This window comes from Yersinia aldovae 670-83 (assembly GCF_000834395.1).
In the GTDB taxonomy this organism is placed as follows: domain Bacteria; phylum Pseudomonadota; class Gammaproteobacteria; order Enterobacterales; family Enterobacteriaceae; genus Yersinia; species Yersinia aldovae.
Map to the genome: position 1 here is coordinate 1,438,420 of NZ_CP009781.1, position 57,671 is coordinate 1,496,090.

Genomic DNA, 57,671 nt, shown 5'->3' on the forward strand with positions numbered 1-57,671 from the left:
CGCTATGTACCGGGACGGTTATCTCAATCACTTCAACGAATATCCGACATTTCTGTTTATCGCAGTAAGCGAAACCATTAACTGTGGACGATACCCAACCCGCGTATTTCAGCTCGATGCTGACGATGTGGCCGCCGGGCATGACCTGTACAGAAAGAACCTGCAAACCTATCACGAATGCCGACTCAGCAACGAATGGGGCGGTGTAGAAACCATTTACCGCCCTGCATGGGCAAGGAAAAAGAACAATGACTGACATCGCCAACATCGAACTAAGCAATGAACCCGCCATTACCAATGCAAACGTAGCGATTTTCAGCCCTCAAAACCTGATGGCAATTCAGAATTTCGCCACACTCATGGCAAGTGGGCGATCAACTATCCCATCTCACCTCGCTGGCAATAAAGCGGACTGCATGGCAGTGGCAATGCAAGCTGTTCAGTGGGGCATGAACCCATTCGTAGTTGCTCAAAAGACTCACGTTGTTAGCGGCACCCTGGGTTATGAGGCGCAGCTCGTTAACGCGGTGATTTACGCGATGGCCCCCACCAAAGACCGGATTCACTATGACTGGTTTGGCCCGTGGGAAAACGTGATCGGCAAGTTTGCAGAAAAAGTATCGCCAAAAGAAAATAAATACATAGCACCAGACTGGACGCTGGCAGATGAGAAGGGGCTTGGCATTCGAGTCTGGGCCACAATGAAAGGCGAGGATGAACCACGCGTCTTGGAGTTATTGCTCTCTCAGGCCCAAGTGAGAAATTCCACGCTGTGGGCCAGCGACCCGAAGCAACAACTTGCCTACCTTGCTGTTAAGCGCTGGTCGCGCCTGTACTGCCCCGAAGTTATTCTCGGCGTTTACTCCACTGACGAATTGGACGGAAAGCCAAAGCCTGAGCGAGATGTAACGCCACGCACCAATGCCGACCTGAACAAGATGATCAACACCAAGAAAGCGGAACCAATAGAGGGAGAGTTGGAGACGACAAAAGTAGATGAGCGCTCACCTGATGCCCTACTTGCTGACTTTACCAGCGCAGCCAGCAACGCCAAGTCAGTAGAAGAGCTGGAAAAGTTCTTCAGGTACACCCAGCGCGTTCTTGCAGCCCACCAGGAACAACTCGAAAAGGCTACCGACATCTACGGCATCCGCAAGTCTGAAATGGAAGAGGTGCCAATGTGAGGTATCTATGACCCACGCTCACGACAATATCACTGTCGGAAATATAACCCTCGTTTATTCAAGTAAGCACCACGGATGGATTACCCCTTACAACGAAGTCATTAAAAACCCATTTATAGCGCAACGGACTGCTGAGCGGATTAACTCAAATCTGAAATTGTCACTTGCTGCCAACGGACTGGCAGCCTAATCCCCCACCCCATTAAATAAAGGAATTCTCATGGGAGATATGCGTGAGGTATTCGACCAGCACAGGCAAGTAGATAAAGAGCGGAAACTTACTGGCGCAGCTCGTAATCGGCAGCAACTAAAGGATGCAGGAATCAGAACGGAAGCGGAGCAATCAAATGGCTCTCTTAAGTTCACGACCAGTGTAGGAACGGTGATGTTTTACATGACAACCGGACGCTGGACGCTCAAGAACAAAACATTCACAGGTGGCGCTCAGTCATTCGTTAATTGGGCCAAGAAAAACAACATCACCCTATAACCCATTACCGGCAGTCAATCTGCTGAGGAAACAGTTATGTCTGAAAATACTGATGAAAAACTTAAGCCATGCCCATTCTGCGGGTCCACTAATGTAGAAGCCTTCGCTCAGTACGAAGAAGATTGCCCCGACCGTTCGGCTATCGTGCGCTGTCACTGCTGCGACGCTCAGAGCGCCCAAATGATTGGAAGCGGTAAAATCGCCATGGCAATACGCGCTTGGAATAAACGCACAGCCTGAGGGGTAACAATTGATGAATAACATCGAAGAATTGAAGAAAGCGGCGTTGGGAGCAAATCTCCACGGATGGACGGGATTCGAGGATGCGTTAAACGCAGACGGCTATAGCGAAGCGGTATCAAAATTTATCGGGCACTGTTCACCCTCGGAAATACTTGCACTGATAGCCCAACTGGAAGCGGCGCAGAAAGAGCGTGATGACTTGCTTAATCAGGAATTCCAGCAACGTTTAGCGAATGCAGAACATCAGCTTTATATGAAGGATTTAGCCATTCATAACATCAAGGCTAGTCGAAAGGCTCAGTTCAGAAAACGCTTGGCAGCAGAAGCAGCGTTATCAGCGGCAAACGAGAGGCTTCTAGTGCCCGGTGTTTTATGCTGTGCAAAATGTAGCTTCCAGTTAGCTAAAACAAATCTCTATATGGCATCTGGTACTACTGGCCCCGGCGATAACAAAACGGAGCCATGCCCGAATGGTTGCGGCCCACTTTGGCCTGTTACGTGGGAACAGTGGTCAAGGGAAATAGGTGTGCAGTTAGATCGCTACTTCGACGAAGCCAAAGAGCTGAGAGAAAAACTAGCTAATCCCGTGGTGCTCAATACGTCAGATGTTATGAGCCGAAACTACATTACCAAAGCAATCAAAGCAGCTGGCTTCACGGTGGAGGGGGAGTGATGCAGAAATTCAAATGCCGTCGCTGCCGCAAAGCTCACGCTAAAGATGAGTTGATAGGGAAGCGAAATAAAAGCGGCTGGACTGACAATTGCTGCCCCAATTGTGGCTGCAAAACATTCACACTGGTAGAGGGGAATGCAGATGCTGAGTGAAGAACTGACCAGCGATGACTGGACCAAAATCGCAAGAGGTGAGTGGAAGCCAAAGCCATATGACTTAAGAATGGCGGGGTTTGACGCACTCAAATTATTGAAGCGCGCAGAATCAGCAGAAGCTGAACTGCTATCACTGCGTGAGCAACTTGCAGAGTTGAAAGCGTTGCCGCCTGTTGGGTATGTTGGAAACAGTGACTTGTACGCATTGTCAACGGGCGACCTTGGCTGTATTTCTCCATATAACGCATTTGAGGGCATCCCGCTATTCACAGCAGCCAAGCCAGCGGCGGGTTTGGGTGTGGAGGATATTACTGAATTTATGCGCAAAGCATTCTGGCGCGGATTTGAATCAGCTAGAGGTACAGAAAATTCAAATATCCCTGCGAACTGGAAAGATTCAAAACCTAATCTTCTACTCGCCTTGAAAGCAAAAATGTCGGGTGCCTAATGCTAATCGGCTTTGTTCTTCTCGTCAGCTCATGCGGCTTTGATGCCTGTGATGCCCTACCAGTCACAGAAGATATATACCCTACTCAATCCGAATGCCTGACCACTTCAGCGCTGATTAAAGAGCGCAGGCCCAACGTTGTGCTCATGTGCAGCGAAGTGTATCGCTAACTCGTTTTAACCCCACCACGGAACTATCAGAAACGGATTTCACTATCTGGAGTATCCCTATGCGTATCGAAATAGAAAACTACGTTATTACTAGTGACGAATATCAGTTCACCCTCAGCCAGAAAAATGTGTTTGGCAAAGAGAGTAAATATGCCGGGCAGACTTATGAAAAATCTGTCGGCTATTACCCAAAACTTAGCCAAGTTATTACCGCATTGATTATGCGCGGCGTTATGAAATCAGACATCGAATCACTACAAGCCATGCAGCAGCACATTACTCGCGTCAGCCTTGCGTGTGAGAAGGCGCTGAAAGATTTCACATCAGAACCGGTAAATGACGAGGTGGCGTAATGTGCGACGAAATCGACCAGGCCCAAAAGCTTGAACAGCTCAACATTGATATTGGTATCGCGAACCGCAAGCCGACGATGACATTCACCGGATTATGCCACTTCTCAGAGTGTCGCCAGCCGATAGAGCGTGGATTGTTCTGTGATGCTGGGTGTCGTGATGATTTTGAGATTGATGAGCGCAGAAAGGGGATGGCGGCATGAGCAGAGGAACGATTATTTGCCTGTGCGACCTGACAGGAATCATGGCGGGGCCGTGGGTTGCGTCTGGGTATGATGCAATCTTAATTGACCCGCAGCATGTTGAGAAAAGTGACCAGGAAAGAATACGAAAGTGGCCAGATACAGTACTGGCAGCTTCCAGAGCTTTGGGTGATGTTATCCGGAATGAAGAAATCGTATTCGTGGCAGGTTTTCCACCATGTACTGACGTAGCTGTCAGTGGTGCTGCTCACTTCGAAAAGAAACGCAATGCGGACACCCACTTTCAGGCTAAGGCCGCTCTCGTTGCTGAACAATGTCGAATGATTGGCGAAATAACCGGAGCACCGTGGTTCTTCGAAAATCCAGTAAGTGTTTTCAGTGGCATATTTGGAAAGCCTAATTTCATTTTCAATCCAAGTGATTACGGCGGCTACCTGCCAGTTGATGACGTTCATCCAACATACCCAGATTACATTGCTCCGCGTGATGCATATCCAAAGAAGACCTGTTTATGGACTGGGGGGGGCTTTGTGATGCCGAATAAGTTGCCAGTTCCTGTACCTGAAGGTTATTCAACTCAGCATCTAAAACTGGGCGGGAAGTCAGAGCGAGTGAAGAATATTCGAAGCGCTACTCCACGAGGTTTCGCTGAAGCAGCTTTCCAGGCTAATGCTCCACATCTGAAAGCGATTGGGCAAGAAATATTAACTGGGAGTAAAGCAGCATGAAACTACCAAAAATATCATACGGTGCCTGGTTCTTTATCGTCATCATCGCTTGGTTGGTGGTGGCTAGCATTTACATAATTGAGAATGAAGCTGTTAGGGGGATGTTCGGATGATGCAATGGAAGCAGTTATCAGGCGCACCCAATGATTTCGACAGCGCGCCACAGTGGGCTAAACGGCTAGCGGTAGTTCGCGGTACCGGTCAGAAATTATGGTGGGATGGAATGCATAAATATCAGGACCGCGAGCAGCTACTTGATGCGTACACCTCTGACTTTGATGAGTGCGTCGATACAGTGGCAGAGCGGCGGCTGGTTTCGATTGATGAGGCGGTCCCGAAATGGAAACCACAATAGAGAATGCTATTAGGTCGGTCGCCAAAGACTGCCGAATTGAAATAATCGAAGCCAGAAAGAAATATCCAATATCTGAACACGATAAGCACTTCACCAAAATCCTCAACCGCCACGCAAAAAAATCACCGCCCTACCCATTGAGATTCAGCCGAAAACTTTTACAGCGAAGCGCTGGTTGAGTTATTTCGTCCGTCAGATTGATAAAGAGATAAGAGGCCAGATATGAATGACATTCGGCTTGATGATGAGTTATTCGACTTGCCACAGGCCGCCGCCTACCTGCGAAAATCCCCGCGAACCGTCCGCTTACTAATAAAAAATAAGCGACTAAAAGCGGGCAAGAGCGGAGCTAATGGCGGCGGAAGTTTTGAAATTCTGAAATCAGCATGTCTTGAATATATCCACAGCAACCAACACAATCAGGCCGTGAATGCAGAAAACGGCCAAGCAGAGAAGGAATCTGTATGGCGCTCAAGCAAAGGTACGGAAAGTGGTACTGTGATTTCGTTCGCCCGAACGGGGAGAGAGTTAGACGCTGCCTTGGTACGGCAGACAAGAAACAAGCGCAGGAACTCTTCGATCAGTTAAGGGCAGATGCATGGAGGGTGGATAAGCTAGGTGAAATAGCTGAACACACTTTTGATGAAACATGTTTGCGTTGGCTGACAGAAAAAGAGCATAAGCGATCGCTGGATGATGACCGAACGAAGATTGAGTTTTTCCTCGGTCATTTTTCTGGGATGCCAATATCCAGTATCACTGAAGATAAGATCATGAAAGCGGTGTCCAGAATGCCAAATAGGAAGCATAGGCAAATCTGGGAGTCGAAAAGGGATGCAGCATTAAGGAAGAAAAAACCAATACCTGGCTATGTGGAAAAACAGGTTTCACCGGCAACAAGAAGCCAGCACCTTTCATTTATACGCAGCCTGTTGCGGGCAGCAGCAGACGAATGGAAGTGGTTAGCTAAAGCGCCAGTTATCAAGACCAGAAAACCACAGAGCAAGCGAATACGCTGGCTGACAAAAGATGAGGCTGTAACCTTAATCAATTGTATGCCTGAGAACTTCCGCCCTGTAGTGGTATTTTCTCTGGCTACCGGGCTTCGAAGGTCGAACATTCTGGATCTAGAATGGTCGCAAATCGATATGCAAAGAAAGGTTGCATGGATTCACCCAGAGAACGCTAAAGCGGGCAAGGCAATTGGCGTAGCTCTGAACGATATGTCATGTAAGGTGTTACGTGAACAGATAGGTCGACACTCAAGATATGTGTTTGTCCACACCTCGGCATGGCACCGGGCAGATGGAACAAAAACCGATGAGGTTAGGAAAATGCGCGTTGATGATAATACAGCATGGAGAACTGGATTAAAGCGCTCAGGAATCACTGATTTCCGTTTTCACGATTTGCGGCACACTTGGGCGAGCTGGTTAGTTCAAGCCGGGGTGCCACTATCAGCACTCCAAGAAATGGGAGGATGGGAGAGTATCGAAATGGTACGTCGATATGCTCACTTGTCACCAAACCATCTAACTGAGCATGCGCGTAAAATTGACGAGGTAATGGGGATTAATGTCACTAATCTGGCACTTTTAAAAAAGGTTGCTGATAATTAGGGGGTAAATAGAGGGTAACTCATTGATTTTTATGGTACGCCCTACAGGATTCGAACCTGTGACCTACGGCTTAGAAGGCCGTTGCTCTATCCAACTGAGCTAAGGGCGCATTTGATATTTACCGCAGCATAGGACGCTGCCGGTAGTCAGTTGCGGGTTGGATTATACGGGCAGTCGCTTTTGAGTCAATGGGTTTTCGCCTTATGGTTTATCAACTGGCTATTTAATCGTTAATTAATCGTTATTATACGCCTGACAGCACGCCCCGCTTCTGACAAAATAGGCGCATTCCCGCTTTTTTAATTGATGGACCCTTCCACTGATGTCAGCGAAAATTATAGATGGTAAAACGATTGCGCAGCAGGTACGAAACGAAGTAGCTGCGTTAGTACAGAAACGTTTAGCTGCGGGTAAACGTGCTCCCGGCCTTGCTGTTGTGTTGGTAGGTGAAAATCCAGCGTCACAAATTTATGTCGCCAGTAAGCGTAAGGCGTGTGAAGAGGTAGGTTTTGTCTCACGTTCTTATGACTTGCCGACCACCACTACGGAAGCCGAGCTGCTAGCATTAATTGATTCACTGAATGACGACACTGAAATCGATGGGATTCTGGTACAGCTGCCACTGCCTGCTGGCATTGATAATGTCAAAGTACTGGAACGTATCCATCCGGATAAAGACGTCGATGGTTTCCATCCGTATAATGTGGGTCGCTTATGCCAGCGCGCGCCTAAACTGCGCCCTTGCACCCCACGCGGTATAGTGACACTGCTGGAGCGTTACGACATCCCGACTTACGGTCTGAACGCTGTCGTCGTGGGCGCATCCAATATTGTTGGCCGCCCGATGAGCCTTGAGCTGTTGCTGGCTGGCTGCACCACTACCGTCACCCATCGTTTTACTAACAATCTGCGCCAGCATGTCGAAAATGCAGATTTATTGGTGGTCGCCGTCGGTAAACCCGGTTTTATTCCCGGTGAGTGGATTAAACCCGGTGCAATCGTGATTGATGTCGGCATTAACCGCCTTGAAAGTGGTAAAGTAGTCGGCGATGTAGAATTTGATGTCGCTGTTGAGCGTGCGGGTTGGATTACACCGGTTCCCGGTGGCGTCGGGCCGATGACCGTTGCGACACTGATACAAAATACCTTGCAAGCCTGCGAGGAATATCACGACATCAACGAAAATAGAGTGAAAGGACAGTAATGGATATTTTTCATTTGGAAAAACACCCGCACGTCGAGCTATGTGACTTATTAAAGTTGCAAGGTTGGAATGATAGCGGTGCATCAGCAAAAGCCGCCATCGCTGATGGGCAGGTAAAAGTCGACGGGAATGTAGAAACGCGTAAGCGCTGCAAGATCCTGGCTGACCAAATTGTTGAGTTTCAAGGTATGAAAGTACAGGTTAAAGCCTAATAACCTCAGCAACGGCGAGTTTTAGCTGGTTATTGCAAAAGACTGCCGTTGTAGTAGTGAAAAGTACAAGATATGGGCAAAAAAAATGCGGTTGCTGGCGAACACCAGAACCGCAATTTTTTTAATCCTCTACCTGTCAGACTTCAAGCTGCATGTGCCTTCCTGCAACTCGAATTATTTAGGTTAACAGCGCCTAAACTACCTGTTACTTACGACGCCAGGTCGTCCCTTGCGGGCCATCTTCCAGCACAATACCCAATTCATTCAATTGATCACGCGCAGAATCTGCCAGCGCCCAATCTTTGCTGCTGCGGGCATCGTTGCGCTGCTTGATAAGAGCTTCGATTTTTGCCACTTCATCGCCGTCCGTCTGCGCACCACTTTGTAAAAACAGTTCTGGATCTTGCTCTAATAATCCCAGCACATGCGCCAGTTTACGCAACTCTGCCGCCAAACCATTTGCGGCATCAATATCTTCAGTTTTCAGGCGGTTCACTTCACGGGCGATATCAAACAGCACCGAATAGGCTTCTGGCGTATTAAAATCATCATCCATCGCCGCACGGAAGCGCGCTTCAAACTCAGCACCACCGGCAGGCGTTGCATTCGCATCAGTCCCGCGCAGCGCAGTGTATAAACGCTCTAATGAAGCACGCGCCTGCTTGAGGTTTTCTTCGCTGTAGTTAAGCTGGCTACGATAGTGGCCGGACATCAGAAAGTAACGCACAGTTTCCGCATCGTAATACGCCAGCACATCACGGATGGTGAAGAAATTATTCAGTGATTTTGACATTTTTTCTTTGTCAATCATCACCATACCGGAGTGCATCCAGTAGTTTACATAAGGGCCGTCGTGGGCGCAGGTAGATTGTGCAATCTCATTTTCATGGTGCGGGAACATCAAATCAGAGCCACCGCCGTGAATATCGAAATGCGCACCGAGCTGCTTACCGTTCATTGCAGAACATTCAATATGCCAACCTGGGCGGCCCGGCCCCCAAGGTGATTCCCAACTAGGTTCGCCCGGTTTGGACATTTTCCACAGCACAAAATCCATTGGATTACGTTTAACATCAGCCACTTCAACACGCGCACCTGCCTGCAACTGATCCAAGTCCTGACGTGATAACACACCGTAATCTGGATCACTTTCAACAGAGAACATAACATCCCCATTGGCAGCCACATAAGCGTGATTGCGGGCGATCAAGCGCTCGGTTAGCTCAATAATCTCTGGGATGTGATGAGTAGCATGTGGCTCTAAATCTGGGCGTTGAAGGTTCAATGCATCAAAATCTTTATGCATTTCAGCCAACATGCGCGTGGTCAATTGCTCACAAGTTTCATTGTTTTCAATGGCGCGTTTGATAATTTTGTCGTCAACGTCTGTCACGTTGCGGACATATGTCAGAGAGTAACCTAAATAACGCAAATAACGCGCCACGACGTCGAAAGCGACAAAAGTCCGCCCATGCCCAATGTGACACAGGTCATAAATGGTGATCCCGCATACGTACATACCAATTTTACCGGCATGAATAGGCTTGAATTCCTCTTTTTGGCGACTCAGTGTATTAAAAATCTTTAGCATCGGGACATTCCGTGGTTTTTGTTTTTGCGAAACGCATAGTTTAAAAGGATATCATCAGATTATGCGTAAATCTGCCTTCGATACAGCACTTTTTCGCCCGTATTGGCCGCGTTTCGAGTGCTGACTCAATCTCGCAGATATGATATAAGAGCCGTCTAAAGAGTTACGACTCATTTGTGAACACACTTATTACACTAGCAGGAACATTATTATGGTCACGTTTCATACTAATCACGGCGACATCGTCGTCAATACCTTCGCGGATAAAGCGCCGGTTACCGTTGAAAACTTCCTGAACTACTGCCGTAAAGGTTTCTATGATAACACTATCTTCCACCGTGTTATCGATGGTTTCATGATTCAAGGCGGTGGCTTTGAGCCGGGTATGAATCAGAAAACCACTGATGCGCCTATCAAAAACGAAGCTAATAACGGTTTGAAGAATACCCGTGGCACTCTGGCAATGGCGCGTACCAACGATCCGCACTCTGCCACTGCCCAGTTCTTCATTAACGTTGCCGACAACGATTTCCTGAACTTCCGTTCAGAACGCCCAGACGGTTGGGGCTACTGCGTATTTGCAGAAGTCACTGATGGCCAGGACGTAGTTGATAAAATCAAAAACGTTTCTACCGGCCGTAGCGGTATGCATCAAGATGTGCCAAAAGAAGATGTGATCATTCAAAGCGTTACTGTAAGCGAGTAATAACGGCTTAATGAGCACGCTTTTTATTGCAGATTTGCATCTTAGCGTTCAGGAACCGGCAATCACTGCCGGTTTCCTGCATTTTATCCAGCGTGAAGCTATTCATGCTGACGCGTTATATATCCTGGGCGATTTATTCGAGTCCTGGATTGGCGATGATGATCCCGAGCCACTGTATCGGCAAATCGCTGCTGCGTTAAAATCACTCCAGCAACAGGGCGTACCCTGCTACTTTATCCACGGTAATCGCGATTTTCTACTCGGCAAACGCTTTGCTCTTGAAAGCGGCATGACTCTGCTTCCGGAAGAAAAAGTCGTTGATTTATATGGCCGTAAAATCGTTATTTTACATGGCGATACCCTGTGTACTGATGATGCCGACTATCAGCACTTTCGCCGTCGGGTACACAATCCACTGATTCAAAAACTGTTCCTGTGGTTACCGCTGCGTTTTCGGTTACGTATAGCTGCTTATATGCGTAACCAAAGCCAACAGAACAACAGTGGTAAATCCGAACTCATCATGGATGTCAATTCGCAAGCGGTGATCGACAGCTTCCAGCGTAACAATGTGAGTTGGATGATCCACGGGCATACTCATCGCCCGGCAGTTCACACCGTAGCACTACCCGCCGCTACAGCCCATCGTGTGGTGCTGGGAGCCTGGCATGTAGAAGGGTCAATGGTTAAAGTCACCGCAGATGACGTTGAACTGATTAAATTCCCATTTTAGCCTTCAGGCGTGCCTTGCCTGGCGTGATAAAAAACTTAAAAATCCACTAAAAGCCGCGACGCAACCGTTTTCCTCTCCTTTACCTCATGATATGCTCTACGCCCTCTCGCCAGTCACGATTTCAGTAAAGTCGTTCTGGCCGACGCTTGCGCAATCACAGGAGCTTTACACTCATGGGAGCTAACCTCGATTCGGCTGATGCAGCCGGGGTTAAAATCGCTATCGTAATGGGGTCCAAGAGTGACTGGGCCACCATGCAGTTCGCCGCCGACGTGCTCACCACGCTCAATGTTCCGTTTCATGTTGAAGTTGTTTCCGCGCACCGAACCCCTGACAAACTGTTCAGTTTTGCCGAACAAGCCGATGCCAATGGCTTACATGTCATTATTGCCGGCGCGGGCGGCGCAGCTCACTTGCCGGGTATGCTGGCAGCCAAAACACTGGTGCCCGTCCTCGGTGTGCCGGTACAAAGTGCGGCACTAAGTGGTGTCGATAGCCTGTATTCTATCGTGCAGATGCCGCGCGGCATTCCTGTGGGAACACTGGCAATTGGTAAAGCGGGTGCGGCAAATGCCGCCTTGCTGGCGGCGCAAATACTGGCACTGCATGATACCGAATTGGCCGTTCGTTTAGCCGGCTGGCGTAAAAGCCAAACCGACGAAGTGTTAGATAATCCAGATCCACGGGTGCCAGACTTACAGGTGACGGCATGAAACCCGTTTGCGTATTAGGCAATGGTCAGTTAGGGCGTATGCTGCGCCAAGCTGGTGAGCCGCTGGGTATTGCCGTTTACCCGGTGGGCTTAGATGCTGAGCCAGAAGCCGTGCCCTATCAGAATAGTGTGATAACCGCCGAAATTGAGCGCTGGCCGGAAACTGCTTTAACCCGTGAACTTGCCACCCATGCCGAATTCGTTAATCGCGATATTTTCCCACATCTGGCGGATCGCCTGACACAAAAGCAATTGCTTGATAGCCTCAATCTGGCAACCGCCCCGTGGCAGTTATTAGCCGATGCCAACGAGTGGCCGCAGATCTTCGCGAATCTGGGGGAGCTTGCCATCGTGAAACGCCGGGTTGGCGGTTATGATGGCCGTGGGCAGTGGCGTTTACGCGCCGGTGAACAAGATAGCTTACCAACTGATGCTTACGGCGAATGTATTGTCGAGCAGGGTATTAACTTTTCTGGCGAGGTTTCGCTGATCGGCGCGCGCAGCCGCCAAGGTAAATCGGTCTTTTATCCGCTCACCCATAATCTGCATGAAGATGGCATCCTGCGCATAAGTGTGGCGTTACCACAACACAATAGCAAACTACAGCAGCAAGCCGAAAAAATGCTATCCACCATTATGGATAAGCTGAATTATGTTGGCGTAATGGCGATGGAATGCTTTATCGTCGGCGACAGTTTGTTGATCAATGAGCTGGCACCACGGGTACACAATAGTGGGCATTGGACACAAAATGGCGCTTCTATCAGCCAGTTCGAGCTGCATCTGCGCGCTATTTTGGATTTACCGCTACCAACGCCGGTGGTCAATACGCCGTCGGCGATGGTCAATCTGATTGGTACGCCAGTGAATACCGAGTGGCTGTCACTGCCCTTGGTGCATCTGCATTGGTATGAAAAAGAAGTGCGCGAAGGCCGCAAAGTGGGTCATTTGAATTTAAATGATCCCGATGGTGCGGCATTAAGCACCGCCTTGGCGACACTGGCCCCATTGTTACCAGCGGAATACCAAAATGCCCTGCGCTGGGCGCAAGCCAAACTGTAACTAATTTCGGTCAATACACAAAGTAATTGGCATTGCAGCCAGGCGGCAAACGAGCAAATCCCGATGAGCTGACGCAAGTCAGTGATTCGGGTGAACGAGAGCCGCCAACAACGCTGCAACGTCAAGTAAGAAGGGTATTCTAATAACTGCGGAACAGCGCCCGCCCCCGCAATAACCTTGCCCCTAACCAACCACCACACAGTGACAGCAACAAGGCCGCAGCCAGCGGTAATAACCACCACATCACCCAGTTTGGCTGCCACGGGAAATCAAACACTAACCGTTGTAATGCCCAAAGTGCGGCTTCGGCACCCATGGCTGCCGCCAGCCCCGCTACCAGCCCCAGTAACGCAAACTCCCACCACAATGTGCCTCGCAGTAAGCGTTTACTTGCGCCAAGTGTCCGGTAAACCACCAGTTCTTGACGGCGCTGGCGCATACCAACTTGCACCTGCGCTAATAGCAGTAAGGTGCCACAGATAATCACCAATACCACCATCACTTCCAGCGCTCGGCTAACCTGTTGCAGCACTTGCCCAACCTGTTTCAACATCGCGCCGATATCGAGCAAGCTGAGAGTCGGGAACTGGCGGTTCAATTGCGTCAAAACCTCTCCGTCACCGTGATAACGGAAGCTGGTCAGCCAGGTTTGTGGTTGCCCATCCAGAGCGCCCGGCGGGAAAATAAAGTAAAAATTAGGGCGCAGACTTTCCCAGTCAACCTGACGAATACTGCTCACAGTGGCACCAAATGACTGCGTATCGCCACTGAATGTCAGTTTATCGCCGATTTTAATGCCCAATCTGTCAGCAATCCCCTGCTCTATCGATACCTCATCCGCCTTGGGCGGCCATTGGCCTGCGGTTAAAATATTGTGCGCCGGTAAATCCTGCTGCCAGGTCAGATTCAGCTCCCGATTAACCGCCTCGCCGCCGGGTGCATCTTCTGCGACCCGCTCAGTCGCCAGTTGCTGATTAATCTCACTCAAACGCACTCGGACAATCGGATAGAAAGTCGACGGCGTTATCTGATGCTGAGTGAGAAACTCCGTGACTTGCGGCACCTGTTGCGGCGTCATATTCAGCAAAAAGTAATTCGGGCTATCTGGTGGCAACTGTTGTTGCCAGCGATCCAAAAGATCCCCGCGCAGCACCAGTAACAGCGCCAACAGCATAAATGAAAGAGAGAATGCGGCCAGTTGAGTCAAGGTCATCCACGGTTGGCGCAGTAAGCGATTAATCGCCAGCCGCAATGACAGGCGAGTGACCGTCAGGCGGCGTAACAGTAATAAGCCACCCCAACCGATAACGCCCAGCAGCAGCGCCAAAACCACCATGCCACCCAGAATCGCCCACAGTAGCGCATTACCACCCATAAGCGTGGCCAATAACCCCACGACTACTATCAGCATCACCGGAATAAAGTAGCGCAGCGGCCAGACATTAGCGGAGACATCACGGCGCAGTACCCGCAGTGGTTGAGTCGCCAGCAGTTGCCGGTATGGGCGAATACCCACCAGCAGAGAAATCAATATCAGCGATCCCATTGACCATACCCATGGCCATACGCCAGCCGCCGGTAATGCGGCGGGTAATACCGGGGATAACAAACGAACTAATATTTTCTCGAACAATAAACCAATGACACTGCCGCACAACCCTGCCAATACTAAAACCGAGAGCCATTGGCCGATAATCAACCGCCGCAACGCACTGCGCCCGGCTCCCAAGGTTTTCAGCACCGCCACCAGATCATAGCGGCTGCGGCAATAATGCCCCATCGCCACGGCAACAGCGGCAATGGAGAGCAATAGCGTCAATAACGCCGATAACAGCAAGAACTGCTGTGCGCGCTGTAGGGATTTCCCCAGCGCACCGCCCGACTCTTGCAAACCATACCAGCGCTGATCCGGTTTCAATTGCGGCGTCAGCCAGTCGCTAAACTGAGTGATAGCCTCCGTTGGGCCTGCAAACATATAGTGATAGCTCAAACGGCTACCCGGTTGTATTGCACCGGTTTTTTCCACGTCAGCCAGATTGATTAAGATACGTGGCGAGGTCTGGAAGGGGTTGAAGCCTGAATCGGGTTCCTGAATCACTTCGCCGACAATTCTGAGCGACGTATCTCCCACATCCAACATGTCACCAACTTTTACCTCCAGCAGCGACAGTAGCCTTGGAGCCACCAGCACCGTCCCCGGCTTAAGCCGTACTCCGGTAGGTTGTGTATCTAATTTGCCATACAGCGGGTAGGCCAAATCTGTAGCTTTAACGTCAGCTAACTGCGGGCGATCACCGGCAAAGGTCATGGTCATAAACGACAACTGACGACTGACGCTCAACCCTTGCTGTTTGGCCTCCAGCAACCAGCGTTCAGGAACCGGGTGTGCCGCACTCAATACTTTGTCGCCCGCCAGAAAATCACGGCTTTGCTGACTCAGCCCTTTTTCCATGCGATCGCTGATAGTCCCTAGCGCCAGTACACAAGCGACAGCCAGAGTTAATGCCAACCAGACAATCAGCAGTGAGGGCGAGCGCCATTCACGCCAAAACCAGCGCCAAATCATGCTTCCTCCCACAATTTACCGTCTTGTAGCCGCAGCCGACGCTGGCAACGGCCAGCCAACTGTACATCGTGAGTGACCAGAATCAGCGTGGTGTCATAATCACGGTTAAGCGAAAACAATAAATCGGCAATACGGTCACCTGTGTGCCTGTCAAGATTGCCGGTTGGCTCATCGGCAAATAACACTTTTGGCCGACCACTAAAGGCCCGAGCCAGCGCCACCCGTTGCTGCTCGCCGCCAGAAAGCTGGGCCGGAAGGTGGTGAAGGCGCTTCTCAAGGCCCACCAGCGTTAATAGCTCAATGGCATGAACTTTACTCTCGCGCTCACTTTCACCACGTAACAGCGCCGGAAGCTGCACGTTTTCTAATGTATTAAGTGTCGGCACCAACATAAATGATTGGAAAACAAAACCGACATTTTTTGCCCGCAGTTGTGCGCGCCCCTCTTCATCCATGGCAGTCAAAGAATGGCCGAGTAAACTCACCTCACCGCTGCTACCATCATCAAGGCCGGCTAGAATTCCCAGCAAGGTTGATTTACCTGAACCTGACTCACCAATCAGCGCAATTGTCTGAGCGGGTTTGACAACCAGCTCAACTCCGGTAAGGATGGAGAGCTGTTGCTCACCCTGACCGACGTGTTTATTAAGATGATGAACTTCAAGAACGTTTTCCGCTGGCATCTTCCCTTCCTTTTGCTGTTGGGACTATTCAGTTTGCGTGCCGCCGCAACCGATACACTGTTGATTCTCGGCGACAGTTTAAGCGCCGGTTACCGCCTGCCTATTGCCGAAGCCTGGCCGTCACGGCTGGATAAAACATGGCAGGCCACCCCATTATTACCAAAGGTGGTTAACGCCAGTATCAGTGGCGATACGGCGGCCCAAGGCTTAGCCCGTCTGCCTGCCTTGCTGAAACAACATCAACCCCGCTGGGTACTGATTGAATTAGGTGCCAATGACGGCCTGCGCGGTTTCCCACCGCAGGATATTCAACGGGATCTCACGCAAGTTATCAATCAGATATTGGAAGCAAAAGCGCAACCTTTGTTGATGCAAATCCGCATTCCACCTAACTACGGCCGCCGTTATACTGATGCCTTCAGTGCGATGTATCCACAACTGGCACAGCAATTTGGCATCCCATTGGTGCCTTTCTTTATGGAACAGGTTGCTGTGAAGCCAGAGTGGATGCAGGATGATGGTTTACATCCTAACGCACAGGCGCAACCTTTCATTGCAGATTGGATGGCGCAACAACTCAAGCCGTTAGTAACCAATAAGTCTTAGTTAACCACTTGTTTAGATAAATAGAACCACTCACCAGGTAAAGTTATGCAAAAAACAGTATTAATTACCGGTTGTTCCAGCGGCATTGGCCTGGTTGCAGCGCAAGACTTGAAAAACCGAGGCTATCGCGTCCTCGCCGCCTGCCGTAAGCCCGATGATGTGGCAAAGATGACATTGTTGGGTCTGGAAGGTATTGAGCTGGATTTGGATGACAGTGCCAGTGTTGAACGCGCGGCGGCACAGGTGATTGAACTGACTGGCGGGCGTTTATACGGCCTGTTTAACAATGGCGGTTTCGGTCTGTATGGCCCGTTGCACACCATCTCACGCCAGCAGTTAGAAAAGCAATTTTCCACCAATCTGTTCGGCACCCATCAGCTAACACAATTGCTGTTACCCGCAATGTTGCCCCACGGTGAAGGTCGCATCATTCAAACCAGTTCGGTGATGGGGCTGGTTTCAACTGCCGGCCGGGGTGCCTATGCCGCCAGTAAATATGCGTTAGAAGCCTGGTCAGATGCATTGCGAATGGAACTGCATGACAGCGGAATTTATGTCAGTTTGATTGAACCCGGCCCGATAAGCACCCACTTCACGCAAAATGTGAATCAGGCCCAGACGGACAAACCGGTTAATAACCCCGGCATCGCCAAGCGCTTTACTCTGCCGCCAGAGGCTATTTTGCCAAAATTACGCCATGCGCTGGAAAGTTCGCGGCCGAAATTGCGCTATCCGGTCACCCTGGTGGCTCATGCATTGACGATACTGCGCCGCATATTACCGGGCCGGTTGCTAGATAAAGTCCTGCGTGGCAATTCTTGATAATAGTGATGAGGGTTGAAGCAACATAATTTGCCCCCATCTACTGCTAAAACGGATGAGAGAAATAATTTATGCTAACACCGACAACGATTGATATTACCGAAGCAAACCTACACCAGACCTTAGAACAATCCATGAGCGCACCGGTTCTGTTCTATTTTTGGTCTGAACGCAGCCAGCACTGTCTGCAACTCACTCCCGTGCTGGATAAACTGGCCGCCGAGTATGCCGGTCAATTCATTCTGGCGCGTGTCGATTGCGATGCGCAGCAGATGGTAGCATCGCAATTTGGCCTGCGTTCCATTCCTGCGGTCTATCTGTTTAAAGATGGCCAGCCAGTGGACGGTTTCCAGGGGCCGCAGCCGGAAGAGGTTATCCGCGAACTGCTGCAACGGGTTTTACCAAAACCTGAAGAGCTGAAGGCCGCAGAAGCTGCACAACTGATGAGCGAAGGCAAAGTGCAGGAAGCGCTGCCATTACTAAAAGATGCCTGGGCGCTGATGCAACAAAACCGTAGCCCGCAAACCAGCGACATTGCGCTGCAACTGGCTGAGGCACAAATTCAGCTAAACCGGAGTGAAGATGCCGAAAGCGTATTGGCGACTATCCCACTGCAAGACCATGATACCCGTTATCAAGGGCTAATTGCGCAAATCGAGTTACTAAAACAAGCCGCTGACACCCCTGAAATCCAGCAATTACAACAGCAACTGACTGAACAGCCAGATAACGTTGAGTTAGCGGTCCAACTGGCATTACAACTGCATCAGGTTGGGCGCAACGAAGAAGCGCTGGAACTTCTGCTGGGCCATTTGAAGAAAGATTTATCTGCGGCTAACGGCACGGCGCGTAAAACGCTAATGGATATTTTAGCCGCGTTAGGCACGGGTGATGCGCTGGCGGCAAAATACCGCCGTCAACTTTACTCATTGCTGTATTGATAAGGCATTGCTACGGTAATTCCCGCTCATTATCGATAACATTATTTGCTGCTGCGCGGGGTCATCTCGCGCAGTTTTACTCTGCGAAAATCTTACTTTTCCTCATTTACATGCTTTTACCGGCCATTCGTTAGGCATTTAGCGCCCCGTCACGTAATATTAAGAAACAAAAATAATTACCGACAGGAAGTTAAACATGTTTACCGTTATCCCTGTTCTTATCGTCGTCGCCCTGATTGTGGTATTTTCCTCAATCAAAATCGTCCCACAAGGTTTTCAGTGGACTGTCGAGCGCTTTGGTCGTTATACCAAAACCCTGATGCCAGGTCTGAACATCGTTGTGCCTTTTATGGATCGTGTTGGTCGTAAAATCAATATGATGGAACAAGTTCTGGATATTCCATCTCAAGAGATTATTTCCCGCGATAACGCCAATGTAGCGATCGATGCTGTCTGCTTTATCCAGGTTATTGACCCGGTGAAAGCGGCGTATGAAGTCAGCAATTTGGAATCAGCCATCATCAATCTGACCATGACCAACTTCCGTACCGTTTTAGGTTCAATGGAGTTGGATGAAATGTTGTCCCAACGCGACAACATCAACGGTCGCCTGTTGCATATCGTTGATGAAGCCACCAACCCGTGGGGCATCAAAGTCACGCGAATTGAAGTCCGTGACGTGCGTCCACCGGCTGAACTGATTTCTGCGATGAATGCTCAGATGAAAGCTGAACGTACTAAACGTGCCGATATTCTGGAGGCCGAAGGGGTTCGTCAGGCGGCAATTTTGCGTGCGGAAGGCGAAAAGCAATCACAAATTCTAAAAGCGGAAGGTGAGCGTCAGTCAGCTTTCTTACAAGCTGAAGCCCGTGAACGTGGTGCTGAAGCTGAAGCTCAGGCCACCAGAATGGTTTCTGAAGCTATCGCCGCCGGTGATATTCAAGCGATTAACTATTTTGTAGCACAGAAATATACCGACGCACTGCAACATATCGGCTCGGCCAATAACAGCAAAGTTATCATGATGCCACTGGAAGCCAGCAGCCTGATGGGTGCTATCGGCGGTATTGCTGAACTAATTGGTGAGAGTAAAAACAGCCGGGGTAAATAACCATGCTGGAGGAAATTGCAGCACATCCAAATTGGTTTTGGCTATCACTCGGCGGGCTATTACTGGCCGCTGAGATGCTCGGTGCCAGTGGTTATATGCTGTGGAGCGGTCTTGCTGCGGTGATAGTCGGCGTTCTGGTGTGGCTATTTCCCTTTAGTTGGGAGATGCAAGGCATCCTGTTTTCCGTTCTAACCGTGGTGTCCGCATTCCTGTGGTGGTATTGGCTGAGTCAGCGCATCAAACCACAGCCCGCCATGCTGAACCAACGCAGTCATCAACTGGTCGGTACGCGCGCAACACTGACTGAGCCAACCACGGACGGTTATGGTCGCATGAGGGTCGGTGACAGCAGTTGGCGTATCTATAGTGCAATGGAACTTGGTGCCGGGGCTGAAGTTGAAGTGATTTTAGTCGAAGGCAACACGTTGCATGTTAGGGCTATTCATAACTAATACCTATAGTTTAAGCGTCTCTTATTAAACAGCGAGCCATCCGTTGAACGGCCTGTTGATTAACTAACAATATTCTGTTTAATCTGAATTTTCTGCTTATTCTCTACTGTATTAGTGGCATTGTTAAAAATACAGGAGGTGATGAGCACCCACACGGCGGTGGAGCTGGGGAAGTTTGCCCGGATCGTCAGGCGATTTTCTGGCCAAATTGTGTAGAGGTCTATGGCGAGAAGGGGCAGCCACAATGGTCACTCCCTTTCTGCCAAGCCTTATGCTACTGGCTGAGCGGCTACGCCGTCAGGCATCACGCTTTCTGCCGGGGCTTTCTGCAGGATAAGCTTTTCAACGAAGGTATTGAACGACATGGTCTTCATCAACAGATCGTTAGACATCAGGTTAGGCGCAATCACAGTCGCCAGGTTGGATTCAGGCATTGAGTTTGCAACCTTATGTTCGGCAATTTTCTTGGCAAGCTCAATGGCACCCTGTGCCATTTTGGGTAGATCGCTCAGGGATGGCAAACCCTTACCACTCTCATTGTCCAAAAACATCTGCTCAATGGCTTTAATATCTCCTGGTAACATATGATCACGGATATTCTTTTTAAACAGTGCTGCGAGCTCAACCCCGGTAGCTTCTTGCAAACCTTTCTTGCCATCAGAGAGTTTGTCCAATTCTAACTTTGCAGCCGAGATTCTCATGATCCCCTTGGTCTCCAAAAACGCTTTATTTTTGCTGATTATGCTAATAATTTCCTCGTTTTGTGCGACCGCAGCCTCATGCTTATCCATCACAGAGGTAAGAGTAGTCTCACTCACGCTGCTTGCGGGTGACTGATTGAACATCTTAAGGAAAGCATCTTTTATGCTGCTAAAGAAATCCGTCACAGAAGCCCAAAAAAATTTTCTTCCCTCGCCTACGCTTTTCGCCTCTTTAGAGGTTTCTGCCACGCTGACAGAACGCATTTCGCCATTCAGCGGGGCACTAACAGCGGCTGCGGTATTTTCATTCTTCCCACCCTCAAGCCTCTGATTAAGCTCTTGTTTAACCTGAGGCGACAGTATCGGAACCTGCGAGATTGTTGGCATATCGTACATCCTTTAGTAAAGTACTTTTCGCGATTATATACGTGTGAATAAGTGTGGAGGACCAATTAGCAGCGAATCCCCATATGTTGTGGCTTAATGCCTAACACCACGGCATCTAACTCTTTTTTACCATGTGTTATCAGGGTCGCGATCGCCTCATTAGCCGCCATGATTGCCTCTAACTGAGGGAGCACGCTTCCATCATTAATGTCGTAAGCTTTCTGTCTATTCCAGATTAAGAATTGCCTGGCACTATTATCATAAGCAAATACTGGTGAGTGCTCTTCGTCAGAGAAGTGGTTCATATCCAAGATGTTTGACATGCACTCTTTGACGATGGTGTCAGATGCGTCAACCAGAGAGTAGATCACTAAATATTTTTCACCACGCACCTTGAAATGGTAGGTGAAATTATCAACTTTCAGAGAAAAGATACCGTCATCACCCATATTTTCGGAAAAGGGGAGGCCCAATTTTCTCAGTAAAACATGCAGATAACTAGTCAATGTCAACATAACTAAACCACCTGAAAAGGAAAAAATAATCTTAAATTATGTCGATCCTATAGTGGCAACTCCCGGCACAATATAAGGCATAACCCTGATTTATTAGGGCGCTGTTGTAAACTGAAGCGGTGGCAGATCCGACGGTTTATCAACACGAATAAGGCACCGGCAGATAATCAGCGCCGCGTTGGGATTCAAATCCATGAAGACGGCTTACGCCACAATTAAATAAAACGATTTAATTCAGTATGTTGATTGCAATAGTGCCTTATTATCACACCTTATGACAACATCCAGCCAGGTTATTAATAATCGGGCACTCCGCGCTGTCATCCCCTGGGCACTCCTCTGCCAATGCTAATAAGCGCAAACGCATCTGATTAAGATCATTAATATGCTTCTCGATTTCCGCTACCTTTTGCAACGTCGCGGCTTTCACATCCGCACTGTGGCGCGCCGGGTCATGAAATAAAGCCAGTAATTCGCGACACTCATCCAGCGTAAAACCCACCTGCCGCGCCTGACGCAGTAACGTTAACTCTTCAATGTGTTTGGAGGTGTAACTGCGGTAACCATTTTCAGTACGAATAGGCGGCGTCACCAGTTTTTTTTCTTCGTAAAAACGAATGGCCTTACTGGTTAAACCGGTTTTTCTTGCGATATCGCTAATGTTCATATTTCCCCCTTGACCTTCCCCTTGCAGGAAGGTTTAACCTCCATCATTAGTGAAAATGACGATACCCGTCAAGCGGAATAAAACCTGTACAACCAAAGGTTACGAATCAGTCAATTATCAACGCAGATAGCAGCGGTGACTGGGATGACCAACTAAGCTTATCCCGAGAAAATTAACGGATAAATCGTTACTCGATAAGGAGTTAATTATGTTGCAAACCACCGTACTAGCCTTACACGGCCTTTCCTGCATGAATTGTGCTAAACGCGTAAAAATCGCGTTAGAGGATCGCGAAGACGTCCATCATGCTGAAGTGAATGTTCACTACGCCAAAGTCACCACTGAAGCCAAGACTAAAACGCTCATCGATACGGTCAACCAAGCCGGATATCAGGCAGAGGAAGCCCATACACCCGATGTTGAGCTACAGCTCTCAGGCTTAAGCTGCGGTCACTGCACCGAGAGCACTCGCACAGCACTGGAAGCCGTACCCGGAGTGATTGCTGCTGATGTCACTATTGATAGTGCCAGAGTGTACGGCAAGGTGGATGCACAAACGCTGATTGCAGCAGTGGAACAGGTGGGTTATCACGCCGCACTGCAAGGTGCCCAATACCCAAAATCTGAGCCGCTGACTGATGCAGCCCCATCTTCGCCGGAAACACTGGCAGCGGCCTCTCATGCTACTCCGGCTATAAATAAGTCGGCCAATAGCACAATAACGGCGACTACACCGCCCATTGATGATGACGAAAGCGTCCAATTATTACTAACCGGCATGAGCTGTGCCAGTTGTGTATCGAAAGTACAACATGCACTGGAAAGTGTCGATGGCGTTCAGGTGGCACGCGTGAATCTGGCTGAACGCAGTGCGTTAGTCACCGGGTATCAAAACAAAGAAGCCTTGATCGACGCGGTCAAAAAGGCCGGTTACGGTGCCGAGATAATTGAAGATGAAGGCGAGCGGCGCGAGCGCCAGCAACAAATGTCGCAAGCCAGTATGAAACGTTTCCAGTGGCAAGCCGCGCTGGGCCTGCTGTTGGGTATTCCACTTATGGGCTGGGGGTTATTCGGTGGCAGCATGACGCTGACACCGGAAACTCAAACTCCGTGGTTGATTGTCGGGATAATCACCCTACTGGTGATGGTATTTGCCGGTGGTCACTTTTATCGTAATGCCTGGGTCAGCCTGAAAAATGGCAGCGCTACTATGGATACACTGGTAGCCCTGGGGACAGGAGCGGCTTGGGCTTACTCCATTACGGTCAATATCTGGCCGGATGTTTTCCCAATGGAAGCCCGCCATCTTTACTATGAAGCCAGTGCCATGATAATCGGCCTGATTAACCTTGGTCATGCTATGGAGCAACGGGCCAGACAACGCTCTTCTAATGCGCTCGAACGGTTATTAGATTTGGCTCCGCCAACTGCGCGCCTGGTCACCGAAGAGGGTGAAAAAGTGATCCCGCTGGCTGAGGTTCAGTTGGGCATGACCTTGCGCTTGACTACCGGCGACCGCGTGCCGGTTGATGGTGAAATTGTGCAAGGCGAAGTGTGGATGGATGAAGCCATGCTGACTGGCGAGCCAATCCCGCAACAGAAATCGGCGGGGGATGTCGTCCATGCCGGGACACAGGTACAGGATGGCTCGATACTGTTCCGCGCCAATGCCATCGGCAGTCAAACCACTCTGGCACGCATCATCAAGCTGGTTCGTCAGGCGCAAAGCAGTAAGCCAGAAATTGGTAAGCTGGCCGACCGGATCTCGGCGGTATTTGTGCCGACCGTGGTTGCGATCGCCGTAATCGCCGGGCTGATTTGGTATTTCTTCGGCCCGCAACCTCAACTGGTCTATACCCTGGTGGTCGCCACCACCGTGCTTATCATCGCCTGCCCTTGTGCTCTGGGCTTGGCAACACCGATGTCGATTATCTCCGGTGTCGGACGGGCGGCTGAATTTGGCGTACTGGTACGGGATGCGGATGCCTTGCAGCAAGCCAGCAACCTCAACACGTTAGTGTTCGATAAAACCGGTACATTGACCGAAGGGCACCCGCAGGTTGTGGCAATTCATACCTTCAATGGCATCAGTGAACAGCAAGCGCTGGGTTGGGCAGCAGCACTGGAAACCGGCTCTAATCACCCACTGGCACGCGCTATTTTACAGCGAGCCGAAGGAATGACGCTGGCAACCACTAGCCAATTCCGTACCTTGCGTGGGCTGGGTGTCAGTGGTGAGATTGAAGGGATAAGGCTGTTGCTGGGGAATAATCGTCTGCTGGAAGAGCAGCAGATTGATACCCACGAGCTGCAATCATTGATGCAACAACAAGCAGAAAGTGGCACCACACCGGTTATTCTGGCTGCTAATGGTAAACCGGCAGCTCTGCTGTCAATTCGCGATCCATTGCGTAAAGACAGTGTCAGCGCACTGGAACGGTTAAATAAGTTGGGCTACAACCTGGTGATGCTGACAGGTGATAATCCGATTACCGCTAATGCTATTGCCAAAGAAGCCGGTATCGATCAAGTGATCGCCGGAGTGCTGCCGGAGGGTAAAGCAGACGCTATCAAACAACTGCAAGCCGCGGGACACAAGGTCGCGATGATAGGTGATGGTATCAACGATGCACCCGCGCTGGCGCAAGCGGATGTCGGCATTGCGATGGGTGGCGGCAGTGATATCGCCATCGAAACGGCGGCGATCACGCTAATGCGCCACAGCCTGCACGGTGTTGCTGATGCTGTCGAACTTTCCAAAGCCACATTGCGCAACATGAAGCAAAACCTGTTGGGGGCTTTTTTCTACAATGCGCTGGGGATTCCAATTGCGGCGGGGATTCTGTTCCCGTTCACCGGTACATTGTTAAGCCCAGTGGTTGCGGGCGCGGCGATGGCGCTATCATCCATAACTGTCGTCAGTAACGCCAACCGTTTGCTGCGTTTTAAACCTAAACAGTAACCCTCCCGTCATTGGAGTTGCAGGTAAGCCAAGGATGGGCCGAGTAACCAGAGCAGCTAACTCCCTGCGGTTGCAAGTACAAAGAATATAACCTAATGGTGCACAACACTTTCTTGTGCGCCATTTAGCGTTTAGCATGTAGGAAATGCTAATAAGGGAACCACATGGGCCAATTATTACGCCGCATCGCACAATTTCTCGGAATCTTAACGCCAACGACATACAGTTATCCGGCTTTGGATATTATCTTACCTGGCGAGCGCCATTTCCATATGGTCGGCAGTATTCATATGGGAACCGAAGGTATGTTCCCCCTCCCCCACGCATTGCTGAATAAATTGAATCAGGCTGATGCATTGATTGTAGAAGCCGATATCACAGAAGCGGCCTCGCCTTTTGCCGACCACGCCCTCGCTGAGCCATTGATCGACAGATTATCCGAAGATCAATATCAACAACTGTTGCAACGCTGTGAAGAGCAGGGAAATGACCCACAGGCGATGGCTTTTCTCCCCGCGTGGCAGGTCGCGTTGATGCTTCAGGCGCGGCAAGCTCAACGCCTGGGATTGCGGGGCGAATACGGCATCGACTATCAATTGCTTAAAGCCGCCACTGCGCAGAAAAAGAAGATTATCGAGCTGGAAGGCACGCAAATGCAGGTCGATTTGCTGGAGGCACTACCGGATAACGGTATGTCTTTGTTGCTCGATACCTTAACTCACTGGCACACCAACGCCCGCTTATTGCAAACCATGATAGGTTGGTGGCTGGAACATCATCCCGAAAATGACCTGACGACACTGGCCCCGACCTTCAGCCATGATTTGTACGATGTACTAATGATTCAACGCAATAAACGTTGGCAACAACAACTTGAGCAGATGCCATCAGGGCGTTATGTGGTCGCAGTCGGCGCACTGCATCTGTACGGTGAAGGGAATCTCCCGGTATTACTGCAGCCCGGTAATCAGTTTCAAAGATAAAAAAATGACCGATATTACTATCGGCCAGTCAAAGAGGAGTTCTCATTATTTTAGTTATTAAGCGCCCACATTCCTTGCGGATAATATGAGCGGCAGGTACAGGGTAACAACCTGACGATTAGATTAGCAACTGACATTCATCATCAGCCGTGGATTAGCGAACATTACATTGATTTTATTAGGTTAATTTTTATCCTCGCCGCAATGATTAGGTGTAGGATAATCCACTAGAATGGATTTTCATTTTTGCCTGGATATTTATTATGACACCCGCCGTTATTTTGCTGGAAAAACAAAAAGTTCCGTTTACATTACACCACTATCATCATGACGTAACAGAAACCAATTTTGGCGATGAGGCCGTTAAAAAGCTGGGGCTTAATGCCGATCAGGTTTATAAAACGCTGCTGGTTGCGCTCAATGGTGAAGCTAAAAATCTGGCCGTTGCTGTCACCCCCGTTGCGGCTCAACTTGATCTAAAAAAAGTTGCCCGCGCCTTAGGGGCAAAAAAAGCCGAAATGGCAGACTCCCAATTAGCACAACGTACCACCGGCTATTTGGTTGGCGGTATCAGTCCATTAGGGCAAAAGAAACGCCTGCCCACCATCATTGACAGCCAGGCTCAAGGGTATGCCACCATATTCGTTTCAGGTGGAAAGCGTGGTTTGGATATTGAATTGGCACCCACAGACTTATGCCAATTATTGCAAGGCGTATTTGCCGATATCGCCAGGCGAGATTGATTTAGATAACAAATGAAATGTGTGTAAATAATAAAAAATAACAATCAGAAGCCCCCACGACCAATGGAGACTTCTGAGTTTATTGACTCGTTATAAGCAATCTCGCCTTACGGCTGATACTGTCCAGCATCCAGCGGAGAGTGCTTTTCAATATACTGTTTTAGTCTGCCTTTTTATCGACGGCAACTGATTGGATAGATCCTTAAGAGTTGCCACAGCCTATACCTAAATAGAAAAGCCACCGGCTTATAAGGCCAGTGGCTTAGATGTGTATTATTTTCTAATACCGCGATCACATCGCATTATTTTTTACTTCATCTTGTGTTTCGTCACTTACTGTTGCCTGAATAGTATCTAGATCAGATGTTATAATCCGATGCTGATGAGATAAATAGTAGCTGTAAACAAAACAAAATATCGCTAACAACACCTGAGACAGGAGATATAGCGCATTAGTTTCCTTTGTGAAAAAATCCATTACGACTAAACTGGCCGTTGCTGCCCCACCAATAAATGTCCATTTCTTCATCTTGGCTGTCGTTTGTAGTTTCTTTTCTAGTTTATTGATTGTGACTTGTTGCTGATTCATTATGCATCCTTTCATATTAAGTGAGGATTTTTGATTATTACACATTAATGTGAAGTAAAGCTGACACAGATTGATCGATTAGTAATTATTTCTGGATATAAATAAACGGACTGTTATCACCGCACAGGTAATAGCATCAAGTGTCAACAGATAGTTATTCATCTGGTTTTCCCCGACGAATGCCAAAGCGGTCGATAAGGTTGCCAAGGTTCTTTGATGCTTTTTTTGCCCACATCAAGAGACGCATGACAACAGCCCCCGCCAGTGCAGCCACTCATTAGCAGTAATGTGTGGCGTTGATTGGGTATCTGGTGGGCTAAAACAGGAAAAGACTACCGGTGAAAAAAACCTCTAAACTTGCACGCACCTATAATTATATATGCGGAAATAATTAGCGAGATAATTTATAAATTAATAAAATTAATTAATTCATTAAATATTTGACTTAAATCATACGGTAAAGCAGTGTTTACGTATTACTCTACAACTATATTAATGTTTCCCTGGTGTTGGCCACTTGGCATCCCTTATCAAACTAACGGAGATAAGGGCTTTTTTTACCCAAAAAGGAACCCATTATGAAATATACTCACACCCGATTATCTGCTTCTTCAGGTGACCACATAAAAATCATCGGAGAACACTGCGCGATTATTATGCTGCTAAGTGATCGTGACTACGAAAAATATAGCTCGGGATTGGGAAGTATTTTTCATGGTGGTTTTTTCGCTAACTTTCCAGCACAAATCAAAGTACCAAGTGATGGTTATTGGAATGTACTTATACATCCCTCGTTGCCAGATAGAAATGATATTGAGTATTCGGTAAAAATAGTAAAAATGGTTCCAAGCAAAAGTTCGGACTGTGTAAACTAAAAAAGACACTTTCTATATGTGCCCATTCATATAACAATCATGCCTTAAAACTTGGGAAGGTGATTCCCCCTGATACCTCAATCTTGCCAGTGAGAGAGGCCATTGCCCAGAATGGTATTTTCTCAGGCTTTAGAATAGGATGAAACACACCTCTTAAAATGCACGTCATCCCGATTAATTGCAGCTACTTATAAACAATCTCGCCCTTGGACTGATATTGATTAGCATCCAGCGGAGAATGCTTTTCAATGTACTGTTTTAAGACTTCGGCATCGATAAAACCGGTATTTACGTAACCCGGTAATGTATCAATTTTCGGATAGCCATCGCCCCCCAGCGCATTGAAATTCAGTGTAGCCAAACGATACGTTTTATTCGGTTCTAACGGCTTACCCTGGATTTTGACATCACTAACGCCGTTACCATCAGCCACCAGGCTGACATTGGCAAATTGTGCATAAGCACCTGAATCGACTTTCTTATTAGCAACCACAGCCAAATACTTCTCAACCTCACTGCCTTTCATATCGGCGTAAACCAACGTATTACCAAACGGCTGTACTTTAAGTACATTTTTATAAGTAATATCACCGGCATCAATAGAATCACGAACACCACCACTACTCATCACCGCGAAATCTGCGCCAGCACGTTCCATTTGTGCGGCTAATAATAAACGCGCTAGATTGGTTTGCTCGAAACGAACTTTATTGCGGTCTCCCTCCAGCTTGCCATTTACACTGCCGACTTTAATATCCAGTTGCGCTTTACCTTGATCTTCAAATGGCGTCAGCAATTTCAGCATTCCGGGATCTTGTGTGATCTCTTGAGTGTAAAATACTCGCTCACTGATACCGTCAGCTTTTTCCACTTTTTTCTTCAGATTGATCGGGATTAATTGGTAACTGACCAGCTTTAACTCACCATTACGGAAGGTGAAATCAGCCCGGCCAACATATTTACCCCATTCATGCGCCTGAACAATCCAAGTGCCATTCTGCCGATCAGGGGCACAAGGGGTACCTGGGACATAATTAGCCTGTTTATGATTTTCACTGGCCATACAGACCGGATCTTGCGAGTGACCACCGACTATCATATCTAGATAGCCCGCTGGCAGGCTGCGCGCCATCTCTACGTCACCTGCGGCGTTAGAACCATGCTTACCATCATCGTAATGCCCCATATGGGTAGCCGCGATAATAATGTCAGGCTTTTCAGTTTTCCTCAGTTGTTCAACCACCTGCTTCGCTTCGATGGCGGGTACTTTGAATTCTATATCGGTGAAATACTCGGGATTACCGATCTTGACAGTGTCATCCGTCGTCAAACCGATGACCGCAATTTTCACCCCCTGTTTATCAAACAAGGCATAAGGTTTGAATAATCGCTGCTGGGTACTTTTCTGATAGATATTGGCTGACAATAAAGGGAATGTGGCCCACTTCTCTTGCTGGCGCAACACACTTAGCGGGTTATCAAATTCATGATTACCGATAGCCATTGCGTCATAACCCACCAGATTCATACCACGGAAATCAGGCTCTGCATCCTGTAAATCAGATTCCGGTACGCCAGTATTAATGTCGCCTCCCGAGAGTAATAACAAGCTTCCCCCTTGTGCGGCAACTTGTTTTCGGATGCTATCAACCAAGGTCTTCTGTGCCGCCAAACCATACTCACCGTGGTCGTTTTGCCAGAAGTGCCCGTGATGGTCGTTAGTGTGCAGTAGGGTGATATCATAAGTTTTATCTTTTTCCCAAGCACCCGCCCATCCCGGTGCAAACGCCAGCGATACAGCCAAAGCACATGCTGCCGTCGGTAATGAAAAACGCATGGCAAATCTCCATGTTGTCGTTAGAAGCCATCAGATAAGAACTGGCTTAATAAGTAATAATGAGGAGGTATAGATCAATAGCATGAAAAATCAAGATGATACTGTGACACAGTTTCCAATGTAACTTGATGCCACATACTCGAGTTTCATCGCTTTGGAATATATATCAAATTGTGTCAGATGTAGTAAAAATCATCCGATCTGCATAATATGCATTCATTACCAACATAGTATTAACATTAAAACTATTAGGCGAATACTCACTATGACCGATCGTTCTGATACCGGATTCGAGGCTCCCGTTAAAACCACGATAAAACGAACCTCTTTCTCTATTTTGGGTGCTATCAGCGTATCCCATCTACTCAACGACATGATCCAATCGCTAATTCTGGCGATATATCCGCTATTACAGGCTGAGTTCTCACTGAGTTTCGCGCAGATTGGGCTAATCACACTGACTTATCAACTTACCGCCTCATTATTACAGCCCCTGATTGGCCTCTATACCGATAAACACCCACAACCCTATTCACTGCCGATGGGTATGGGATTTACTTTGTCGGGTATTTTACTGCTCGCAGTCGCCACAACCTTCCCAGTAGTGTTATTGGCAGCAGCATTAGTCGGAACCGGCTCTTCGGTCTTCCACCCCGAATCCTCGCGGGTAGCGCGCATGGCATCAGGTGGGCGTCATGGCCTGGCCCAATCAGTCTTTCAAGTGGGCGGCAATTTCGGTAGTGCTCTCGGCCCACTATTAGCCGCTATCCTTATTGCACCTTATGGTAAAGGCAATGTAGGCTGGTTTTCACTCGCGGCATTACTGGCAATTGTGGTGTTATTGCAAGTCAGTAAATGGTATCAGCAGCAGCAAAGAGCCGTTCATGGTAAGCCAGTAAAAATCTTATCGGCAAAAGTGCTCCCCAGAAAGACTGTTATCAGCACCTTAGCTATCTTGATGGTGCTGATATTCTCTAAATACTTCTACTTGGCAAGCATCAGCAGCTATTACACCTTTTATCTGATGCATAAGTTCGGTATTTCGGTACAAAATGCCCAGATACACTTATTTGTGTTCTTATTCGCAGTAGCCGCCGGCACCATTATTGGTGGCCCTCTTGGTGATAGAATAGGACGAAAGCATGTAATTTGGGGGTCAATATTGGGTGTTGCCCCCTTTACCCTTGTTTTACCCTACGCTTCTTTGTATTGGACTGGGGTTTTAACCGTGATCATTGGTGTTATTCTGGCATCTGCCTTCTCAGCAATTCTGGTGTATGCGCAAGAGCTAATTCCAGGAAAAGTTGGGATGGTATCCGGTTTATTCTTCGGTTTTGCTTTTGGCATGGGGGAATAGGTGCGGCTATACTAGGGTATGTTGCTGATTTAACCAGTATTGAGCTGGTTTACCAAATATGCGCATTCCTACCCTTACTTGGAATATTTACGGCCTTACTGCCCAATATAGACGATAAGTAATAGTAATAACCTTATAATCCCGACTGAGATATGTATTTTAGTCGGGGAATCGCCCGACTGAATCGTGACAAAAATAGCAAATCCCCGACAAACAACCACTTCAAACAATTTTCATGCCAAAGCTGACTTTTATCAGTAAAAAATGAATTTTTATCGGGCATTGATCGCATAAATGCAATAAACTGATGTTATTGCTGTGAAATGCTTACCTACTGGCATGTTCCCAATCGCATTCAAAATGCAAAAGGCGATAAGTGAATCCATCCCGATAAGCTTGATTCGGATGACAAATCTGCCAAAAGTAGATTTAAACGCAGCTAACACACCTGTAACGTTAAAAATGACAGGCATGACTAGAAGGAGTCTGGATGCACCACTCAACACCCTTAATTACCACGATCGTCGGAGGCCTTGTTCTCGCCTTCCTCCTGGGCACTCTGGCACACCGCCTGCGCATCTCGCCACTGGTGGGATACCTTGCCGCAGGGGTGCTGGCCGGGCCATTTACGCCAGGTTTTGTTGCTGATACCTCATTAGCACCTGAATTGGCTGAAATTGGTATTATTTTGTTGATGTTTGGTGTCGGACTTCACTTCTCCCTTAAAGACCTCCTCGCAGTAAAAGCTATCGCCATACCCGGTGCTGTTGCACAAATTGCCGTCGCCACCTTGCTCGGCATGGGATTATCTCATTTATTAGGCTGGGATTTGATGACAGGGTTTGTCTTCGGTCTTTGTCTATCAACAGCCAGCACTGTGGTATTACTGCGAGCATTAGAAGAACGGCAACTGATTGATAGCCAACGAGGACAAATCGCTATTGGTTGGCTGATTGTTGAAGATTTGGCAATGGTACTCACCTTAGTACTCCTGCCGGCATTTGCAGGTGTGATGGGGAACGAAACGACCAGCCTGAGCCAATTATTTACTGAATTGGCAATTACAATTGGCAAAGTTATTGCCTTTATCACGCTGATGATTGTGGTTGGGCGGCGTCTGGTGCCCTGGATACTGGCTAAAACTGCCAGCACAGGCTCACGAGAGCTATTTACCCTCGCGGTACTGGTGTTGGCCTTAGGCATTGCTTACGGCGCTGTAGGGCTATTTGATGTCTCCTTTGCCCTTGGGGCATTCTTCGCCGGCATGGTATTGAATGAATCTGAACTTAGCCACCGCGCGGCACAAGATACCCTCCCCCTACGTGATGCCTTTGCCGTGCTGTTCTTCGTCTCCGTTGGAATGCTGTTCGACCCTATGATTCTGCTCCACGAGCCATTAGCCGTTCTGGCGTCACTGGCTATTATCATCTTCGGTAAATCTGCCGCAGCATTTATATTAGTACGCCTGTTCGGCCACTCAAAACGCACCGCACTGACTATTTCTGTCAGCCTGGCGCAAATTGGTGAATTCGCCTTTATTCTGGCAGGACTTGGAATTTCTCTTGGTTTGATGTCCGAGCATGGTCGTAATTTAGTGCTGGCAGGAGCAATCCTCTCAATTATGCTTAATCCGTTGCTCTTCACCCTGCTGGATAAATATTTAGCCAAGAATGAGACAATGGAAGACCTGATTCTGGAAGAAGCTGTCGAAGAAGAAAAACAGATACCGGTTGATCTATGTAATCACGCATTACTGGTGGGTTATGGTCGCGTTGGCAGCCTATTGGGGGCAAAACTCCATGCAGAAGGCATTCCATTAGTGGTCATTGAGAATTCTCGCCCAAGAGTCGAAGCGCTGCGTGAGCAAGGAATTAATGCGGTACTGGGCAATGCTGCCAGTGCAGATATTATGTCTCTGGCACGTTTAGATTGCGCCCGCTGGCTATTACTGACAATTCCAAATGGCTACGAAGCCGGTGAAATTGTCGCCTCAGCCAGAATAAAACGGCCTGATTTGGAGATAATCGCCCGTGCTCATTATGACGACGAGGTGGTTTATATATCTGACCGGGGAGCTAATCAGGTGGTTATGGGTGAACGAGAGATTGCCAACAGTATGCTTAACATGCTGAAAATAGAAACTCTGACCGAAGAAGATAAAATGTCGGCCTGCCCTATCTAATCCACTATAGCAATCATCTTATCGGCAATAAATACAAACAGGGCCAGCATATGCTGACCCTGTTTTATATTTGCTATTCCCTAATCACCGTTCCCAGTATGACTCTTCTAAACTGTCTTCTCGTTCTGGTAAGCCACGCGTTAAGCGCGGTGAATGTTGATTCAATACCTGATAACTGACCCGATTAGCATATTTACACACCTGCGCTAAAGAGGAATAACTCAGATAACTGCGCACATGTTTACTGGAGTTAGGAACATTATTACGGTGATAACCATTAGCCGCAATATCATGCAACACAGCGGATAATGCACCATCCCCAGCGCCATTGGTGTTCATTATTTTTTCGGGGCCACCCATATATGGCGCAATATGAGAATAGATACGCCATGGACTCTCACAGTGTTTTTTACGCATCACCCGACTAAATTCATACATGTTAAATTCAGCAATAGCACCAGGTAATAATGGATGCTGAGTTTGACGCTTATTAGCCTCTTCGGTATAGCCTGCCATATAAAGCCCATTTGGGCCAGCAGTGCAAAGAACTAAATCAACCCATTCCAATGCCATATCAGAGGCCATCAGCGGATCATTCAGCCCGGTAAGCTCATAAGCTTCATCTTCATTCATCGCTAATATAGAAACATGTTCCTTGAGGAAATCGCGCCACCACTGCGGATTATCTGCAATAACATATTTTGTCCCTAACGTCATCACAACCGGAACATTATATTTCTTTGCATAACTGATGGCCTGCATGGTGGCATCGGGCATGGGTTCACCCGCCTTACAACGCACCAGATAAGCGGTGAGCACTAATGCAGAAGCCCCAGCGATAACATCTTCAGGAATGCTCTCTGGCCGTAACTGATTCATTTGACCAGGGCTAATCGCAAATGTCCTTTCGCCATTGTCAGTGATTAACGTAAAACAACGCCCAATAGCACCATCGACCGCCTGTAAATAATTCAAATCAGTACGACTCGAGGTATTACACAAATAGCGGTAGGCATAACTGCCTATTTTGATATTGCTGCACATAGTGCCCAACAAAACTGAGCGGTCATCAGCCAACACAGAGTAATTATGCAACGTATTACCAATAGTGCCACCGGCAAACTCATGCGTAATCAAACTATTAGAAACCAACTCCTGATAAAGACGCTCAGCCACATCGTCCTCAATCACCAGCGAATGCCCCTGGCTAAGACCATAACGCGCAATAAAACCTTCATCAACTTTCGCTTCAATATCGACCAACGTCTGATCAATACCGACGATATAAGATGTGCTCACTTCATTTTCAGTCTGCGCCGGTTGTAATAATGGATCTCGAGCATTGACGGGAAAATAGTGCTTGGACTTGCGTTTACCAGGAAATTTCATTGTTTTGAGTTACAAATGTGAAGATGAAAGATAAGGAATTTTAGCACATGTTAGCAAGTATTCAGCGATCATAGCCGTTAGGATTTGATTGTTGCCATTTCCATGCATCCTTAATCATTTCCGTTAGGGTTCTTTTTGCTTTCCAATCTAATTCGTTGAGGGCCAATTCAGCACTTGCCCAGCACTCAGCAATATCTCCATTACGGCGCGCCACTATTTCGTACGAGATTTTTCTGCCTGAAATACGTTCAAATTCACTCACCATCTGAAGAACTGAATATCCAACACCTGATCCTAGATTATAAACTTTATATCCAGAAGTCAGCTTTTGAAGCGCACAAACATGCCCGTCAGCAAGATCCATTACATGAATATAGTCCCGAACACCTGACCCATCTTTGGTCGGATAATCATTACCATATACCGCTAATTTAGGAAGTTTACCGACAGCTACCTGGGTAATAAAAGGCAATAGATTGTTTGGCTTCCCATTTGGGTCTTCACCGATCAAACCCGAAGGATGAGCACCTACAGGGTTAAAATAGCGTAATGCCCTTATCGCAAAATCTGGATGAGCCAGAGAGAAATCTTTTAGTATCTGCTCTACCATGACTTTCGACGAACCATATGGATTTGTTGTGCCACCAATACGTGCATCTTCAGTCAGTGGGACAAACTCAGGATCACCATATACTGTAGCAGATGAGCTGAAAATAAATTTTTTGACGCCAGCTGCGACCATCTCTTCCAGCAAGATTATCGAACCTGTAACATTATTTTGATAATATTCGATGGGTTTAATAACTGATTCACCCACCGACTTTAAACCAGCAAAATGAATAACAGAATCTATACGGTACTCTAAGAATGTCTTCCGCAGGCAATCTCTGTCTAATACATCACCTTTGATAAAGGCAGCTGAGCGTCCAGCTATTTTGGAAACACGCAACAATGACTCAGCAGAAGCATTGGACAAATTATCTATAACAACAACATTTTGTCCTTGCTCCAACAATGCTAATACTGTGTGTGAGCCAATATAACCTGCACCACCAGTAACTAAAATAGTCATAACCTACCTATAGAATCTAATGAATGATATCAGCCATATCATGAACCAAGTATTATCTTCCTACACTTATCTTTAATATTATTGATATCAAATTTATTCTTTTGTTTTTGTGCAAACTTATAAAATGAATCATAATTTGAAAATATAGTATTAAGGGCGCATTCTAAATCTTCTGTAGAATTGTTTATCAAAATACCATTCTGGTCGACAACCTCACCGCAACCGCCCACATTACTTATAACAACAGGCAAACTGGCGCTGATGGCTTCAATTGCAGCCATAGGCAGACCTTCACTTTCTGACGTTAATACAAAGACATCATAGTCATTAAACTTGTTAAACCCTTTAATCTCACCATAGAAGTGAATATTCTTATAACAGCTATACTCCTTCACAAGATCTTGATAATACTCACCATCCCCAATCATATCGAGGTTAAAGTGAGGATTAGCAGCAGCGACTTTTAGCATTAAATCAGGCCGTTTAGGATAAGCCAGTCGGCATACATAGATAATTTTATTTTGACACGGTCGAGTAGGACGTTCAGCTAAAGGTGTAATCGCATTAAGTTGGGTTACTATTTTCTCAGGCTTGATGCCAATAATATTAACTGCTTTATCTGCATCACTCTGTGAAACACACCAAATCACATCCGTAATATTTGAAAGCAACCTTTCAATATAGCAAAACATGAATTTTAGTATATTACCATTATATATACATGACCAACCATGCGAGACATACACGCCACGGAAGCGCAAGAACAAGCGAACTAACCGACTGTAAAGCCCTGCATTAGCCGAACTCGATACTACAACATCGATCTTATTCTCTCTGAGAACCTTATATAAAGAATGTATAGCCTTAATACTGGCCATTCTTCTAATCTCAGGAATAATAATAATCTCATCGCAAACGATAGTCTCTGTTAACCAGCCTGGCTCGGATGTTATCAATATTACTTTACTATCATCTTTAAGTAACTTAACTTGTTCTAAAACCCAACCTTGTGCACCACCAATTATAGATTTTGTAATTACAAATGCAATATTCTTCATATCAGCCCCATAAATAATAAAATGCAATCCACTTATAAATGAATATCAAAAAATTCAATTGACATTAGTATATCCTTAATTTTCAATGTGACTTTTTTGCCAAATAAGATCGCAGATACCATCCGTGGGTTGAAAACCAGCTGGGGCTTCTAATAATAAAGAACGAATACGTTCGCAATCAAAATTGCTACAAGCGCTTTCAATCTTGTTAAGTAAACTATTTAGTTTATCCCACTCAAGCATAATCTCATTAGCTGCCATAATACGGGGATGATAGGTATTCTGCACTGATTCACCAATCAATAGTTCTTCATATAGTTTTTCCCCCGGTCGCAAGCCTGAAATTTCTATTGCGATATCTCCGTCAGGGTTTTCATCACTCTTAACAGAAAGTCCCGAAAGGTTGATCATGCGTTTGGCCAAGTCGATAATTTTGACAGGATCGCCCATGTCTAATACAAAGACATCCCCTCCCTGCCCCATTGCTCCGGCTTGGATAACAAGTTGTGCGGCTTCTGGGATAGTCATAAAGTAGCGAATAATATCTTTATGAGTCAGCGTAATCGGCCCCCCTTCAGCAATTTGCTTCTTAAAAAGCGGAACAACAGAACCAGAGGAGCCCAGAACATTCCCAAAACGTACCATACTGAATTTTGTATGACTTTGCTCTTTAGATAATGCCTGCAATATAAGCTCAGCTAATCTTTTAGTCGCTCCCATCGTATTCGTTGGCCGCACAGCTTTATCAGTCGATATCAAAACAAATTTGTCAACTCCCGACTTAATTGCGGCTTTTGCACAATGCAGAGTGCCAAATATATTATTTCTCACACCTTCAATAACATTATTTTCAACTAGGGGAACGTGCTTATAAGCTGCCGCATGGTAGACAGTATTTACTTGAAAGTTCGTCATCACTTCCACTAGCTGGTTTTCATTTTTTACCGATCCCAGTAATGCGACAAACTCCAAATTAATTTTATGGTTCCTGCATATTGCAGCGATTTCATTCTCAATAGAGTAAAGAGAGAATTCTGAAACATCAAAAAGTACCAGTAACTTTGGTTTTTCAATAACTATTTGGCGACATAGTTCAGATCCAATTGAACCACCGGCACCGGTTACCATTACGACTTTATCTGCTATATTCTTGGCTAATAACTTTTCATCAGGTACAACAGGGTCACGACCCAAAAGCTCCTCAATTGAGACTTTCTTTAAGCTGCTGATTTGTGCCCTGCCTTCAACCAAATCAGACATGCCAGGAATAGATAATACCTCGCAAGAAAGATTTTCTAGCTTACCAACCACCGCTCTGCGCTGACTTTGGCTAACACTGGGCATTGCAAGTAATATTTTTTTAATACCGTAGCGTTCAATTAGATACTCAAGTTTCTCAGAAGGATAAACAGTAACTCCGTGAATAACTGCTTTATGTAATTTTGGATTATCATCAATAAAGGCGATTGGAAAATACTCGCTAGCTTGCATTAATGCAGGTAATAATTGCCGCCCGGAAGCCCCCGCTCCGTAGATAACAACAGGAACCTGCCCTCTGACACCATAGTTTAGTAACATCCTAAAGAACAACCGAGAGCCACAAATTAAGACGAGTGAGAAAATAAAGAACATGACCGATACTGTTCTTGGTAAGTAGATCCCTAAAAAATAAGAACCAAAAACAAGTAAGCCAGTAGAAAGTATCACACCGACCATCACTGTATTAACTATTCTGGCACTCACATAACGCAGTACAGTACGGTATAGCCCCAAGCGTATAAAGACTAAAAGCGTTGGAGGTATGATGACAGCCAATGCAACCCATTGCGCAACGCTAGCAAATGGACTATCTACGTCAAGCCGCACCCAAAAAGCCCCCCAATATGCCAAAGTAATTAGAAAGGAATCCAATAACAGCATAATAGTTCGTTTAACAGTTCTTGGTAATGATAATAAAAAAACTAGAAACATATAATACCCAACCCCAAGACAGAATACGTAACCCCTATAAATGGTTAATTAAACCCATCGATTCACAAAGATAATAACACTGACTTAATTATTTTTTATACCAGCTTCAAGTTTATAATCGATATAAATAATTGGAGCATAAGAAATAATTAATGCAATTATAGGATTAACGACATCCAACCCAACCAGCAAAGCAATTGGGTATAGCCAGACGATATTTATGGCAATAGCGAGTAATGTGACAGGTAAATGTCTTTTAAATTTTCTGGATGCAATCTGATAACCATGACTACGATGAGCCTCATAAACTTTAAAACCCCCTAAAATTCTGCGTATCAGAGTCCATGTTGCATCAACAATAAATAATCCGAGTAAAATTAACCAACAAAAGAAGAATTTTGTTTCAATCCAACCTGCACTTATCGCTAAAGAACCGATAATTAACCCCAAAAAACCGCTTCCGGCATCGCCCATAAATATCTTCGCAGGTGGAAAATTCCACAATAAAAATCCCAAGACAGTGCATACAAGCAACCAAAGAGCCAGATAGTTATCTAATTCAATTCTATCGCCACTAATGATATAGATTGCAATTGTACCAAGACACGCGGCTACAGCTTGGCTGCTTGCTAAGCCATCAATACCATCCATGAAATTATAGAGATTAAGCATCCACACCAAAAATAGCAGACCGAAAATGTTACCTACAACACCGAGATCAATTACAAATCCAAAAATAGTTAGTGGAGGAAAGCCCCCGAGACAAAATAATAAAAATGCCGCCGAAGAAAAATGTGCAATGAGACGCCAACGTGCAGCAATATGCCCATGATCATCCCAAAAACCAACCAGCGCTATTAACCCACCTGATAAGATTAGCCCTATAACCGGTAAAATAGGAAAGTAGCCCAGTAAATAAAAAATAACCATACCGATTAGGAAACTTATAACTATAGCAATACCGCCCCCTCTTGGAGTTGGAATTACATGTGAGCTACGCGAGTTAGGGGTATCGATAATATTATTTTTTAATGCATAGATTCGCAGTAGATATGTCAATACATACGATGCAAGCAGAAATATTAGTAGTAATGATATTAAATTTAACATATTAACTCCGGTGTTACTTCATATTTCTCGCAACTATAGAAAAGCAAAATATCAAAAACCAACAATCAATAAATTCTTAAGTTACTTAATAACCAATGCTAGAAGATGAATTATCATTTATTACAAGAAGTATATATAGACACCCAACGAGAAACTATTTCCTCAATAGAGTTAATTTTTACTATTCGTTCCCTTACTCTTTCACCTAAAAGTATTTTATCGCTATCTGATAAACGTATCATTTTATTTATAGCATTCGATAAACCATCAGGATCTTTTACTGGTACAATAAATCCACACTCCCCCAACGCCTCTTTTACACCACCAGAATCCGTAGCAACAATCAACTTCTTACACGCCATCGCTTCAGTAATAACCAAAGGAAAACCTTCCCATTCAGAGGACAGTACGAAAATATCAGCAGCACACATTAATTGACGGATATCATCTCGCTGACCAAGGAATGTAACATATTGATCAATATCGAGTTCATTAGTCATTTCTTTAAGGTAGTCATCAAGATGACCTGTTCCCACGATGAATAGTAGTGGAATACTTCTATAACTATTATTTCTGAGGAGTAAGGAGTATGCATTCAGCAAGTTTGGATAGTCTTTTGCTTCAGTTAACCTTCCAATACTGAGGAGCATTGGTGTCTCTTCTGATATATTAAATTCAGCTCTTTTATTTTGTCTATCATTTATAGAAGAAACAAATTGAGATGTATCAATCCCATTAGTTACCACAATCATTCTATCAACAGTCGATGCGCGTTTACGAATGAAAGAGTCAACTGCATCCTGGCTAACATTAGTTGATAGAGAAGCAAGACGATCAGTATATCTATAGGCTAACATTCTCAAGGCACTGCCCTCATTGGTATTATGTGCAGTGCATATTAAGACTGGGATCTTAGTAAATAATCGAAGGACTCGGGAAAATATATTGGCATGAAACATATGGCTGTGAATAACATCAGGTTTAAATCTCTGTATTATTCCTCTAGCTTTAAATATTCCATTCAGTAAGTTAAAAATATTCTTATCTAACTTTAACTCATTTAATCGAACCCCTGCTTCAGGTTTTACTAAAGTATCCCCCGTAAGAGAAATAATCATGACATTGTGACCCGCTTCAAACATTTTATTAGCGATCAATACGGTCTGTTTTTCAGCTCCTCCCATACCAAGACCGGTAATAATATATAATAAATTCACTTTCACCCTCTTGTTTATATTGAAATTAAACTTAATGTGTATTTCTATTTATTAATATTTTCGATCAAGTTTTTCCATTTATTTCCAATTGTAGACTCTATTCTGTACTGGCCAGCGTTCTCTAATGACTTCATTGACATTGCCTCTCGTAAATTTTCATTATTAATCAGAAGAATAAGTCGTTCAACAAACATATCGCTGTCATCAAATGGCACAAGATATCCATCTTCATTATCAATGATTAATTCTGAAGGGCCAGTATCGCAGTCATAAGCTATAATCGGAAGCCCACAGGCTTTTGCTTCGAGTAGTACCATAGGAAATCCTTCGAATCGAGATGTCATGACATAGATATCCGACTGATTATATAAATCACTAACATTAGGTGTTGAGGGGAGTAGCTCTATATTACTTAATTTTAACGAATTTATTTTATTTAATAATAAATGTCGATCCTCACCATCACCTGCAATTATAAGTTTCCAATCAGGACAATTCTCTTCAACTCTTGCCCAGATATTTATTAAAAGATCAAAGCCTTTAATATGATTTAATCGACCCAAAGCCAGAACTGTTTTCGTTTTTTTTATTGCTAACTTATGTAATGGCTCAAAAGGTAATGGATTAGGTATAGATATTATTTTTTCAGGATATCTGTTTTCTTCTAGCCAATAATCACGATCTTTTTTTGTTAGAGTAACGACTGCATCAGCATATTTGGCAGCTACTTTTCTAGCGAGTTTTCGTGATTTTATAGTTAGATTATTCTTGTAATTGAAATGTTCCCACGATATATGTTTTACTTTTGTGCCTAATAAAGAAGTGGTACTGAATAATGCTAACATTGTATCAACATCAATCAGAATATCTATTGATTCATCTATTAAGATACGGCGCAATCTAAAAACAACAGAAAAGTAAGCAAAAGAAAAGCGTCTTTTTTCATCAAAAAGTGATACTAATTTTATTCTCTCATCAGCATAAAATTTAGGGGGGGTATTGCCACTTAAACTTATAATAACAACCTGATACCCGTCTTTAACAAGATAGTTGGCAAGAGCCAAACTGACTCTTTCAGTTCCACCGGTGTGGCTAATATCACCACCAAAGAAAGCAATTTTTTTCATAAAATACCTTATTGCCATTTAATTTTATTAATTATCACACCCGGTAGCGTAACAATCTTTACAAAGAGAGAGTTTTTTTCTTGATTCATATATTCACCATCTATCATAGCGACAACTTGATTAATACGTATGATGGTTTTTATGAAATCCAATGGCCTATATAACCATATTATTTTAGGTATATTATCAAGTAGAGCTTTACGTGATAAATAGTGGCCTATAGCATGTTTTTTTATGGATGACTTACTTAGGCGATTAGTTTCTACATCATCAAAGAAAATACGAACAGGTATTGAACTATAGTAAAAACAATAATCTTTAGCCGTTGTACTATAAAACCAAATTTCAGGAATGAAATTTATACTTAATGTTATCGGATAAAGATGTTTTTTTAGTAATTCTGTTTTAAAAAAATCAATTCTCTCACCACGGACTCCCGAGCGAAATTCATCAAACCACGAGTTTTTTTTATCTTCGTTAGATAGATAACAATTATTAGGTTTCATGGTTTCTGAACTCACCGAGATCGCCCTAATTCCGATAATCTCTTTGTCTTCAAGCACATTACTAATTGAGATCAGTTTGTCTATAGAGCCTGCAACAAGTGCGTCATCGGAATCTACCCCGATAAAATACGCCCCTTCAGCATTATTAACAGCGTTATTCCATGCAGCTTGCTTTCCGTGATTACTTTGGTAAATGTAATTTATTTTTATTCTATTTTCATTTTTAAATTCATTAATTAAATCGGCTGTGTTATCTGTAGAACCATCATCGATAATTAGCCACTCAATATCACTCCTATTTTGCTCGAGGATAGAAAGATAACAACGCTTTAATACATTAGCCCTGTTAAACGTTGGTGTAAATACAGTGACTGTTATCATTCTATTTCTAGTATCCTTATCAATAATGGCTAAACTAAATTAATTTATTTATTTATTTATTTTATATAATACTTCAAATAATAAATTTTTCCTTTTAAGAATAATGACTAGTAATATTAGTGATAAAGTTTCAACAGTGATAATTGAGACTATTCCGCCCCAAGCCCCATACCTTGCTGCAAGGTAAGCACAGAGAGGAATATGTATAATTGCTGATGCTATCGGTAACAGCGTGTATGCTTTTTTGTGACCATGTGGCAGAAGTATATAATTAGCTAAAGCAGCCGATTGTAAAACAAGGAAATAAACAGGAGAAAATAGTATCAGTAGATCAGACACTTCGGAATATTCATCGCCAAACATTATTTTGGTAATTAGTTTTGAAAAAATAATCACAAATGAGATTATGAGTATACATAATACTCCTTGCCAATAAAAAATCCTTCTAATCAATGAATAAGCTTGTTCTTTATTATTGACAAGTAGAGCATTTATTCTTGGATAGAAAGCATTCCCTAGTATTAAAAACACACCAAGAATAGCACCTTTCATCCTATCAGCAGCAGTGAATATACTTACTTCGTATACATTACTGAATATTCCAATAATTATTGTAGTACTCATACTATAAAGACTATTAGACAATATTGCACAGAAAAGGGGGAGTGAGTCTTTTAATGTATGTGTAATCTGTAGATTTGAGAAAGCAATTACTTTTATTAGCTTCTGCTTGTAAATATATATTACAGCAATTATCCCAGCCAACAAACTTAACGATGACTGTATTATTATAGCAGCTTTAATATCAGCATCATTATGAACAAATAGAAAGAACAGTGGCAGTAATGCTAACCTAGACACCACCATTAATTTCGTAACAACTGATAGTTTTTCTATCCCCTGGAAAAACCAAATTGGCATTAATACAGTGCCGATTAGCATGAGAATTGTATAAATTAACTCACTTCTAATAATTGCATATGAACTTACCGATGCCAATATGATAACACTCAATATAGACACAAGACATAATATAGATTTTGCACATAATGTTTCAAAGAAAACTTTAGATATGTACTCAGGTTCATTTTGGCGTTCAGCTATTCGTTTAGATGCTGATAAGTTAAATCCAAAATCAATAAATATAACAAAATATTGTGCTATTGAAATAGTTAGACTATAAACACCAAATCCCTCAACACCCAAAACTCGAGTTAAATAGGGCAATGTTAAAAGGGTTATAATATAGTTGCTACCTTGCAATATGAATAGAGAAAATATATTTTTTCGCAAGACTGACATTTTATGTTCCAACGATTGGATTAAACTCTATTATTAATGAGCACTAAGTATTTTTAATTAGTTTTTTCTTTCATAAAGCAGGATCTACTTTCCGTGAGTGCTTAGAATCAAGTCAAACGAAATCAAGATACGCTACCGCCCTTGGCTTAACAGCTACCAATGCACTGGACTTAAAGTTCTCATTGCTATGATATTAAAACCAGAATTAACAAATAGTTAGAGAAGTTTTTTACTATTTAAACTTTAATAAACGAATAATTTTCATACATCTGAACATGTATTACAAGCAAACAACTGAGTAAAAACATGTTATTACATATTATTTTGAAACAAATCAATACATAACCGCTTATGAATAAAGGGATAGCGGGTCAATTTATTGTTTTATCAGCTGTTCTAAAAGATCAATATGCCCTTCATCATCGTTCAAAGCAGGGATGTATTCGAACTTTTCACCCCCTGCATGTAAGAAAATCTCGCGATTTTGTTCTTTGATCTCTTCCAACGTTTCCAGGCAATCGGCAGAAAAACCAGGACACATCAACTGAATATGCTTAACCCCTTGAGAAGGCAAACTTTTTAAGGTTTCATCGGTATAGGGAGTTAACCACGGTTCACGACCAAAGCGAGATTGATATGTCATCATGATTTTCTCAGCCGGTAATGCTATTTCAGCACGTAAAGCGCGGCTAGTATCTTCACAACGTTGCGGGTAGTCATCACCTAGTTTTGCATAGCGTTTTGGTATCCCGTGGAATGATAGGACTAATCGATCGGGTTTGCCATGCTGTTCAAAAGAGCGTTCGACGCTTTGTTTTAATGCTGAGATATAGCTTGGATGTTCTGCATAATCACGGATAAATGTAACTGAAGGTAAACGGCGATAGCCCTTCAATATGCGAGCAACAGCATCCCAAACCGCAGCACTGGTTGAACAGGAATATTGTGGGTAAAGCGGCAAAACCACCAGCTTGGTGACACCTTGTGACAACAGTTTATCAATGGCATCAGGCAGATTTGGCGAACCATAACTCATCCCCAACTCTACTGGGATTTCGGGCATACGTGCTGCCAAGGCTTTTTGCTGGCGGCGGCTATAAACCAGCAGTGGTGACCCCTCTTCCATCCAGACAGATTGATAGAGCTTTGCTACACGAGGAGATCGAATAGGAAGAATTACACCGCGTAACAAGGGCCACCACAGCCACGGTGAGGTATCAACCACCCGGCGATCACTCAGAAACTCAGCCAGATAACGCTTGACCGCCTGTGCAGTCGGAGCATCCGGTGTGCCCAGATTGACCATCAGTACACCGAGTTTGCTTTGAATCATGCCAGATGTCCTTATTGTATATGCTACGCCGATTATTCGAGCTAACGAATACACCTTAGCCAATATCTGTAAAATAGAAAGGCGACCCTAGGCCGCCTTTCTATTTTAGCATCCAGGATTAACCGAGAATAGTCGCCAGTTCTGCACTAATTTCTGGCACTTTACGGGTTCCATCCAGCTTAAAATACTGTGTATTGCCAGCATCAGCTTCTTTACGATAGTAAGAAACCAAAGGAGCAGTTTGTTGATGATATTCAACCAGACGCTTGCGCACCGTGTCTTCTTGGTCATCCTTACGGATTGTCAGTTCTTCACCGGTAGCATCATCTTTATCTGCAACTTTAGGCGGGTTAAATTTAACGTGATAAACCCGACCAGAAGCAGCATGTACCCGACGGCCAACGATACGCTCAATAATCAGTTCGTCCGGAACATCAAACTCCAGCACATAATCAACCTTGATACCGGCTTCTTTCATGGCATCAGCTTGAGGAATGGTACGTGGGAACCCGTCTAACAGGAAACCGTCACGGCAATCATCCTGTGTGATACGCTCTTTTACCAATGCGATAACCAGCTCGTCAGTAACCAGCTTGCCAGCATCCATAATCTCTTTCGCTTTCAGACCTAACTCAGAACCAGCTTTTACAGCGGCGCGCAACATATCACCAGTAGAGATTTGCGGAATACCGTATTTCTCCATGATGAATTGAGCCTGAGTACCCTTACCAGCGCCCGGAGCGCCCAGCAGAATGATACGCATTGCGTAAATCCCCTTGCTATGTAGTTTTTCTATGTGTTTTTACTTAAACAAATCGAAATTGTGGAAAACAAGCAACCATACCATTTTCAGGGGGGTTGGCTCAAGGCGCGTGAGGCCAGTTGGCAAGATTACTGCGGAGAAAACAGAGTGAAATAGGGCGTCAACTCAAGCATCTATCAAAAAGAACGCCCCTGATAAGACATTAATCAGGGGCATTGTATGGGGCATTATGCCGTTAACAACTGATTCATTCGACGGATAAACTGATTTGGATCATCTAACGTTCCCCGTTCAGCTAACAGTGACTGATCCAGTAGTAGTTCGACCCATTCAGCAAATTGAGTGTCATCAGTGACATCTGCTGCACGCTTAACCAAACTGTGCTCCGGGTTCAGTTCGAAGATATACTTCACTTCCGGCGCTTGCTGCCCTGCGGCAGCAAACAGTTTAGCCATCTGAGTGCTCATTTCATCAGAATCAGTGGTCACAATCGCCGGGGTATCTGTCAGGCGATGTGTCAGACGAACATCTTTCACGCGCTCACCCAGCAGAGTTTTCACACGCTCAACGAACGGTTCCAATGCCTTATCAGCTTCTTGCTGCTCTGGGCGCTCTTCATCAGCCAGCTTATTCAGCGAGTCGTCTGCTTTACTGACTGACTGGAGGGATTTACCATCAAACTCAGTTAGATAGCTCATCATCCACTCATCTATACGATCAGATAGCAGCAAGACCTCAATGCCTTTTTTGCGGAACAGTTCCAGGTGCGGGCTGCTCTTCGCGGCGGCATAGCTATCGGCAGTGATATAATAAATCTTATCCTGCCCTTCGGTCATACGGCTAACGTAATCTTCCAGCGAGACGGTCTGTGCTGAACTGTCAGTATGGGTCGACGCGAAGCGCAGTAATTTGGCGATGGTTTCTTTATTACTACCATCCTCCGCCGGGCCTTCTTTCAGCGCCATACCGAACTGCTGCCAGAACTGCTGATATTTCTCAGCATCATCTTTAGCCAGTTTTTCCAGCATTTGCAGTACGCGCTTGGTCAGCGCACTGCGCAGGTTCTGAGTCACACGGCTGTCTTGCAGGATCTCACGCGATACGTTCAACGGCAGGTCGTTGGAATCGATCAGGCCACGAATAAAACGTAGATAATTCGGCATGAACTGTTCAGCGTCGTCCATAATGAACACGCGCTGCACATAAAGTTTCAAGCCATGCTTGTGGTCGCGATTCCACATATCCCACGGTGCCTGCGCCGGGATATACAGCAAGCTGGTATATTCCTGTTTACCCTCAACGCGGTTGTGGCTCCAACTCAGCGGGTCGGTAAAGTCATGAGCAATGTGTTTGTAGAATGCTTTGTATTCATCGTCAGTGATATCTGCTTTACCGCGAGTCCACAGAGCCTGCGCTTTGTTGATTTTTTCCCAAGTAACAGTACCATCTTCTTCGTTTTTACTTTGGATTTCAACCGGCAGCGCAATATGGTCTGAATACTTGCTGATAACTGAACGCAGACGCCAGTCATCCAGATACTCATCTTCACCCTCACGCAAGTGAAGCGTAATTTCTGTGCCACGTTCTTCTTTGGTAATATCCGCGATGGTGTAATCACCCTCGCCTTGCGACTCCCAGAACACACCGGCATCGGCTGGAGCACCCGCGGCGCGGGTACGCACCGTGACTTTATCTGCCACGATAAACGCCGAGTAGAAGCCCACACCAAACTGGCCGATCAACTGGCTGTCTTTAGCTTGATCGGAACCAATAGATTCAAGAAATGCTTTAGTACCTGACTTGGCGATAGTACCTAAGTTATCGATGACTTCATCACGGCTCATACCGATGCCGTTATCACTCAGGGTCAACGTGCGTTTCTCTTTATCAAAATATAAACGCACTCTCAGCTCACCATCACCTTCGAACAATTCCGGGTTAGATAACGCACGGAAACGCAGTTTGTCCGCAGCATCCGAGGCATTAGAGATCAGCTCGCGCAGGAAGATTTCTTTATTAGAATAAAGCGAGTGAATCATCAAATGGAGAAGTTGCTTTACTTCAGACTGGAATCCACGGGTTTCTTGACCTTTCATACTCATTAATTACCTCAATCCAAATTATCGATAGGTAGATAAAGTCGAACAATGAGGATCAAATGGGGCCAATGGATGAAGGTTTCAAGTCTACACACAGAAAAAATAGAGAATCGAGGGCGATTGACTTGTTATCCCGAATAAATTTATTCGTAAGCTAATCAATAACAAGGCCACCGCCCACGGTAGAGAATGGTATCAATACTTAATGGGATGACGCCCGGCCAGTGAGTGCGACAGTGTCGTACCATCGACCATTTCCAGCTCACCGCCTACCGGTACGCCATGAGCGATACGGCTGGCTAATGCGCCATACTGACCACACATCTGACCAATATAGTTAGCGGTCGCGTCCCCTTCCACTGTCGGGTTAGTTGCCAGAATAACTTCAGTGATCGTCTCTGTAGAGAGGCGCTCTTCCAGCAAGTCCAAACCGATATCACCGGGGCCAATACCGTCCATCGGTGATAAATGCCCCATCAGCACAAAGTAGCGCCCACTGAACTGGCCTGTTTGTTCTACAGCATGGATATCTGCCGGGCTTTCGACCACACAGATTTGGCCATTTTGCTGACGACGCGGATTAGAGCAGATAGTACAACGGTCTTGCTCGGTAAAAGTGCGGCAATCCGCACAGTGACCGATTTCAGACATTGCCTGAGTCAATGCCTGCGCCAGACGCATTCCGCCACTACGATCACGCTGTAGCAATTGGAAGGCCATACGTTGCGCTGATTTCGGGCCAACGCCCGGCAAGCAGCGCAACGCCTCCATTAATGATTCAAGGAGAGGGCTGGTTTGCATCAGAACGGCATCTTAAAGCCTGGTGGTAACTGCATACCACTGGATACAGACGCCATTTTTTCTTTTTGCGTTTCGTCGATGCGACGAGCAGCATCGTTTAATGCGGCAGCAATCAAGTCTTCCAGCATTTCTTTATCGTCTTCAACCAACAGACTTGGGTCAATTTCAACCCGGCGGCAGTTGTGCGCCCCATTGATGGTTACTTTTACCAAGCCCGCGCCAGATTCACCGGTAACTTCCAATTTGGCGACTTCTTCCTGCATCTGCTGCATCTTTTCCTGCATCTGCTGGGCTTGTTTCATTAAATTGCCAATACCGCCTTTACCAAACATAGTCATCTCTCATCGCAAGGGGCCGCGTCAGTGCACCATGCACTTATCGCAGCGATTAAACTGGCCGGATACTCTCTTCATCCAGTTCTGCATCAAAGAAACGACGCAGTGTCTGAATGTTATTATCCGCAATAATTGACTGACGCGCTTGCGCCAGTTTTTCTTCATAAATAGCCTGTCGCCATTCCAGCGGGGTACGTTCCGCCAGATTATCGTCTTCCACGACGCTCAGTATAACCGTACTACCATGTAATTCACTCAACGCATCACTCAGCGCTTTTTGAGCTGACGGCGAATTTAAATGACGCTGAGCAGAACGCAGGTGAAGACAAATATTACCCGGTTCTATTTCTTGTTTAAATGCATTCAGAGCAAGCTGCTGCACCAATTTAGGAATTTGTAACTTATCAATCTCTGCCGCCCACGGGTCTCGTGCCATAGACTCTTCAGCTAACTTCGCGGACAATTCTGGCGTTTTTTCATGCTCCAGCGCAGAACGTAACGCTTTAGGCGTCGTTACCGGCTCTGGCGCAGCTTCCGGCTGGTTCTGTGCAGTCCAACGATAGGCTTCTTTTTTCGCTGGTTTCTTTTCTTCTGTTGTTTTGGCAGCCAGACGCTGCTGACTGCGCTCAGTCACTGAAGCCAAACGCTCCAGCGCTGAGTTTGCCGGCCGCGCTTTTCCTGGCGCTGCCGGCTCATTCTTTTTTGGTGTGGTCGCCCCTGATTGCCGCAGTAACTGTGTGCGCGCCTGAAGAAGTTGCGCGGTGGCATCGGGTAGCTGGCTATTCACCTCAGCCGCCCCCCGTGGAGGAGGTGCATCTGGTATCGCTGACACCGGTAGTTGTGCCTTTGGATCACGCGAAGGAGCGGGAGTGGTATTATTGGTTATCGCAACCGGAGCATTCACAGGCACAATCTGCGACTCAGCAATTATAGCCTTCGGATGAAAAGCCAGCGCGCGCAATAAGGTCATTTCAACCCCCATGCGGCGATCCGGAGCATAAGCCAGCTCTTTGCGCCCCATTAACAGCGTTTGATAATAGAGCTGAATATCAACGGGGGGCAATGTGCGAGCCAGCTCACGTAAGCGTGGTTCAATGGCGGCATAATGATTATCAAGCATTGATGGCAATAATTGCACCATCGCAATGCGATGCAGCAGACTTAAGGTTTCGACCAATAAATTTTCCCAGTCAACACCGCGTGAAGCCGCCTGCTCTACTTGCGCCATAACCTTAGCGCCATCGGCACTGACCAACGCTTCGATAATCGCCAGCGGCTGTTCATCATCCAACGAACCCAGCATCTGGCTGACCGTCGAGGTGGTGATTTGCCCCTGCCCCATCGCAATAGCCTGGTCCGCCAGACTTAGCGCATCCCGCATACTGCCATCAGCAGCCCGAGCCAGTAATTGTAAGGCGCGGGCATCACTGGTGATTTGCTCAGCTTGCAAAATTTTCTCGAGCAGCGCACGAATCTGTTCAACATCAATGGCTTTGAGGTGAAATTGCAAACAGCGGGAAAGGATCGTAACCGGTAATTTCTGTGGATCCGTCGTTGCCAGCAAAAACTTCACATGGGCTGGTGGCTCTTCAAGGGTTTTCAATAATGCGTTAAAACTATGGCGCGACAGCATGTGAACTTCATCGATCAAGTACACTTTGAAGCGGCCACGAGCCGGAGCATATTGCACGTTATCCAGCAGCTCACGGGTATCTTCTACCTTCGTTCGTGAAGCGGCGTCTATCTCGATTAAATCGACAAAACGGCCTTGCTCAATTTCCCGACAATTCGCACAAACACCACATGGTGCGGCAGTAATCCCAGTTTCACAATTGAGGCCTTTGGCCAACAATCGAGCGATAGTGGTCTTACCGACACCGCGGGTACCGGATAATAAATAGGCGTGATGGATTCGCCCTAACGAAAGGCCATTAGCCAGCGCCGTCAGTACATGTTCCTGACCAACGACATCTGCAAACGTTTGGGGGCGCCACTTACGGGCAAGGACCTGATAGCTCATTAATACTTCATCATTGATTTATAAAGAATAATTTAATCACCAATAAAAAAACAACAATTTAACCTACATATATTAAATGGTCTGTTTTCTAACACATTAACCCGAATAACTACAGGCTGAATCTTAGTGTAACAGTACGACCATCGTCATTCCCACAAATTTACTTTGTGGAAGTAGACTTGTCGATTCTTTGTACCCTGCGATGCAGTAATAAATCATTATTAGTTTCTGTGACCTGCTCCCCGTTGATTAGTACACCCCGATATTAGTAATGTCTTCATAAGCCACATGAGGACATCCCCATGAAGAAGCGTTTTTCCGACCAACAGATCATCACTATTCTCCGCGAGGCTGAAGCCGGGGTATCCGACCGTGAACTCTGCCGCAAGCACGCCATTTCCGATGCCACGTTTTACACCTGGCGTAAGAAGTATGGTGGTATGGAGCTGCCGGAGGTTAAGCGCCTGAAGTCGCTTGAAGAAGAGAACGCCAGACTCAAGAAGCTGCTTGCCGAAGCCATGCTGAATAAGGAGGCGCTTCAGGTGGCTCTTGGGCGAAAGTACTGACGACAGACCAGAATCGCGAAGCCGTGGTGTTGATGTGTGATGCAACCGGTCTGTCGCAACGTCGTCTCACAGGTTTGTCCCTGTCTACCTGCCGCTATGACGCTCAGCATCCGGCTGCTGATGTGCATTTATCAGGGCGCATCACTGAGCTGGCACTGGATCGCAGGCGTTTTGGTTACCGTCGTATCTGGCAGTTACTGCGCCGTGAAGGGCTTCATGTTAATCACAAACGCGTGTACCGTCTTTATCATCTGAGCGGGCTGGGCGTAAAACGCAGACGACGTTGTAAAGGGTTGGCAACAGGATTATAACCTGAATCGTACACATGAAAGTCTGGGGCATCTTCCCCCGGAGACATACCGAAAACAGCTAGAAAACTCTAATCAGGACTGTCTCAGATAACGGGGAGTGGACAGTTATTCCTGAGCTGAAACAGTGGCAACAACGCCCGCTGGAAGCGGTATACCCCTTCGTCTGGTTGGATGCTATCCACTATAAAATCCGCGAAGACGGGCGTTATCAGAGCAAAGCGGTCTACACTGTTCTCGCCCTGAATCTGGAAGGCAAAAAAGAGATACTGGGCCTGTATCTGTCTGAAAGTGAAGGCGCTAATTTCTGGCTGTCGGTACTGACCGACCTACAAAATCGTGGTGTGAACGATATTCTGATTGCCTGTGTGGATGGTCTGACAGGGTTCCCGGAAGCGATAAACAGCATTTACCCCGATACAGAAGTTCAGTTGTGCGTCATCCACCAGATCCGTAACTCGATAAAATATGTCGCATCGAAGCATCACAAGGCGTTTATGGCTGATTTAAAGCCAGTTTATCGTGCGGTATCAAAAGAGGCAGCGGAAATCGCACTGGACGAACTGGAAGAAAAATGGGGCCAACAATATCCAGTGGTACTTCAGTCGTGGCGGAGAAAATGGGCCAATCTGTCGTGTTACTTCCGATATCCGGCAACGATCCGCAAGGTCATTTACACGACAAACGCCATTGAATCGGTGCATCGCCAGTTCAGAAAACTAACAAAAACGAAAGGCGCGTTCCCGAATGAAAACAGTCTGTTGAAATTACTGTATCTGGGATTAATGAATGCGCAGGAAAAATGGACAATGCCGATCCAGAGCTGGAATTTGACATTGTCCCAGTTGGCGATTTATTTTGAAGGCCGCCTCGATAAAGTGATTACGTTGTAATGATTTTTTAACGTGACACAGAATTATGAACGCTCTCTCTGCTAATTCTCAATATTCCTTTACTATCTCCCCGTCTTCTCTTTGGTTATACGAAGTATCATTTGTAACATATTTTATAACCCCTCCTGATGTTTTATAAATTGTTACTATCTCATTTTTTTTATCCAAACAATTTGTTTTTGCATCATCAAAGCAATAGAATTCTGGAACGGGTATTTCGAAGTGTGAACCTTCTCTGTAATTTTCATAACCATTACCAAAATCCCAAATAGTTACAGAGAAGGTTCCATTAATATCATACTTAGGAGTGTCATACCTCGCCTGAATGATATCCTTATTGTCTTGCCACCAAGTTATCTTACCCTTATCTGTAATCGGCGGATTTTTGATTATTATATCGCTATGACCGTACACGCCGATAACCTCTACAGGCCTGAATTTCATCCATAAGCAATACGTTATAATGCAAAAAATAAAAAATCCACTTATGGTAAAAATCCATTTATTATTTTCTTTTTTTATCATGCTATTTTCTCCCTTTGATTTCCACCGTCGCTTTCATATCAGTCATAAATGGTTTATATCCAAACTGATTGTATCGCTGGAGGGTAAACCAGAGGCGGAAGAAACGGAGGTTACGATACTTCATAATATCTTGGTTATCCAATCCAAAGTGATCCTGTACATTGTAGTGAACGATAGCCCGATAGCTGTCTTTCTCTATATGTAGCGCTTTTATGGTGATGTGTGTTGCGTATGTATCATGTACCGTTATACCCAACCCATTAAAACGATCTTGTGATCTATCGAATTTTGGTAAAATTGTTTTTTGCATATCACCAAATGATGGCATGAGATTTTCAGGAAAAATACTCTTATCCCAATCGATTCCTCTTTCAATTATTTCTTTTATTTTTAATAGTGAACTTTTGTTTGATTTATCACCAACAATTTGCTCTTTCAAGGCTGAATCTAAAGACATATTCCTAAATGGCGCACCGTTACCGTTCTGCATATGAGTAATCATTTTTTCGATCAGGTGCTTATATGGGCCGTAAATAGAAAATGACTGCGATAAGCTGCGGAACTCATCGAAGAGGATCCTTGCACATTCCTGCCGCGTCACCTTCTCTATTTTTTCGTCCACACTATAATGCATATATTGTAGCTGCTTGAACGCCGTTATTTTAGTCAGTGTGTACGGGTTAGCTTTAGTAGACACATCACGCATATTAAATTTTGTCTTTAACTCTGTTTCACTTAAATCCCCACACCGCATATCATCAGCACCATAATCATCCATGCGTCTTTGAGTTCTAAAAACAGTGCAGGGAAAGCTTAATGCCTGCACTGTTACTTTGGTCGCTTCTGACATATTAGATTCCTTGTATGTTATTAACGGCTCTCAATATTTTTTATCAGATAGGAAATTTACTTTAGACTATTTAGGATGTAATGAGAAATGGACATTAATTGAATACTGAATATTATTCAGTCTATGCTGACCCAATGCAAGGGGAGTCATTTCATTTATAAGATATTCAGACTTTTCCTGCAAACAAGAATGAAGTGTGTTTCACAGAAATCCAGAACCTGAAGTGAACCTCAAGAGTTGGCGGGAATCAACATATGAAAGGGCGCACGAGGTTAAACAAATATCGCCATTAAGTTACGCAGCTAACACCTTGTTGCCAGTAATTCCTGTTGGAGTCAATGATAAGGTTGAAGCACTCCGTTTACCCTAAGTCCATATGGCGTCATTTTATCAACGTATCAAGATAATCAGCCCATTTTTGCAGCCAGACCTTACACTCTGCCTCGTAGCGGTAGAGGTCATAGGTGCCTTCAATACCCTTACGGGAGTGGCCTGGAATGGCCTCAGCAACTTCATTCGGGCATTGCAGACGGGATAGACCAGTACGAACAGTTCGGCGTAGGTCATGCGGTGTCCAGTGGGGGATATCGATCATCTGGCCTGGGTCACGTAACCTCCAAGAACCATCAGAAAGTGATTTTTGATGAAAAGGGGTTTTACCACCTCTGGACGGGAAAAGATGGATATCAGAGGAAGAGTGCAAAGTTTCCAAAAACTGCCTTGCTTGATAAGAAAGTTGAACAAAGCGTTCAGCACCTGTTTTCGTTTCTTTAAGGTGGATTGTACTTTTATCAAAATCTATATTACCTCAAGCCATTTTGCAGACTTCTCCAGTACGGCATCCTGTCCATAAAGTTAGCTGCAATATATTTTTGATCGTCGCTAAATAGGTTGAATTAGTTAACCAGCTTAGAAAGAGGGATAGTTCCTTGTCAGAAAATACTCGTTTACCCCGCGGCATCGTTATGAAGAGTTCGTCTTATTTCAGCCTGTCCTAGCTTGTTACGTGAACCAAGAGTAATCCGACCATCTGGCCCTTTTCGATCTTCAATACGTTGAATCAAATACAGTTCAACAAGCCCCTCTAGCGCCAGAGTCCGCTCCTGCTGCTTTTTATATTCATCAGCTTTAAGTTGGTTAGCTGCTTTGATTTCAGTTGTAGGACAGCGCCCTTCATTCTTCACTTGTTTTAGGTCTTGGAGTTTAGCTCTAACTTGCGCAAGGGTGATGTTGGGAAAGTGGCCTATCTTAATTTGGGTGAGTTTGTGGGTTAGAGGACTGGTATAACGATAGAAAAAGGTTTTAACACCAGTAGCACCACAAGTAAGCCGTAATCCTCGGTTTTCACCGGTATCTGCTTTATCTTTGTCAGCGGGCTTCATTGCTTCAATGGCTTTGGTTGATAGTGTATTTTCATCTGTTTTTCAACCTGTTAGCTACATATGCTGTTACTACTATATGACGCATATCATACCGCAGATAATCAGCAACCTATATTTTGACCTACAGTAAAATGTAGGGTTCAGTGGTTTTTAGTGAGATTTCATGAGACTAACTGACACCATAAAAAACATAATTAGTTGAGATTTAATATAAAAAATGTTTTTTTCATTTAAAATTCATAGGGGGGAAGTTAATTACGATACTAATAGCTCATTAATACCGGAGAAGTTGGATAATCCAGTAGGTCATGCTAACACAGCCTCGGCACTGACCGCGAGGCCGATATTTTCAATTCCCCTTCGGGCTTGAGGCTGTAGCGTTGCTAGCGAGTTCGTTACCTGAATCAATTAGTTGTAATTAAGACGACTTGAATCGGTTCATCAGGTTTAATGAGCCTCCTCCTTGAGGCTCCCCCTACCGACTGGCATCAATGCGATTAAAATCGGTTTTCAGCCGATTCGTTGTTCACTTGCAGCCTACCGGCACCTTCTGGCTCTTTGGGTATAAAATCAATGGCCGTCGAATGAAACCAAACTGTAGCAATGAATCCCTTGCTGGGTTAGACGTGCTTCACCCCCCAATTCAGGTAAATTAATTACAAACGCCGCGTCAGTCACTTCACCGCCAAGTTGACGGATAAGTTTTACAGTGGCCTCAATTGTCCCACCGGTGGCTAACAAGTCATCAATAACCAAGACCTTATCGCCTGGTTTGATGCTGTCAGTGTGAATTTCCAGCTTGTCAGTGCCGTATTCCAACTCATAGCTTTCGCTGATAGTTTC

General features: G+C 45.6%; 56 protein-coding genes, 1 tRNA gene, 3 pseudogenes and 1 other annotated feature (2 of these 61 only partly in view). Of the genes and pseudogenes, 31 read left to right on the forward strand and 29 right to left on the reverse strand.

Features of this window, described 5'->3' with window-relative positions; translation table 11 throughout:
* The 12 genes from AT01_RS06685 to AT01_RS06735 all read left to right on the forward strand — a co-directional run.
* Nucleotides 1–256: the final stretch of a PD-(D/E)XK nuclease-like domain-containing protein gene (locus AT01_RS06685; RefSeq protein ID WP_042546574.1), read on the forward strand. It extends 563 nt beyond the left edge of the window; the window shows 256 of its 819 coding nt (coding positions 564–819); its start codon lies off the left edge, out of view; the stop codon is at nt 254–256.
* Nucleotides 249–1,184 (forward strand): RecT family recombinase, encoded by a 936-nt coding sequence (locus AT01_RS06690; protein ID WP_052489951.1) that lies wholly within the window; start codon nt 249–251, stop codon nt 1,182–1,184. The genes AT01_RS06685 and AT01_RS06690 overlap by 8 nt, the downstream gene beginning before the upstream one ends.
* Before the next feature lie 7 nt (nt 1,185–1,191).
* The gene (locus tag AT01_RS20630; protein ID WP_071841498.1) at nt 1,192–1,374 is read left to right on the forward strand and encodes a DUF1317 family protein; all 183 of its coding nucleotides are present in this window, start codon (nt 1,192–1,194) and stop codon (nt 1,372–1,374) included.
* 30 nt (nt 1,375–1,404) lie between these two features.
* A complete protein-coding gene (locus AT01_RS06695; protein WP_042546575.1) occupies nt 1,405–1,674 on the forward strand; it encodes a hypothetical protein in 270 nt (89 codons plus the stop codon).
* A gap of 36 nt (nt 1,675–1,710) precedes the next feature.
* The gene (locus tag AT01_RS06700; RefSeq protein ID WP_042546576.1) at nt 1,711–1,914 is read left to right on the forward strand and encodes a Lar family restriction alleviation protein; all 204 of its coding nucleotides are present in this window, start codon (nt 1,711–1,713) and stop codon (nt 1,912–1,914) included.
* A 13-nt stretch (nt 1,915–1,927) separates the two neighbouring features.
* On the forward strand, nt 1,928–2,590 hold the full coding sequence (locus tag AT01_RS06705; RefSeq protein WP_042546577.1) for a hypothetical protein: 663 nt from the start codon (nt 1,928–1,930) through the stop codon (nt 2,588–2,590).
* 141 nt (nt 2,591–2,731) lie between these two features.
* Nucleotides 2,732–3,193 (forward strand): hypothetical protein, encoded by a 462-nt coding sequence (locus AT01_RS06710; protein WP_042546578.1) that lies wholly within the window; start codon nt 2,732–2,734, stop codon nt 3,191–3,193.
* Nucleotides 3,194–3,422: 229 nt separating this feature from the next.
* Nucleotides 3,423–3,716, forward strand: coding sequence for a DUF5405 family protein (locus AT01_RS06715; protein ID WP_042546579.1), 294 nt, complete (start codon nt 3,423–3,425; stop codon nt 3,714–3,716).
* Nucleotides 3,716–3,919, forward strand: a complete 204-nt coding sequence (locus AT01_RS06720) for a hypothetical protein (protein WP_042546580.1) — start codon at nt 3,716–3,718, stop codon at nt 3,917–3,919. Before AT01_RS06715 ends, AT01_RS06720 begins: the two co-directional genes overlap by 1 nt.
* Nucleotides 3,916–4,647, forward strand: a complete 732-nt coding sequence (locus AT01_RS06725; protein WP_042546581.1) for a hypothetical protein — start codon at nt 3,916–3,918, stop codon at nt 4,645–4,647. Before AT01_RS06720 ends, AT01_RS06725 begins: the two co-directional genes overlap by 4 nt.
* 109 nt (nt 4,648–4,756) lie before the next feature.
* Nucleotides 4,757–5,002, forward strand: a complete 246-nt coding sequence (locus AT01_RS06730; RefSeq protein ID WP_042546582.1) for a hypothetical protein — start codon at nt 4,757–4,759, stop codon at nt 5,000–5,002.
* A gap of 464 nt (nt 5,003–5,466) precedes the next feature.
* Entirely contained in the window at nt 5,467–6,621 is a 1,155-nt protein-coding gene (locus AT01_RS06735; protein WP_042546583.1) for a tyrosine-type recombinase/integrase, read from the forward strand.
* A 32-nt stretch (nt 6,622–6,653) separates the two neighbouring features.
* Here AT01_RS06735 and AT01_RS06740 read toward each other — a convergent pair.
* A tRNA-Arg gene (locus AT01_RS06740) sits at nt 6,654–6,730 on the reverse strand.
* Between the two features lie 213 nt (nt 6,731–6,943).
* Between AT01_RS06740 and folD the strand changes: the two genes are divergently transcribed.
* A complete protein-coding gene (gene folD, locus AT01_RS06745) occupies nt 6,944–7,825 on the forward strand; it encodes a bifunctional methylenetetrahydrofolate dehydrogenase/methenyltetrahydrofolate cyclohydrolase FolD (RefSeq protein ID WP_042546584.1) in 882 nt (293 codons plus the stop codon).
* Entirely contained in the window at nt 7,825–8,037 is a 213-nt protein-coding gene (gene ybcJ / locus AT01_RS06750; protein WP_004390634.1) for a ribosome-associated protein YbcJ, read from the forward strand. The genes folD and ybcJ overlap by 1 nt, the downstream gene beginning before the upstream one ends.
* 205 nt (nt 8,038–8,242) lie before the next feature.
* On the opposite strand, the gene cysS is transcribed toward ybcJ, so the two are convergent.
* Complete coding sequence (gene cysS / locus AT01_RS06755; RefSeq protein WP_042546585.1) at nt 8,243–9,628, reverse strand: cysteine--tRNA ligase; 1,386 nt, start codon at nt 9,626–9,628, stop codon at nt 8,243–8,245.
* 211 nt (nt 9,629–9,839) lie between these two features.
* On the opposite strand from cysS, the gene ppiB reads away from it, so the two are divergent.
* From ppiB to purK, 4 genes are all read left to right on the forward strand, one after another.
* Entirely contained in the window at nt 9,840–10,334 is a 495-nt protein-coding gene (gene ppiB / locus AT01_RS06760; RefSeq protein ID WP_042546586.1) for a peptidylprolyl isomerase B, read from the forward strand.
* A gap of 10 nt (nt 10,335–10,344) precedes the next feature.
* The gene (locus tag AT01_RS06765; protein ID WP_004704968.1) at nt 10,345–11,067 is read left to right on the forward strand and encodes a UDP-2,3-diacylglucosamine diphosphatase; all 723 of its coding nucleotides are present in this window, start codon (nt 10,345–10,347) and stop codon (nt 11,065–11,067) included.
* A gap of 173 nt (nt 11,068–11,240) precedes the next feature.
* On the forward strand, nt 11,241–11,780 hold the full coding sequence (gene purE / locus AT01_RS06770; RefSeq protein WP_042546587.1) for a 5-(carboxyamino)imidazole ribonucleotide mutase: 540 nt from the start codon (nt 11,241–11,243) through the stop codon (nt 11,778–11,780).
* Nucleotides 11,777–12,841 (forward strand): 5-(carboxyamino)imidazole ribonucleotide synthase, encoded by a 1,065-nt coding sequence (purK, locus tag AT01_RS06775; protein WP_042546588.1) that lies wholly within the window; start codon nt 11,777–11,779, stop codon nt 12,839–12,841. Before purE ends, purK begins: the two co-directional genes overlap by 4 nt.
* Before the next feature lie 139 nt (nt 12,842–12,980).
* Here the strand turns inward: purK and ybbP are convergent, their stop codons facing one another.
* Together ybbP and ybbA are read right to left on the reverse strand one after the other, a co-directional pair.
* Nucleotides 12,981–15,407 carry a putative ABC transporter permease subunit YbbP gene (gene ybbP / locus AT01_RS06780; protein ID WP_042546589.1) on the reverse strand — a complete coding sequence of 809 codons (2,427 nt, stop codon included), beginning with the start codon at nt 15,405–15,407 and terminating at the stop codon, nt 12,981–12,983.
* Nucleotides 15,404–16,090 carry a putative ABC transporter ATP-binding protein YbbA gene (gene ybbA, locus AT01_RS06785; protein WP_004704959.1) on the reverse strand — a complete coding sequence of 229 codons (687 nt, stop codon included), beginning with the start codon at nt 16,088–16,090 and terminating at the stop codon, nt 15,404–15,406. The genes ybbP and ybbA overlap by 4 nt, the downstream gene beginning before the upstream one ends.
* Here ybbA and tesA point away from each other — a divergent pair.
* From tesA to AT01_RS06810, 5 genes are all read left to right on the forward strand, one after another.
* Nucleotides 16,061–16,696 (forward strand): multifunctional acyl-CoA thioesterase I/protease I/lysophospholipase L1, encoded by a 636-nt coding sequence (gene tesA, locus AT01_RS06790; protein WP_042548529.1) that lies wholly within the window; start codon nt 16,061–16,063, stop codon nt 16,694–16,696. The two genes, ybbA and tesA, sit on opposite strands and share 30 nt — an antisense overlap.
* Before the next feature lie 45 nt (nt 16,697–16,741).
* On the forward strand, nt 16,742–17,518 hold the full coding sequence (locus tag AT01_RS06795) for an SDR family oxidoreductase (protein WP_042546590.1): 777 nt from the start codon (nt 16,742–16,744) through the stop codon (nt 17,516–17,518).
* Nucleotides 17,519–17,589: 71 nt separating this feature from the next.
* A complete protein-coding gene (locus AT01_RS06800) occupies nt 17,590–18,459 on the forward strand; it encodes a co-chaperone YbbN (protein ID WP_042546591.1) in 870 nt (289 codons plus the stop codon).
* Between the two features lie 196 nt (nt 18,460–18,655).
* On the forward strand, nt 18,656–19,570 hold the full coding sequence (locus AT01_RS06805; protein WP_004704953.1) for an SPFH domain-containing protein: 915 nt from the start codon (nt 18,656–18,658) through the stop codon (nt 19,568–19,570).
* A gap of 2 nt (nt 19,571–19,572) precedes the next feature.
* Nucleotides 19,573–20,022 carry an NfeD family protein gene (locus AT01_RS06810; protein WP_004704950.1) on the forward strand — a complete coding sequence of 150 codons (450 nt, stop codon included), beginning with the start codon at nt 19,573–19,575 and terminating at the stop codon, nt 20,020–20,022.
* 269 nt (nt 20,023–20,291) lie between these two features.
* Here AT01_RS06810 and AT01_RS06815 read toward each other — a convergent pair whose 3' ends face one another.
* The 3 genes from AT01_RS06815 to cueR all read right to left on the reverse strand — a co-directional run bounded on the left by AT01_RS06815 (nt 20,292) and on the right by cueR (nt 22,292).
* Nucleotides 20,292–21,110: a Rho GTPase-activating protein gene (locus AT01_RS06815; protein WP_042546592.1), complete on the reverse strand. Its 819-nt coding sequence runs from the start codon at nt 21,108–21,110 to the stop codon at nt 20,292–20,294.
* 65 nt (nt 21,111–21,175) lie between these two features.
* Nucleotides 21,176–21,625, reverse strand: coding sequence for a CesT family type III secretion system chaperone (locus tag AT01_RS06820; protein ID WP_042546593.1), 450 nt, complete (start codon nt 21,623–21,625; stop codon nt 21,176–21,178).
* A 265-nt stretch (nt 21,626–21,890) separates the two neighbouring features.
* Nucleotides 21,891–22,292, reverse strand: a complete 402-nt coding sequence (cueR, locus tag AT01_RS06825) for a Cu(I)-responsive transcriptional regulator (protein WP_042546594.1) — start codon at nt 22,290–22,292, stop codon at nt 21,891–21,893.
* 208 nt (nt 22,293–22,500) lie between these two features.
* On the opposite strand from cueR, the gene copA reads away from it, so the two are divergent.
* The 3 genes from copA to ybaK all read left to right on the forward strand — a co-directional run bounded on the left by copA (nt 22,501) and on the right by ybaK (nt 26,980).
* Entirely contained in the window at nt 22,501–25,254 is a 2,754-nt protein-coding gene (gene copA / locus AT01_RS06830; RefSeq protein ID WP_042546595.1) for a copper-exporting P-type ATPase CopA, read from the forward strand.
* A 164-nt stretch (nt 25,255–25,418) separates the two neighbouring features.
* Nucleotides 25,419–26,237: a TraB/GumN family protein gene (locus tag AT01_RS06835; protein ID WP_042546596.1), complete on the forward strand. Its 819-nt coding sequence runs from the start codon at nt 25,419–25,421 to the stop codon at nt 26,235–26,237.
* Between the two features lie 263 nt (nt 26,238–26,500).
* The gene (gene ybaK, locus AT01_RS06840; protein ID WP_042546597.1) at nt 26,501–26,980 is read left to right on the forward strand and encodes a Cys-tRNA(Pro)/Cys-tRNA(Cys) deacylase YbaK; all 480 of its coding nucleotides are present in this window, start codon (nt 26,501–26,503) and stop codon (nt 26,978–26,980) included.
* 292 nt (nt 26,981–27,272) lie between these two features.
* Here the strand turns inward: ybaK and AT01_RS06845 are convergent, their stop codons facing one another.
* Nucleotides 27,273–27,569: a hypothetical protein gene (locus AT01_RS06845; RefSeq protein WP_042546598.1), complete on the reverse strand. Its 297-nt coding sequence runs from the start codon at nt 27,567–27,569 to the stop codon at nt 27,273–27,275.
* Nucleotides 27,570–28,147: 578 nt separating this feature from the next.
* Here AT01_RS06845 and AT01_RS06850 point away from each other — a divergent pair.
* A complete protein-coding gene (locus AT01_RS06850; protein ID WP_042546599.1) occupies nt 28,148–28,444 on the forward strand; it encodes a DUF1883 domain-containing protein in 297 nt (98 codons plus the stop codon).
* Between the two features lie 184 nt (nt 28,445–28,628).
* Here the strand turns inward: AT01_RS06850 and ushA are convergent, their stop codons facing one another.
* Nucleotides 28,629–30,281 (reverse strand): bifunctional UDP-sugar hydrolase/5'-nucleotidase UshA, encoded by a 1,653-nt coding sequence (ushA, locus tag AT01_RS06855; RefSeq protein WP_042546600.1) that lies wholly within the window; start codon nt 30,279–30,281, stop codon nt 28,629–28,631.
* Between the two features lie 265 nt (nt 30,282–30,546).
* Between ushA and AT01_RS06860 the strand changes: the two are divergent.
* Nucleotides 30,547–31,760 (forward strand): annotated as a pseudogene (locus AT01_RS06860) (MFS transporter).
* A 368-nt stretch (nt 31,761–32,128) separates the two neighbouring features.
* Nucleotides 32,129–33,820, forward strand: a complete 1,692-nt coding sequence (gene ybaL, locus AT01_RS06870; protein ID WP_042546602.1) for a YbaL family putative K(+) efflux transporter — start codon at nt 32,129–32,131, stop codon at nt 33,818–33,820.
* An 84-nt stretch (nt 33,821–33,904) separates the two neighbouring features.
* Here ybaL and AT01_RS06875 read toward each other — a convergent pair whose 3' ends face one another.
* The 15 genes from AT01_RS06875 to dnaX form a co-directional block, all read right to left on the reverse strand.
* Nucleotides 33,905–35,209: an inosine/guanosine kinase gene (locus AT01_RS06875; RefSeq protein ID WP_004704923.1), complete on the reverse strand. Its 1,305-nt coding sequence runs from the start codon at nt 35,207–35,209 to the stop codon at nt 33,905–33,907.
* A 61-nt stretch (nt 35,210–35,270) separates the two neighbouring features.
* Nucleotides 35,271–36,281: a UDP-glucose 4-epimerase GalE gene (galE, locus tag AT01_RS06880; RefSeq protein ID WP_042546603.1), complete on the reverse strand. Its 1,011-nt coding sequence runs from the start codon at nt 36,279–36,281 to the stop codon at nt 35,271–35,273.
* A gap of 38 nt (nt 36,282–36,319) precedes the next feature.
* Nucleotides 36,320–37,339 carry a glycosyltransferase gene (locus AT01_RS06885; RefSeq protein WP_042546604.1) on the reverse strand — a complete coding sequence of 340 codons (1,020 nt, stop codon included), beginning with the start codon at nt 37,337–37,339 and terminating at the stop codon, nt 36,320–36,322.
* A 75-nt stretch (nt 37,340–37,414) separates the two neighbouring features.
* Nucleotides 37,415–39,310, reverse strand: a complete 1,896-nt coding sequence (locus AT01_RS06890) for a polysaccharide biosynthesis protein (RefSeq protein ID WP_071841499.1) — start codon at nt 39,308–39,310, stop codon at nt 37,415–37,417.
* Between the two features lie 84 nt (nt 39,311–39,394).
* The gene (locus AT01_RS06895; protein WP_042546605.1) at nt 39,395–40,420 is read right to left on the reverse strand and encodes an MraY family glycosyltransferase; all 1,026 of its coding nucleotides are present in this window, start codon (nt 40,418–40,420) and stop codon (nt 39,395–39,397) included.
* 113 nt (nt 40,421–40,533) lie between these two features.
* On the reverse strand, nt 40,534–41,637 hold the full coding sequence (locus AT01_RS06900; protein ID WP_042546606.1) for a glycosyltransferase: 1,104 nt from the start codon (nt 41,635–41,637) through the stop codon (nt 40,534–40,536).
* Between the two features lie 44 nt (nt 41,638–41,681).
* Nucleotides 41,682–42,764 (reverse strand): glycosyltransferase family 4 protein, encoded by a 1,083-nt coding sequence (locus AT01_RS06905; RefSeq protein ID WP_042546607.1) that lies wholly within the window; start codon nt 42,762–42,764, stop codon nt 41,682–41,684.
* A gap of 8 nt (nt 42,765–42,772) precedes the next feature.
* Nucleotides 42,773–43,651 carry a glycosyltransferase family 2 protein gene (locus tag AT01_RS06910; RefSeq protein ID WP_042546608.1) on the reverse strand — a complete coding sequence of 293 codons (879 nt, stop codon included), beginning with the start codon at nt 43,649–43,651 and terminating at the stop codon, nt 42,773–42,775.
* A 48-nt stretch (nt 43,652–43,699) separates the two neighbouring features.
* Nucleotides 43,700–44,953 carry an oligosaccharide flippase family protein gene (locus tag AT01_RS06915; protein WP_042546609.1) on the reverse strand — a complete coding sequence of 418 codons (1,254 nt, stop codon included), beginning with the start codon at nt 44,951–44,953 and terminating at the stop codon, nt 43,700–43,702.
* Between the two features lie 376 nt (nt 44,954–45,329).
* Nucleotides 45,330–46,286 (reverse strand): ferrochelatase, encoded by a 957-nt coding sequence (gene hemH / locus AT01_RS06920; protein WP_042546610.1) that lies wholly within the window; start codon nt 46,284–46,286, stop codon nt 45,330–45,332.
* A gap of 118 nt (nt 46,287–46,404) precedes the next feature.
* Nucleotides 46,405–47,049 carry an adenylate kinase gene (gene adk, locus AT01_RS06925; RefSeq protein ID WP_042546611.1) on the reverse strand — a complete coding sequence of 215 codons (645 nt, stop codon included), beginning with the start codon at nt 47,047–47,049 and terminating at the stop codon, nt 46,405–46,407.
* Nucleotides 47,050–47,276: 227 nt separating this feature from the next.
* Nucleotides 47,277–49,145, reverse strand: coding sequence for a molecular chaperone HtpG (gene htpG, locus AT01_RS06930; protein ID WP_200889100.1), 1,869 nt, complete (start codon nt 49,143–49,145; stop codon nt 47,277–47,279).
* Nucleotides 49,146–49,343: 198 nt separating this feature from the next.
* Nucleotides 49,344–49,949 carry a recombination mediator RecR gene (recR, locus tag AT01_RS06935; protein ID WP_004703292.1) on the reverse strand — a complete coding sequence of 202 codons (606 nt, stop codon included), beginning with the start codon at nt 49,947–49,949 and terminating at the stop codon, nt 49,344–49,346.
* Nucleotides 49,949–50,281, reverse strand: coding sequence for a YbaB/EbfC family nucleoid-associated protein (locus AT01_RS06940; RefSeq protein ID WP_004718772.1), 333 nt, complete (start codon nt 50,279–50,281; stop codon nt 49,949–49,951). The genes recR and AT01_RS06940 overlap by 1 nt, the downstream gene beginning before the upstream one ends.
* A gap of 55 nt (nt 50,282–50,336) precedes the next feature.
* Entirely contained in the window at nt 50,337–52,304 is a 1,968-nt protein-coding gene (gene dnaX, locus AT01_RS06945) for a DNA polymerase III subunit gamma/tau (RefSeq protein WP_042546613.1), read from the reverse strand.
* Nucleotides 50,943–51,006, reverse strand: a sequence feature (DnaX frameshifting element). Its footprint overlaps the gene before it by 64 nt.
* Nucleotides 52,305–52,606: 302 nt before the next feature.
* Here dnaX and AT01_RS21660 point away from each other — a divergent pair.
* Nucleotides 52,607–53,172, forward strand: a pseudogene (locus AT01_RS21660) (transposase); the annotation flags it as partial.
* Nucleotides 53,173–53,285: 113 nt separating this feature from the next.
* Nucleotides 53,286–54,071: pseudogene (locus AT01_RS06960) on the forward strand (IS256 family transposase); the annotation flags it as partial.
* 48 nt (nt 54,072–54,119) lie between these two features.
* Here the strand turns inward: AT01_RS06960 and AT01_RS06965 are convergent.
* The 5 genes from AT01_RS06965 to apt form a co-directional block, all read right to left on the reverse strand.
* Nucleotides 54,120–54,596, reverse strand: a complete 477-nt coding sequence (locus AT01_RS06965) for a DUF943 family protein (protein ID WP_052489952.1) — start codon at nt 54,594–54,596, stop codon at nt 54,120–54,122.
* Between the two features lies 1 nt (nt 54,597).
* On the reverse strand, nt 54,598–55,446 hold the full coding sequence (locus AT01_RS06970) for a YPO3983 family protein (protein WP_042546615.1): 849 nt from the start codon (nt 55,444–55,446) through the stop codon (nt 54,598–54,600).
* A 382-nt stretch (nt 55,447–55,828) separates the two neighbouring features.
* Nucleotides 55,829–56,248, reverse strand: coding sequence for a tyrosine-type recombinase/integrase (locus tag AT01_RS22470; protein WP_327212973.1), 420 nt, complete (start codon nt 56,246–56,248; stop codon nt 55,829–55,831).
* Between the two features lie 145 nt (nt 56,249–56,393).
* On the reverse strand, nt 56,394–56,828 hold the full coding sequence (locus AT01_RS22475) for an Arm DNA-binding domain-containing protein (protein ID WP_327212969.1): 435 nt from the start codon (nt 56,826–56,828) through the stop codon (nt 56,394–56,396).
* A gap of 570 nt (nt 56,829–57,398) precedes the next feature.
* Nucleotides 57,399–57,671, reverse strand: partial view of an adenine phosphoribosyltransferase gene (gene apt / locus AT01_RS06980; RefSeq protein ID WP_042548534.1) — the 3' portion only. It continues 291 nt past the right edge of the window; the window shows 273 of its 564 coding nt (coding positions 292–564); the start codon falls outside the window, past its right edge — the gene reads right to left on this strand; it ends in the stop codon at nt 57,399–57,401.

What these genes read in the sequence shown, in the direction of transcription:
- ushA (WP_042546600.1), bottom strand. Translation starts at nt 30,281, where the DNA reads ATGCGTTTTTCATTACCGACGGCAGCATGTGCTTTGGCTGTATCGCTG.
- AT01_RS06850 (WP_042546599.1), top strand. Translation starts at nt 28,148, where the DNA reads ATGAAATATACTCACACCCGATTATCTGCTTCTTCAGGTGACCACATA.
- cysS (WP_042546585.1), bottom strand. Translation starts at nt 9,628, where the DNA reads ATGCTAAAGATTTTTAATACACTGAGTCGCCAAAAAGAGGAATTCAAG.
- folD (WP_042546584.1), top strand. Translation starts at nt 6,944, where the DNA reads ATGTCAGCGAAAATTATAGATGGTAAAACGATTGCGCAGCAGGTACGA.
- AT01_RS06885 (WP_042546604.1), bottom strand. Translation starts at nt 37,339, where the DNA reads ATGAAGAATATTGCATTTGTAATTACAAAATCTATAATTGGTGGTGCA.
- copA (WP_042546595.1), top strand. Translation starts at nt 22,501, where the DNA reads ATGTTGCAAACCACCGTACTAGCCTTACACGGCCTTTCCTGCATGAAT.
- AT01_RS06805 (WP_004704953.1), top strand. Translation starts at nt 18,656, where the DNA reads ATGTTTACCGTTATCCCTGTTCTTATCGTCGTCGCCCTGATTGTGGTA.
- purK (WP_042546588.1), top strand. Translation starts at nt 11,777, where the DNA reads ATGAAACCCGTTTGCGTATTAGGCAATGGTCAGTTAGGGCGTATGCTG.
- AT01_RS06700 (WP_042546576.1), top strand. Translation starts at nt 1,711, where the DNA reads ATGTCTGAAAATACTGATGAAAAACTTAAGCCATGCCCATTCTGCGGG.
- ybbA (WP_004704959.1), bottom strand. Translation starts at nt 16,090, where the DNA reads ATGCCAGCGGAAAACGTTCTTGAAGTTCATCATCTTAATAAACACGTC.
- AT01_RS06970 (WP_042546615.1), bottom strand. Translation starts at nt 55,446, where the DNA reads ATGTCAGAAGCGACCAAAGTAACAGTGCAGGCATTAAGCTTTCCCTGC.
- AT01_RS06835 (WP_042546596.1), top strand. Translation starts at nt 25,419, where the DNA reads ATGGGCCAATTATTACGCCGCATCGCACAATTTCTCGGAATCTTAACG.
- AT01_RS06915 (WP_042546609.1), bottom strand. Translation starts at nt 44,953, where the DNA reads ATGTCAGTCTTGCGAAAAAATATATTTTCTCTATTCATATTGCAAGGT.
- AT01_RS06965 (WP_052489952.1), bottom strand. Translation starts at nt 54,596, where the DNA reads ATGATAAAAAAAGAAAATAATAAATGGATTTTTACCATAAGTGGATTT.
- AT01_RS06810 (WP_004704950.1), top strand. Translation starts at nt 19,573, where the DNA reads ATGCTGGAGGAAATTGCAGCACATCCAAATTGGTTTTGGCTATCACTC.
- AT01_RS06705 (WP_042546577.1), top strand. Translation starts at nt 1,928, where the DNA reads ATGAATAACATCGAAGAATTGAAGAAAGCGGCGTTGGGAGCAAATCTC.
- AT01_RS20630 (WP_071841498.1), top strand. Translation starts at nt 1,192, where the DNA reads ATGACCCACGCTCACGACAATATCACTGTCGGAAATATAACCCTCGTT.
- AT01_RS06820 (WP_042546593.1), bottom strand. Translation starts at nt 21,625, where the DNA reads ATGTTGACATTGACTAGTTATCTGCATGTTTTACTGAGAAAATTGGGC.
- AT01_RS06710 (WP_042546578.1), top strand. Translation starts at nt 2,732, where the DNA reads ATGCTGAGTGAAGAACTGACCAGCGATGACTGGACCAAAATCGCAAGA.
- purE (WP_042546587.1), top strand. Translation starts at nt 11,241, where the DNA reads ATGGGAGCTAACCTCGATTCGGCTGATGCAGCCGGGGTTAAAATCGCT.
- tesA (WP_042548529.1), top strand. Translation starts at nt 16,061, where the DNA reads ATGAACTTCAAGAACGTTTTCCGCTGGCATCTTCCCTTCCTTTTGCTG.
- AT01_RS06940 (WP_004718772.1), bottom strand. Translation starts at nt 50,281, where the DNA reads ATGTTTGGTAAAGGCGGTATTGGCAATTTAATGAAACAAGCCCAGCAG.
- ybaL (WP_042546602.1), top strand. Translation starts at nt 32,129, where the DNA reads ATGCACCACTCAACACCCTTAATTACCACGATCGTCGGAGGCCTTGTT.
- AT01_RS06725 (WP_042546581.1), top strand. Translation starts at nt 3,916, where the DNA reads ATGAGCAGAGGAACGATTATTTGCCTGTGCGACCTGACAGGAATCATG.
- AT01_RS06875 (WP_004704923.1), bottom strand. Translation starts at nt 35,209, where the DNA reads ATGAAATTTCCTGGTAAACGCAAGTCCAAGCACTATTTTCCCGTCAAT.
- AT01_RS06895 (WP_042546605.1), bottom strand. Translation starts at nt 40,420, where the DNA reads ATGTTAAATTTAATATCATTACTACTAATATTTCTGCTTGCATCGTAT.
- AT01_RS06845 (WP_042546598.1), bottom strand. Translation starts at nt 27,569, where the DNA reads ATGAATCAGCAACAAGTCACAATCAATAAACTAGAAAAGAAACTACAA.
- AT01_RS06800 (WP_042546591.1), top strand. Translation starts at nt 17,590, where the DNA reads ATGCTAACACCGACAACGATTGATATTACCGAAGCAAACCTACACCAG.
- hemH (WP_042546610.1), bottom strand. Translation starts at nt 46,286, where the DNA reads ATGATTCAAAGCAAACTCGGTGTACTGATGGTCAATCTGGGCACACCG.
- AT01_RS06910 (WP_042546608.1), bottom strand. Translation starts at nt 43,651, where the DNA reads ATGATAACAGTCACTGTATTTACACCAACGTTTAACAGGGCTAATGTA.
- AT01_RS22475 (WP_327212969.1), bottom strand. Translation starts at nt 56,828, where the DNA reads ATGAAGCCCGCTGACAAAGATAAAGCAGATACCGGTGAAAACCGAGGA.
- AT01_RS06690 (WP_052489951.1), top strand. Translation starts at nt 249, where the DNA reads ATGACTGACATCGCCAACATCGAACTAAGCAATGAACCCGCCATTACC.
- AT01_RS06720 (WP_042546580.1), top strand. Translation starts at nt 3,716, where the DNA reads ATGTGCGACGAAATCGACCAGGCCCAAAAGCTTGAACAGCTCAACATT.
- AT01_RS06890 (WP_071841499.1), bottom strand. Translation starts at nt 39,310, where the DNA reads ATGTTTCTAGTTTTTTTATTATCATTACCAAGAACTGTTAAACGAACT.
- ybcJ (WP_004390634.1), top strand. Translation starts at nt 7,825, where the DNA reads ATGGATATTTTTCATTTGGAAAAACACCCGCACGTCGAGCTATGTGAC.
- ybaK (WP_042546597.1), top strand. Translation starts at nt 26,501, where the DNA reads ATGACACCCGCCGTTATTTTGCTGGAAAAACAAAAAGTTCCGTTTACA.
- AT01_RS06735 (WP_042546583.1), top strand. Translation starts at nt 5,467, where the DNA reads ATGGCGCTCAAGCAAAGGTACGGAAAGTGGTACTGTGATTTCGTTCGC.
- AT01_RS06765 (WP_004704968.1), top strand. Translation starts at nt 10,345, where the DNA reads ATGAGCACGCTTTTTATTGCAGATTTGCATCTTAGCGTTCAGGAACCG.
- AT01_RS06795 (WP_042546590.1), top strand. Translation starts at nt 16,742, where the DNA reads ATGCAAAAAACAGTATTAATTACCGGTTGTTCCAGCGGCATTGGCCTG.
- AT01_RS06905 (WP_042546607.1), bottom strand. Translation starts at nt 42,764, where the DNA reads ATGAAAAAAATTGCTTTCTTTGGTGGTGATATTAGCCACACCGGTGGA.
- recR (WP_004703292.1), bottom strand. Translation starts at nt 49,949, where the DNA reads ATGCAAACCAGCCCTCTCCTTGAATCATTAATGGAGGCGTTGCGCTGC.
- adk (WP_042546611.1), bottom strand. Translation starts at nt 47,049, where the DNA reads ATGCGTATCATTCTGCTGGGCGCTCCGGGCGCTGGTAAGGGTACTCAG.
- htpG (WP_200889100.1), bottom strand. Translation starts at nt 49,145, where the DNA reads ATGAAAGGTCAAGAAACCCGTGGATTCCAGTCTGAAGTAAAGCAACTT.
- AT01_RS06815 (WP_042546592.1), bottom strand. Translation starts at nt 21,110, where the DNA reads ATGCCAACAATCTCGCAGGTTCCGATACTGTCGCCTCAGGTTAAACAA.
- dnaX (WP_042546613.1), bottom strand. Translation starts at nt 52,304, where the DNA reads ATGAGCTATCAGGTCCTTGCCCGTAAGTGGCGCCCCCAAACGTTTGCA.
- galE (WP_042546603.1), bottom strand. Translation starts at nt 36,281, where the DNA reads ATGACTATTTTAGTTACTGGTGGTGCAGGTTATATTGGCTCACACACA.
- ybbP (WP_042546589.1), bottom strand. Translation starts at nt 15,407, where the DNA reads ATGATTTGGCGCTGGTTTTGGCGTGAATGGCGCTCGCCCTCACTGCTG.
- AT01_RS06695 (WP_042546575.1), top strand. Translation starts at nt 1,405, where the DNA reads ATGGGAGATATGCGTGAGGTATTCGACCAGCACAGGCAAGTAGATAAA.
- AT01_RS06715 (WP_042546579.1), top strand. Translation starts at nt 3,423, where the DNA reads ATGCGTATCGAAATAGAAAACTACGTTATTACTAGTGACGAATATCAG.
- ppiB (WP_042546586.1), top strand. Translation starts at nt 9,840, where the DNA reads ATGGTCACGTTTCATACTAATCACGGCGACATCGTCGTCAATACCTTC.
- AT01_RS06730 (WP_042546582.1), top strand. Translation starts at nt 4,757, where the DNA reads ATGATGCAATGGAAGCAGTTATCAGGCGCACCCAATGATTTCGACAGC.
- cueR (WP_042546594.1), bottom strand. Translation starts at nt 22,292, where the DNA reads ATGAACATTAGCGATATCGCAAGAAAAACCGGTTTAACCAGTAAGGCC.